The 57,671-nt window shown below is 40.3% G+C and carries 57 protein-coding genes, 2 tRNA genes, 1 pseudogene and 1 other annotated feature (2 of these 61 cut by a window edge); of the genes and pseudogenes, 49 read left to right on the forward strand and 11 right to left on the reverse strand.

The annotated features are described in order from the left end of the window. From K8O68_RS13500 to K8O68_RS13550, 11 genes are all read left to right on the forward strand, one after another. On the forward strand, positions 1-713 hold the 3' portion of the coding sequence (locus K8O68_RS13500) for a GerMN domain-containing protein (protein WP_230897390.1). Its footprint begins 541 nt before the window's first position; 713 of the gene's 1,254 nt are visible here — the last part of the coding sequence; the start codon falls outside the window, past its left edge; the stop codon is at positions 711-713. A gap of 187 nt (positions 714-900) precedes the next feature. Next, positions 901-1,698: a ribonuclease PH gene (rph, locus tag K8O68_RS13505; RefSeq protein ID WP_230897391.1), complete on the forward strand. Its 798-nt coding sequence runs from the start codon at positions 901-903 to the stop codon at positions 1,696-1,698. Continuing rightward, positions 1,691-2,311: an XTP/dITP diphosphatase gene (locus K8O68_RS13510; RefSeq protein WP_230897392.1), complete on the forward strand. Its 621-nt coding sequence runs from the start codon at positions 1,691-1,693 to the stop codon at positions 2,309-2,311. Before rph ends, K8O68_RS13510 begins: the two co-directional genes overlap by 8 nt. A gap of 5 nt (positions 2,312-2,316) precedes the next feature. Continuing rightward, positions 2,317-2,832: a metallophosphoesterase family protein gene (locus K8O68_RS13515; protein ID WP_230897393.1), complete on the forward strand. Its 516-nt coding sequence runs from the start codon at positions 2,317-2,319 to the stop codon at positions 2,830-2,832. A gap of 81 nt (positions 2,833-2,913) precedes the next feature. Next, positions 2,914-2,987 (forward strand) — tRNA-Gly (locus K8O68_RS13520). A gap of 88 nt (positions 2,988-3,075) precedes the next feature. Next, positions 3,076-3,152: transfer RNA gene (locus tag K8O68_RS13525), tRNA-Arg, on the forward strand. A gap of 156 nt (positions 3,153-3,308) precedes the next feature. Next, positions 3,309-4,328: a tyrosine-type recombinase/integrase gene (locus K8O68_RS13530; protein ID WP_230897394.1), complete on the forward strand. Its 1,020-nt coding sequence runs from the start codon at positions 3,309-3,311 to the stop codon at positions 4,326-4,328. Between the two features lie 135 nt (positions 4,329-4,463). After that, on the forward strand, positions 4,464-5,195 hold the full coding sequence (locus tag K8O68_RS13535) for a DUF4145 domain-containing protein (protein WP_230897395.1): 732 nt from the start codon (positions 4,464-4,466) through the stop codon (positions 5,193-5,195). 39 nt (positions 5,196-5,234) lie between these two features. Then, on the forward strand, positions 5,235-5,507 hold the full coding sequence (locus K8O68_RS13540; RefSeq protein ID WP_230897396.1) for a cyclic nucleotide-binding domain-containing protein: 273 nt from the start codon (positions 5,235-5,237) through the stop codon (positions 5,505-5,507). A gap of 105 nt (positions 5,508-5,612) precedes the next feature. Continuing rightward, on the forward strand, positions 5,613-6,179 hold the full coding sequence (locus tag K8O68_RS13545) for a recombinase family protein (protein ID WP_230897397.1): 567 nt from the start codon (positions 5,613-5,615) through the stop codon (positions 6,177-6,179). Between the two features lie 145 nt (positions 6,180-6,324). Then, positions 6,325-7,434, forward strand: coding sequence for a DNA cytosine methyltransferase (locus K8O68_RS13550; RefSeq protein ID WP_230897398.1), 1,110 nt, complete (start codon positions 6,325-6,327; stop codon positions 7,432-7,434). A 38-nt stretch (positions 7,435-7,472) separates the two neighbouring features. On the opposite strand, the gene K8O68_RS13555 is transcribed toward K8O68_RS13550, so the two are convergent. The 5 genes and pseudogenes from K8O68_RS13555 to K8O68_RS21475 form a co-directional block, all read right to left on the reverse strand. After that, positions 7,473-8,444 carry a hypothetical protein gene (locus K8O68_RS13555; RefSeq protein WP_230897399.1) on the reverse strand — a complete coding sequence of 324 codons (972 nt, stop codon included), beginning with the start codon at positions 8,442-8,444 and terminating at the stop codon, positions 7,473-7,475. 148 nt (positions 8,445-8,592) lie between these two features. Then, complete coding sequence (locus tag K8O68_RS13560) at positions 8,593-9,006, reverse strand: very short patch repair endonuclease (RefSeq protein WP_230897400.1); 414 nt, start codon at positions 9,004-9,006, stop codon at positions 8,593-8,595. A 437-nt stretch (positions 9,007-9,443) separates the two neighbouring features. After that, positions 9,444-10,169: an IS21-like element helper ATPase IstB gene (istB, locus tag K8O68_RS13565; RefSeq protein WP_230897401.1), complete on the reverse strand. Its 726-nt coding sequence runs from the start codon at positions 10,167-10,169 to the stop codon at positions 9,444-9,446. Beyond that, a pseudogene (istA, locus tag K8O68_RS13570) lies at positions 10,169-11,676 on the reverse strand (IS21 family transposase). The gene istB and the pseudogene istA overlap by 1 nt, the downstream one beginning before the upstream one ends. A 337-nt stretch (positions 11,677-12,013) precedes the next feature. Beyond that, positions 12,014-12,139 (reverse strand): hypothetical protein, encoded by a 126-nt coding sequence (locus tag K8O68_RS21475; RefSeq protein ID WP_255717213.1) that lies wholly within the window; start codon positions 12,137-12,139, stop codon positions 12,014-12,016. A 1,502-nt stretch (positions 12,140-13,641) separates the two neighbouring features. Here K8O68_RS21475 and K8O68_RS13575 point away from each other — a divergent pair. From K8O68_RS13575 to K8O68_RS13605, 7 genes are all read left to right on the forward strand, one after another. Next, positions 13,642-14,493 (forward strand): MarR family transcriptional regulator, encoded by an 852-nt coding sequence (locus K8O68_RS13575; protein WP_230897402.1) that lies wholly within the window; start codon positions 13,642-13,644, stop codon positions 14,491-14,493. A gap of 202 nt (positions 14,494-14,695) precedes the next feature. Beyond that, positions 14,696-15,748, forward strand: a complete 1,053-nt coding sequence (locus K8O68_RS13580) for a hypothetical protein (RefSeq protein ID WP_230897403.1) — start codon at positions 14,696-14,698, stop codon at positions 15,746-15,748. Next, entirely contained in the window at positions 15,748-16,344 is a 597-nt protein-coding gene (locus K8O68_RS13585) for a hypothetical protein (protein WP_230897404.1), read from the forward strand. Before K8O68_RS13580 ends, K8O68_RS13585 begins: the two co-directional genes overlap by 1 nt. 192 nt (positions 16,345-16,536) lie before the next feature. Further along, positions 16,537-16,854 (forward strand): hypothetical protein, encoded by a 318-nt coding sequence (locus tag K8O68_RS13590; protein WP_230897405.1) that lies wholly within the window; start codon positions 16,537-16,539, stop codon positions 16,852-16,854. Beyond that, positions 16,847-17,257 (forward strand): hypothetical protein, encoded by a 411-nt coding sequence (locus tag K8O68_RS13595; RefSeq protein WP_230897406.1) that lies wholly within the window; start codon positions 16,847-16,849, stop codon positions 17,255-17,257. Before K8O68_RS13590 ends, K8O68_RS13595 begins: the two co-directional genes overlap by 8 nt. Before the next feature lie 38 nt (positions 17,258-17,295). Continuing rightward, positions 17,296-18,069 carry a hypothetical protein gene (locus K8O68_RS13600; RefSeq protein WP_230897407.1) on the forward strand — a complete coding sequence of 258 codons (774 nt, stop codon included), beginning with the start codon at positions 17,296-17,298 and terminating at the stop codon, positions 18,067-18,069. A gap of 99 nt (positions 18,070-18,168) precedes the next feature. Further along, positions 18,169-18,594 carry a hypothetical protein gene (locus K8O68_RS13605; protein WP_230897408.1) on the forward strand — a complete coding sequence of 142 codons (426 nt, stop codon included), beginning with the start codon at positions 18,169-18,171 and terminating at the stop codon, positions 18,592-18,594. Positions 18,595-18,613: 19 nt separating this feature from the next. Here K8O68_RS13605 and K8O68_RS13610 read toward each other — a convergent pair whose 3' ends face one another. Both K8O68_RS13610 and K8O68_RS13615 read right to left on the reverse strand, forming a co-directional pair. Beyond that, positions 18,614-19,129 (reverse strand): hypothetical protein, encoded by a 516-nt coding sequence (locus tag K8O68_RS13610; RefSeq protein ID WP_230897409.1) that lies wholly within the window; start codon positions 19,127-19,129, stop codon positions 18,614-18,616. Positions 19,130-19,478: 349 nt separating this feature from the next. Next, positions 19,479-19,895 (reverse strand): hypothetical protein, encoded by a 417-nt coding sequence (locus K8O68_RS13615; protein WP_230897410.1) that lies wholly within the window; start codon positions 19,893-19,895, stop codon positions 19,479-19,481. Between the two features lie 185 nt (positions 19,896-20,080). Here K8O68_RS13615 and K8O68_RS13620 point away from each other — a divergent pair, with 185 nt between their 5' ends. The 9 genes from K8O68_RS13620 to K8O68_RS13660 all read left to right on the forward strand — a co-directional run bounded on the left by K8O68_RS13620 (position 20,081) and on the right by K8O68_RS13660 (position 31,659). Next, positions 20,081-21,139 carry a tetratricopeptide repeat protein gene (locus K8O68_RS13620; RefSeq protein WP_230897411.1) on the forward strand — a complete coding sequence of 353 codons (1,059 nt, stop codon included), beginning with the start codon at positions 20,081-20,083 and terminating at the stop codon, positions 21,137-21,139. A 151-nt stretch (positions 21,140-21,290) separates the two neighbouring features. After that, entirely contained in the window at positions 21,291-22,583 is a 1,293-nt protein-coding gene (tig, locus tag K8O68_RS13625; protein ID WP_230897412.1) for a trigger factor, read from the forward strand. A 364-nt stretch (positions 22,584-22,947) separates the two neighbouring features. Continuing rightward, on the forward strand, positions 22,948-24,219 hold the full coding sequence (gene clpX, locus K8O68_RS13630; protein WP_093049708.1) for an ATP-dependent protease ATP-binding subunit ClpX: 1,272 nt from the start codon (positions 22,948-22,950) through the stop codon (positions 24,217-24,219). 143 nt (positions 24,220-24,362) lie between these two features. Then, the gene (gene lonB, locus K8O68_RS13635) at positions 24,363-26,048 is read left to right on the forward strand and encodes an ATP-dependent protease LonB (protein WP_230897413.1); all 1,686 of its coding nucleotides are present in this window, start codon (positions 24,363-24,365) and stop codon (positions 26,046-26,048) included. 167 nt (positions 26,049-26,215) lie between these two features. Beyond that, positions 26,216-28,537, forward strand: coding sequence for an endopeptidase La (lon, locus tag K8O68_RS13640; protein ID WP_230897414.1), 2,322 nt, complete (start codon positions 26,216-26,218; stop codon positions 28,535-28,537). Further along, positions 28,537-29,160, forward strand: coding sequence for a ribosome biogenesis GTP-binding protein YihA/YsxC (yihA, locus tag K8O68_RS13645; protein ID WP_230897415.1), 624 nt, complete (start codon positions 28,537-28,539; stop codon positions 29,158-29,160). Before lon ends, yihA begins: the two co-directional genes overlap by 1 nt. A 178-nt stretch (positions 29,161-29,338) precedes the next feature. Further along, on the forward strand, positions 29,339-30,154 hold the full coding sequence (locus K8O68_RS13650) for a transporter substrate-binding domain-containing protein (RefSeq protein WP_230897416.1): 816 nt from the start codon (positions 29,339-29,341) through the stop codon (positions 30,152-30,154). 82 nt (positions 30,155-30,236) lie between these two features. Then, complete coding sequence (locus K8O68_RS13655) at positions 30,237-30,917, forward strand: amino acid ABC transporter permease (protein ID WP_230897417.1); 681 nt, start codon at positions 30,237-30,239, stop codon at positions 30,915-30,917. Positions 30,918-30,927: 10 nt separating this feature from the next. Further along, positions 30,928-31,659, forward strand: a complete 732-nt coding sequence (locus tag K8O68_RS13660) for an amino acid ABC transporter ATP-binding protein (protein ID WP_281244238.1) — start codon at positions 30,928-30,930, stop codon at positions 31,657-31,659. A 233-nt stretch (positions 31,660-31,892) separates the two neighbouring features. Here K8O68_RS13660 and K8O68_RS13665 read toward each other — a convergent pair whose 3' ends face one another. Then, positions 31,893-32,378 (reverse strand): LiaI-LiaF-like domain-containing protein, encoded by a 486-nt coding sequence (locus K8O68_RS13665; protein WP_230897418.1) that lies wholly within the window; start codon positions 32,376-32,378, stop codon positions 31,893-31,895. Positions 32,379-32,665: 287 nt separating this feature from the next. On the opposite strand from K8O68_RS13665, the gene hemA reads away from it, so the two are divergent. From hemA to ysxE, 11 genes are all read left to right on the forward strand, one after another. After that, a complete protein-coding gene (hemA, locus tag K8O68_RS13670) occupies positions 32,666-34,054 on the forward strand; it encodes a glutamyl-tRNA reductase (RefSeq protein ID WP_230897419.1) in 1,389 nt (462 codons plus the stop codon). Between the two features lie 15 nt (positions 34,055-34,069). After that, entirely contained in the window at positions 34,070-34,891 is an 822-nt protein-coding gene (locus K8O68_RS13675; RefSeq protein ID WP_230897420.1) for a cytochrome C assembly family protein, read from the forward strand. A 42-nt stretch (positions 34,892-34,933) separates the two neighbouring features. Beyond that, positions 34,934-35,866, forward strand: a complete 933-nt coding sequence (hemC, locus tag K8O68_RS13680) for a hydroxymethylbilane synthase (RefSeq protein WP_230897421.1) — start codon at positions 34,934-34,936, stop codon at positions 35,864-35,866. Positions 35,867-35,881: 15 nt separating this feature from the next. Next, positions 35,882-36,658: a uroporphyrinogen-III synthase gene (locus K8O68_RS13685; protein WP_230897422.1), complete on the forward strand. Its 777-nt coding sequence runs from the start codon at positions 35,882-35,884 to the stop codon at positions 36,656-36,658. A 16-nt stretch (positions 36,659-36,674) separates the two neighbouring features. After that, positions 36,675-37,658: a porphobilinogen synthase gene (hemB, locus tag K8O68_RS13690; protein WP_230897423.1), complete on the forward strand. Its 984-nt coding sequence runs from the start codon at positions 36,675-36,677 to the stop codon at positions 37,656-37,658. A 15-nt stretch (positions 37,659-37,673) separates the two neighbouring features. Beyond that, positions 37,674-38,963 (forward strand): glutamate-1-semialdehyde 2,1-aminomutase, encoded by a 1,290-nt coding sequence (gene hemL, locus K8O68_RS13695; RefSeq protein WP_230897424.1) that lies wholly within the window; start codon positions 37,674-37,676, stop codon positions 38,961-38,963. 241 nt (positions 38,964-39,204) lie between these two features. Beyond that, complete coding sequence (locus K8O68_RS13700) at positions 39,205-39,657, forward strand: OsmC family protein (RefSeq protein WP_093049742.1); 453 nt, start codon at positions 39,205-39,207, stop codon at positions 39,655-39,657. 250 nt (positions 39,658-39,907) lie between these two features. Next, complete coding sequence (locus K8O68_RS13705) at positions 39,908-40,372, forward strand: NUDIX hydrolase (RefSeq protein WP_230897425.1); 465 nt, start codon at positions 39,908-39,910, stop codon at positions 40,370-40,372. A 250-nt stretch (positions 40,373-40,622) separates the two neighbouring features. Then, complete coding sequence (gene spoVID / locus K8O68_RS13710) at positions 40,623-41,789, forward strand: stage VI sporulation protein D (RefSeq protein ID WP_230897426.1); 1,167 nt, start codon at positions 40,623-40,625, stop codon at positions 41,787-41,789. A 17-nt stretch (positions 41,790-41,806) separates the two neighbouring features. Further along, positions 41,807-42,721, forward strand: coding sequence for a hypothetical protein (locus K8O68_RS13715; RefSeq protein ID WP_230897427.1), 915 nt, complete (start codon positions 41,807-41,809; stop codon positions 42,719-42,721). Then, positions 42,714-43,721 carry a spore coat protein YsxE gene (ysxE, locus tag K8O68_RS13720; protein ID WP_230897428.1) on the forward strand — a complete coding sequence of 336 codons (1,008 nt, stop codon included), beginning with the start codon at positions 42,714-42,716 and terminating at the stop codon, positions 43,719-43,721. Before K8O68_RS13715 ends, ysxE begins: the two co-directional genes overlap by 8 nt. 43 nt (positions 43,722-43,764) lie before the next feature. On the opposite strand, the gene K8O68_RS13725 is transcribed toward ysxE, so the two are convergent. Next, complete coding sequence (locus K8O68_RS13725; protein WP_093049756.1) at positions 43,765-43,986, reverse strand: hypothetical protein; 222 nt, start codon at positions 43,984-43,986, stop codon at positions 43,765-43,767. 215 nt (positions 43,987-44,201) lie between these two features. On the opposite strand from K8O68_RS13725, the gene K8O68_RS13730 reads away from it, so the two are divergent. From K8O68_RS13730 to K8O68_RS13770, 9 genes are all read left to right on the forward strand, one after another. Beyond that, on the forward strand, positions 44,202-45,407 hold the full coding sequence (locus K8O68_RS13730; protein WP_230897429.1) for an ABC transporter permease: 1,206 nt from the start codon (positions 44,202-44,204) through the stop codon (positions 45,405-45,407). Further along, complete coding sequence (locus tag K8O68_RS13735; protein ID WP_230897430.1) at positions 45,404-46,171, forward strand: ABC transporter ATP-binding protein; 768 nt, start codon at positions 45,404-45,406, stop codon at positions 46,169-46,171. The genes K8O68_RS13730 and K8O68_RS13735 overlap by 4 nt, the downstream gene beginning before the upstream one ends. 21 nt (positions 46,172-46,192) lie before the next feature. Further along, positions 46,193-46,466, forward strand: a binding site (T-box leader). Positions 46,467-46,534: 68 nt separating this feature from the next. Continuing rightward, positions 46,535-49,183, forward strand: coding sequence for a valine--tRNA ligase (locus K8O68_RS13740; RefSeq protein ID WP_230897431.1), 2,649 nt, complete (start codon positions 46,535-46,537; stop codon positions 49,181-49,183). Between the two features lie 57 nt (positions 49,184-49,240). Beyond that, a complete protein-coding gene (locus tag K8O68_RS13745; RefSeq protein WP_230897432.1) occupies positions 49,241-50,074 on the forward strand; it encodes an aminotransferase class IV in 834 nt (277 codons plus the stop codon). Between the two features lie 476 nt (positions 50,075-50,550). Further along, positions 50,551-50,901: a lmo0954 family membrane protein gene (locus K8O68_RS13750; RefSeq protein ID WP_230897433.1), complete on the forward strand. Its 351-nt coding sequence runs from the start codon at positions 50,551-50,553 to the stop codon at positions 50,899-50,901. 22 nt (positions 50,902-50,923) lie between these two features. Then, entirely contained in the window at positions 50,924-51,580 is a 657-nt protein-coding gene (locus K8O68_RS13755) for a PspA/IM30 family protein (protein ID WP_230897434.1), read from the forward strand. Positions 51,581-51,650: 70 nt separating this feature from the next. Next, on the forward strand, positions 51,651-52,379 hold the full coding sequence (liaF, locus tag K8O68_RS13760; protein ID WP_230897435.1) for a cell wall-active antibiotics response protein LiaF: 729 nt from the start codon (positions 51,651-51,653) through the stop codon (positions 52,377-52,379). Next, a complete protein-coding gene (locus tag K8O68_RS13765; protein ID WP_230897436.1) occupies positions 52,376-53,425 on the forward strand; it encodes a sensor histidine kinase in 1,050 nt (349 codons plus the stop codon). Before liaF ends, K8O68_RS13765 begins: the two co-directional genes overlap by 4 nt. Beyond that, positions 53,418-54,050: a response regulator transcription factor gene (locus K8O68_RS13770; RefSeq protein WP_230897437.1), complete on the forward strand. Its 633-nt coding sequence runs from the start codon at positions 53,418-53,420 to the stop codon at positions 54,048-54,050. Before K8O68_RS13765 ends, K8O68_RS13770 begins: the two co-directional genes overlap by 8 nt. Positions 54,051-54,083: 33 nt before the next feature. Here K8O68_RS13770 and K8O68_RS13775 read toward each other — a convergent pair whose 3' ends face one another. Both K8O68_RS13775 and K8O68_RS13780 read right to left on the reverse strand, forming a co-directional pair. Next, a complete protein-coding gene (locus tag K8O68_RS13775; protein ID WP_230897438.1) occupies positions 54,084-54,947 on the reverse strand; it encodes an ATP-grasp domain-containing protein in 864 nt (287 codons plus the stop codon). Positions 54,948-54,967: 20 nt separating this feature from the next. Further along, positions 54,968-55,870, reverse strand: coding sequence for an ATP-grasp domain-containing protein (locus K8O68_RS13780; protein WP_230897439.1), 903 nt, complete (start codon positions 55,868-55,870; stop codon positions 54,968-54,970). 126 nt (positions 55,871-55,996) lie between these two features. On the opposite strand from K8O68_RS13780, the gene K8O68_RS13785 reads away from it, so the two are divergent. Both K8O68_RS13785 and K8O68_RS21630 read left to right on the forward strand, forming a co-directional pair. Beyond that, complete coding sequence (locus K8O68_RS13785) at positions 55,997-57,313, forward strand: bifunctional folylpolyglutamate synthase/dihydrofolate synthase (protein ID WP_230897440.1); 1,317 nt, start codon at positions 55,997-55,999, stop codon at positions 57,311-57,313. 161 nt (positions 57,314-57,474) lie between these two features. Then, positions 57,475-57,671 carry the beginning of a sensor domain-containing diguanylate cyclase gene (locus K8O68_RS21630; RefSeq protein WP_230897441.1) on the forward strand. Its footprint extends 1,501 nt past the window's final position, so only the first 197 of its 1,698 coding nucleotides appear in the window; it begins with the start codon at positions 57,475-57,477; its stop codon lies beyond the right edge, outside the window.

Raw genomic sequence — 57,671 nt, forward strand, 5'->3', positions numbered from 1 at the left:
TATTGCCAGCAGGTACAGAAGTACTCGATACGAAACGCAGTAAAGATGGAACTGTAACTGTAGATTTCAATGACTCTTTCAGCGATTATCATCCATCGCAGGAGATGCAGGTTCTTCAATCCCTCACCTGGACTCTTACAGAGCTGGAAGGGATAGACAGAGTTCAGTTAAAAATGAATGGGGAAGACCTGGATGCCATGCCTCAAAACAACACGCCTTTAGGACAGGGGTATACTAGGGATCATGGCATTAATTTAGAAATGAATGACCAGGCTGATCTGACAGCTACAGATTCTGTGATTGTCTATTTCCTGTCGCAGACAGAGGATGAGACTTATTATGTCCCTGTCACTCGAAGAATTTCCCAAAATGAGGATAAATACGAGGCCATCGTAAATGAACTGCTTGAAGGACCTGACTATATGTCCCGATTGCTGACAGATTTCCGCCAGGAGGCTGAACTTTTAGAGAAACCTGATTACGCTGACGGGACTGTGACACTCAATTTCAATGAAGCGTTATTAAGCCAGCTTGAAGGCACTGCCGTTTCTGAAAATGTGTTAAATATGATTGTTCTTTCTCTTACTGAGCAGGAGGGGGTCGAAAGAGTATCCCTTAAGGTTGATTCTGAACAGGAAATACTCGTCAGCAACGGGCAGTCTGTATCAGAACCGATTGTTAGGCCTGAGCGTGTAAACACCGGCCGTTTTTAAGAAATACTGCTGCGGGGGTTTGAAATTAAGAAACGAAACACTTATCATAAGAGGGGTAGCTTTTCCGGCTGCTTCTCTTTTTATTTTTACTTAATCAGCTATATTAACAGAGCAATTCTTTAAGAAAGTTTCAACTTCTCCATAAATGCAAATGAATACATAATTATAAGAGTGGGAGTGGTATGTTATGCGTCATGATGGCCGTGTACACAATCAGCTTAGAAATGTAGAGATTATTCCCGGTTACATAAAACATCCGGAAGGCTCGGTACTAATCTCTTTCGGCGATACGAAAGTTATTTGTTCGGCAAGTGTTGAAGACCGTGTGCCGCCTTTCATGAGAGGGCAGGGAAAAGGGTGGATTACAGCCGAATACGCGATGCTTCCGAGAGCAACAGAACAGAGGAATATACGTGAGTCCTCTAAAGGAAAAATCACCGGCAGGACAATGGAAATTCAGCGTTTGATCGGACGTGCACTCCGATCTGTGGTTAATTTGGAAGTAATAGGGGAAAAAACAGTATGGATAGATTGTGACGTTATTCAGGCAGATGGAGGAACGAGAACAGCGTCCATTACAGGAGCCTTTGTAGCGATGGGCTTAGCTTTTGACAAATTAATTAAGGAAGAAAAAATTAAAAAAAATCCTGTTAAAAACTGTCTTGCTGCCATATCTGTTGGGATAAATGAAGAGGAACAAGCAATTTTAGACCTCGATTACATTGAAGATTCCCAGGCAAATGTGGATATGAACGTAGTAATGACCGGCGGAGGCCAATTAGTAGAAGTGCAGGGAACTGGAGAAGAAGCAACTTTTTCGCGGAGCCAGCTGAATGAAATGCTTGATCTGGCAGAAAAAGGAATTAACGAACTTTTTGATCTTCAAATAGAAGCTTTAGGGGACTTTGGTCTTAAGCTAGCGGATGACGACAGCGGATCTGATACTCGGGTTAGCAATAATGAGGAGCGGGAAAAGGATGTATAAAGAAATATTCATTGCTACCAAAAACAAAGGTAAAGTAGCTGAGTTTGAAGCTTTTTTTCAGAAAAAAGGGCTCAAAGTCAAATCACTGCTTGATTTAGAAGATGAAATTGATGTAGTAGAAGACGGTGAAACGTTTAAAGAAAATGCGATTAAGAAAGCAAAAACTATTTCAGAATTAATAAATCAGCCTGTCTTAGCTGACGATTCAGGTCTCTCGGTTGATGCTCTTAATGGGGAGCCGGGAATTTATTCTGCACGTTATGCCGGGCTGGATAAAGATGATGAAGCGAACAACAGAAAACTTCTTAAGGAACTTGAAGATGTTGAAAGCAAGGAAAGGTCTGCCAGGTTTATTTGTGTTCTTGCTGTCTGCTTTCCGGGAGGAGAAGTGAAAACAGTTACAGGAGAATGTAAAGGGAGAATAACGCAACAGCCCCAAGGCAGTCACGGGTTTGGATATGATCCGCTGTTTTATCTTCCTCAATTAAATAAAACAATGGCTGAGCTTACCAGAGAAGAAAAAAACAAGCTGAGCCACCGGGCTGATGCGCTGATACAACTCAATAAACTGTGGGATAAGTGGGTTGAAGATGAAACTGATCTGAAAAGGTGATACGTATGAAAGCATTAATTATGAGTGACAGTCACGGATGGGAAAAAGAAGTAGTAGAAGTTATCGACCGTCATAAAGATGAGGTGGATGCTGTCTTTCATTGTGGAGATTCTGAGCTTGAAAAGAGTTCTGAGGCCTTAAAGGATGTATTCACTGTGAGAGGGAATTGTGACTTTGGATCTGATTTTCCGGAAGAAATTGCAGAAACAGTAAAGGGTACGACATTTTTTGTTGGCCACGGCCATTTATTAAATGTAAAATTGACAGAAATGAACCTTATTTACAAAGGGGAAGAATCACAAGCAGATATCGTGTGCTACGGTCATACGCATGTCCCGGCAGCTGTGCAGGAAAAGAACCTTGTCATATTAAACCCCGGCAGTATGAGGCTGCCAAGGCAGTATCCCGTCGGCACTTATGTGCTCCTGGAAACAGAAGGGAAAGAGATAAGTGTAGATTTTTATTCTCTTGAAGGAAAAAGAATTGATGATTTAAGTAAAACTTTTCACAAAAACGGTTGACTTTTCATCTGGAATTGTATATATTAATTATTGTCGCTGTTAACGAGCGGCCTGACATGATAATTAATATTTACAATTTCTGCGGGTGTAGTTTAGTGGTAAAACCTCAGCCTTCCAAGCTGATGACGAGGGTTCGATTCCCTTCACCCGCTCCATAAATTTATTTGCTTGAGATACCGCTGGATAATTTTTATGAACAAACGTTAGACTAAGCGGGGAATCAGAATCAGCCTATATAATTATGTCCCAGTAGCTCAGCAGGATAGAGCAACGGCCTTCTAAGCCGTCGGTCGGGAGTTCGAATCTCTCCTGGGACGCCATTACATAACAGTTAAAACCCTTGATATGACAGGGTTTTTGACAGATAAGGGATGCTAACGCAGATTAGAACACTGTGGTAGCATCTCTTTTTTTATCCCTACAGTTTCCTTTCAGGGTTTTATTACCTCCAAACACAATTATTTGGAGGGAACAGTATGACAAAGAAAAAAGGTATTTTTGAGGTAGATGCAGATCTCAGCTTTTTTAAAGATGAAGGAAAGGGAACAGAGGTACAGGAAAAGTCCTCTGTAAAAACAAATACAAAAACAGATTCATCCAGTAAGGAAACTGGCAGAGGCTTAGACAGTGTAATGGAAATTATTATTCAGCAGATGAGAGTAAGTGGCTATAGAGAAAGAACAATAACAGACTATATTAGGTATATGGCTCAGTTTAGGGAAATTACTAATGTAAATAACCTTGAGGAAATTACAACAGATACTATATATTTGTGGCTTGATTCTATGCAGGTTTCTAATCAGACTAAACTGACAAGACTAAAATGCCTGAAAGCAATTTTAGGCAAATGCTTCAATAATGGATGGTTTGATTCTAAATTTTGGCATGGCATTAATATTAAAGTGGACAAGAAGGTCAAAAAAGGGGCTAAGAAGGATGATGTGAGGGTTTTGTTGTCTTTGCTAGACCTAAATACCTTTATTGGTCTAAGAGATGCTGTGGCAGTTCTCACACTGTATAGAACAGGTGTTAGAATTAACACACTGGGACAACTCCATGAGAATAATATTGATTTTGAAAATAAGTTACTTTGGATGGATGGAACAATATTAAAAAATCATAAGAGCCAGAAGTTACCTCTTGATGATGAGTTGATGCAACTGTTAAAAGTATTGATTAAGCAAAATAACAAGATAAGATCATACTATGGAGAGAACAATTCTTTTTTGTTTATTAACTATAAAGGTAAATCCCTGAATACAAAATCAACAAACAATGCCATTTCTAAACAGTTAAATAAGTACTCTAAAAGGTATAATTTACAGAACATTAATCCTCATGCTCTTAGGAGAGGCTATGCAAAGACTCTGTTGGACAAGGGTGCAAACTTGGCTCTGATCTCAAAAGCTCTAGGGCACTCCAACTTGGCAGTCACTACTCAATATCTTGATTTAGATGTGGAAGAAGTGGCAGATAATTTAAGGGATTACTTATAAGTAATTTTAGCCTCCTTACAATTTAGTTGGGGGGCTTTTATATTTTAATGTGTCTAGGTAGGCTAGAAAAAAACCTTTTTGTCCAATAAACTTAAGAATATGGTATAATTTGGTCAATAATAAACATAAAAAGAGGTGATTACAATAGGGGATATTAATTACATAAATGATGAGTCAAATGAGGTCTCTTCTATAAGGACAAACTATGATAAATTACCTGAAAGTTGTCCAATCTGTAAAAAGTCTCTCCACCCTGAGTATATACTTGTACATACTATTGATTATTATAAAAGGGAAATCATGTTTAAATGTCCAAGCAGTTCATGTGGTTCTTTGTTTTTTGCTGTATATAAGGAAAATGATAAATATAATACTGATCTTGATGATGACCCATTTGCCTCAAGGTTTTTATTTGAATATATGTATCAAACTAAGAGAAATGACAAGGTATTCCCTGAAGAAATAGAGGAAATTTCTCCAGATTTTATATCTATTTTTAACCAATCATACCATGCTGAGCAGGAAGAACTAAACCTGATTTGTGGTGTAGGGTACAGGAAAGCCCTTGAGCATTTGATTAAGGATTATATTATCAATGAGAATCCTTCAAAGGAAGATACTGTTAAGAAAACCCACTCAATACAACACTGTATTAATGAATACATAGATGAGGCAGATATAAAGGAAATGGCTGAAAGAGCAGCATGGTTGGGAAATGATGAGACACATTATGTAAGGGAATATAAGGATAAAGATATACATGATCTAAAAAACCTGATTGATATAACTGTTTATTTTATTAGCATGAAAATAAAAGCCAAGAAATATAAGAGAGAAATTATAAAAAGAAAAAAAGTGAAATCCTAAGCAGAAGATTTTTCATGGTTTTTCAGGAGGCAACAAAAAATGGAGTATTCAAGAAAACATTTAGGGAAAATAGCTGTAACTTTGGATGCACAGTCATGTAAACTGATTATGTTCATGCTTAGCATAGCTAATGAGGAGACAGGTTACATAGATACTAGCTTAACTCACTTGCATGAGAAAATTGGCACAGCAAAAACTACTATTAGCAGAAGTATAAAACATCTACAAGAGGCAGGTTATTTAGACATCCATCATGAGGTAGGTGTAAAAACTCATTATTATTTAAGAAATCCTGATGAGAAAAACCTATAGTCTTGGCATAAGCTAAGGCTTTATTTTGTTGCTCTAGTGTATTTAAATTGAATAGGGTATTCAAAAATGATATAATTAACATGTCTTACAAGAGGAGGGAATTAAATGAGCAGAAAACTAGGCTATATGAGAGTCAGCACAAACAGAGAAGAGCAGAAATTTGATAGGCAGGAGGCTCAGCTTTCTGAGTGTGATTACATTTATAAAGATAGGATGTCAGGTGCTAAGAAAGACAGACCTGCTCTGATGCAGATGCTTGAGGATTTGCAGGAAAATGATCTAGTGATAATAACCTCTATAGACAGACTTTCAAGAAGTACTGCTGATCTCTTAAATATTGTCCAGACCATAAAAGATAAGGGAGCAACTATAAGAAGTATTTCTGATTCCTGGCTAGACACAACAGAGGATAATCCTCTCAATGATTTCCTCCTTACTATTGTTGGTGCATTGTCAGAGATGGAGAGGAAAATGATAAACAAGAGAGTCAATGAGGGAATAGCTGTAGCAAAACAGAATGGTGTTATGTTTGGTAGACCAAAAAGCAATCCTCACAAGGTAAATTATGCTATTGAATTATACAATAAGGGAGAGCATACCAGTAAACAAATATGTGAGATTACAGGCATTAACAGATCAACATTGTATAGAAAGTTAAAACAGGTTAGGTAGTTGTTTTCCAACAGTAATACAGGCTTTATTTACTTACTGTATTACCACTTATAGTATGATAGTATAAGAGAATAAATAAACTATAATATGACAAAATGTGATAATAAAAAAAATGCTTGTTAGTATAAATAATGGAGGAAGGTTTATGACAAGAATGGAACAATTAACTTTGTTTAAAGAAGAAGTAGTTGTTGAGGAGATATATGATTTTCACAAATTTAATGAGGAGCATAAGCTAGAAGATAGGATAGATACTTTTAACACTCCAGTAACCTCAACTGACAGATTTAGAGTACTTTCTTTATTTGCTGGTTGTGGTGGATTGGACTTAGGTTTTAAAGGTGATTTTAGCTATTTGGGAAATGAATATTCAAGAAATAATTTTGACATTGTGTGGGCAAATGAAATTGATAAAAATGCAGTAAAGACCTACAGAGGTAATTTTGGAGATCATATTATTTGTGAGGACATTAATAATGTTACTGATGAGGAATTTCCAGAGGCTGATATTATTCTAGGTGGATTTCCTTGTCAGGATTTTAGTTTAGCAGGAAAGAGAAGAGGATTGACTGTTGAGAGAGGTAGGCTCTATTTACAAATGAAAAGAGCAATAGATGCAGTAAGACCAAAAGCATTTGTAGCTGAAAATGTTAAAAACCTGCTCTTAATGGAAGATGGAATTATCCTAAAAACAATTATAGATGATTTTAAAGAAAGTGGTTATACAGTATATTTTAAGTTATTTCATGCAGGAAATTATGGAGTGCCTCAAAGCAGAGAAAGGGTTATTATTTATGGAATAAGAGATGACATTGATGTTGTCCCTAAATTACCATTAGAAACAAATTCACCTGAGAACTGGGTAACCTCTCAGGATGCTATTGATGATCTATGGGAGCTGCTAGATAATCCAGAGGTTAATAACCATACTACTAGAGACTATTCAAAGGCAAAATTTTATGAAGGAAGAAAAACTCAAGGAAATATTAGAATTAAACCCAATAAAGTTTCTCCTACAATTAGAGCAGAACACCATGGCAATATAGAAGGACACTATAGAACCCTTGGTGATGAAAATGACATGAAAAATTGGAGGAGGTTATCAGTAAGAGAGTGTGCTAGAATCCAGTCTTTCCCTGATGATTTTGTTTTTTACTCCTCTGCTTCCACAGCTTATAAACAAGTAGGAAATGCAGTCCCGCCTGTTATGGGCTGGCACATTGCAAGAGCTTTATATTTATCACTAACTCAGTAAAAAAAGGGGAGGATTTACCTCTCCCTTTTTTGCTTTATTTATTCCTCTTTATCAGCATATTTATTATACTTCTCTATAGCCTCGTTAATTGTTTCTTTTAATTGGACTTTCTCATTTGGAGATAGAGATTCATAATTATTGAGAAATTCTAAAGTATAGTTTCTGATAGTATTATTAAACCATGCTTCATTTTTCTTAACAGTTCTTTTCTCAATAACTTTAAGCCATCTTTCTACTAATACACCTTGCCAGTCCTCTAAAAGTTCTGATTTTTTTTCAATAATATCTGCTTTTATAGTGATTGCTAACTGATCTTTGGTCTTCCCTTTATGTTCCCTTCTAAATGTTTTGTTCCAATTCACCAACTCATTAAAAGCTACTGAGGGTCTAGGGCTCCTGTCAGGGAATTGCATAGTTGAATTTACTGCATAGATATATTGCCCAGTAGTAATCTCAATTTCACCTTTATCAGAGTGTTTAACAAAAATAACCCATTCAGTAGGTGTTATTTGTTGAATACTTGAACCAGGTATTGCATTTTTTTTAGTTGATTTTAGCTCAACAGGAACATAAATTAATTCTGAATGATTGGTGTCAGTGATTTCTAAAACAATATCAGGATCTGTGTAAACAGAATTTTGTTTTCTTAATTGAACTTTTATTTCTTCTGTCATTTCATTAGGTAGATAAACTTTGTTTATAAATATGTCACTGAAAAGAGAATAGTTAATAACATATCCCCCTGAGATTTCAGAGTTGAAATAAAATTCTTTTTGGTCTTGGTAGGGTAGGGTGGCAAAGTGGTTTTCAATTAACTCTTGTAAATACTCCTTTAGCTCCCTGTCAGTATTTGCCTCATCATGATGAAAAGTAATGTTTTTTAAATCATCCTTCCTTAACACTAACCCCTTTTCTAATTCATTCATAAAAGGGTACATGAATAATTCTACCTTATCTTGTAACTTTAATTTTGGGAATACCTGTTTAGTTTCTTCCTTGCTATTATCCATTATGTATAACCTCCCTAATATAAACTCCCACTACTATTATACTATCTACAATGAAAAAAATGGGGATTAAATAGTAAAAAAAGGGAAAAGGTCTGCTTTTTACCAAATAATAGCTAAGAGGTTATGGCTTTTAAAAGAATTTTTCAAGTTATTTTTTTGCATGTTCAATAAAGGCAACAATTTTATTAATTGTGCCATCAAAATCTTCTCTTAACTCATGTTCCCATACCCTTAAAATATTCCAATTCTTACTAAGGTAATGCTTATTTACCTCTGCATCTCTTTCCTTATTTCTCTCAAACTTACTTTCCCAAAACTCAGTGTTGCTTTTAGGCATCCTACCATGCAGCTCACATGCATGCCAAAAACAAGAATCTATAAATATTACAATTTTGTATTTTTGTATAACAATATCAGGTTTACCCATTAGTGATTTAACATTTTTTCTATATCTAATACCTTTCTTCCACAAAGCTTTTGACACTACATTTTCTAAATCAGACTGTGATCTGACTTTTCTCATAATGTTACTTCTTTCTTGCTTTGAAACATTGTCCACCACAGATATACCTCCTTTAACCATTCATAGTGTACATTCCCAGTTAATACAGCTAGTTAAAACATGTATGCTATTTGTAGAATTAAAGAATTTTGAACTATGTTAAGTTCCTGCCATTCTTAAATATTAGGGTTGAGCATTTTTTAGGAGCATCCTGCCTTCCAAATTGCCCCCTGACCCCCATACTGGGCGGGTGTTACCTCCTCTAGTCCCTCACAGAATCTCTCACAACCTCTCTCAGCTTACCCATACTGTTTCAGGTGCTGTAAGTCTTGAACAATACAGGACTCTATACAGCTTTTCTATGTATTCTCAGAGCTTGCTACATTTCTTATTTACTTTCTGAGATAAACTGAGTTACTTACAGACTGTATTTGGCAAGAGAAAAATGTATAAAACGGCAAGCCTTTTTGCAGCCACCCATTAACACCTATACAACTTTACATTCGATCCATGAGTAATGACTCTTTCATCCGGTTGCTATCACCTCCGAAGAGTACTAAATGAGAGTGATGAATCAGGCGATCCACCACTGCCTCTGTCAAAATAGGATCTCCAAAAACGTGGTTCCACTCACCGAACTGCAAATTTGTTGTAATGATAATACTCCGTTTTTCATAACACAGCGAGATAACCTGGAATAGGAGCTCCGCCCCTTGTTTATGAAGAGGGATGTACCCTAGTTCATCTAATATCAATAAATCAAGCTTTTCGATTTTTTTGAACAGCTTTGTCAGTGTTCCTTTTTCATTCGCGTCTAACAACTCATTGGCGAGTGAAGCGACGGTATAGAATTTAACACGTTTGCCAAACTTATTTATGGCATTCATACCGATCAGAGTTGAAAGGAACGTCTTGCCTGCCCCTACACCCCCATAAAAGATCATATTTTCTTTTGCTTCAATAAAATCTCCAGCTAGAAGCGACTGCTGGGTTAAACCCTGCCCTAATTTTACTTCTTTCCAACTAAAAGGCTTGCCGGGTACATTCGGCAACGTTGCCGCCTTTAATAGTAAACTGATTTTACGTTCTTCACGCTGCTCAATTTCATTTTCAAAGAGTTTCAGTAAATATTCTTCCAGATTCGCAGCTTCCACCTCACGGTAGTGCTCCCGAATCCAACTCAGCTTTAAACGTTTTGCGTATTCCTGAATCTGTTCCTGCATTAAGCCTCCCTCCCTTCCTGATGAAAGAAGGCATTATACTTCGTTATGCCTCGTTCGGCCAGTGGCATTGTGGGTATTGTGCTGTTCAACTGCATAGTCTCTCTGTAACCACGTCCATGAATAAGTTGGTGAAAGACTTGCCTAATGGTATCTGAAGAAGGGTGGTGCCACTCAGAGGCCATTTCTAATGCCTTATTGGCTGTTTCTAGACTATGCTCTTTCAAAAGGGTTGAGAGTAATTGGAGCGCCTTTTTCTTTTCCTCTAACGTACACGCGTCCAAATAGCTTTGCCATGTCTGAGGCAGCTGATCATAAAACGTGGTGTATTTAAGTGCATTCGGTCTCTTGGCCATTAAAGATAAATAAGGCTGCCAATTCATAGACTTTGATTCATCCCCATATAGCCGTCTATGGCTCACTATAATCTCATAGTGATCCGAAAGGATCTTTACGCTGTTATATGTCACACCCACCACGACTTTCTGATTAGAGAAACGCGGGGAAGTAGAATATTTTTTCGAGTCCACTGCCACATATCCGTATTTGTCAGCTTTAAGCGTTTCATAGCGAATACACTCATATTCTTTCGGAGGGAGATACAGGAGGGCCGTTCTATCGTCCTCAAACAGTCTTGTAATCTCCCATTTCTTTTCGTAATGAAGTCTATGCCTGTCTTCTTCAGCTTCTTTCCATAAAAACTGGTTTTCATCATCAAGTTGGTAAATTGTTCGTTCCGGAAGGAAGAAATTATTTCTTACGTATTTAACCAAAGCTTCTACGTGACCTTTTTCATTCCCAGCACCGGGATTACAGAATTCGACTCAAATCCGTAATGTAAGGCGAAGCGCTTAAACCCCTCTGTGAGCTCACGTTCCCCGTACGCCAAGACTTTCTTGACTGCCGGTGATAAGTTATCAAATCTAATTCTTCTCGGTACGCCGTCAAGGTGGTTAAAGAATCGTTTTAACCCTTCCAGGAAACAGTCCTGATTTTCAGATTCAAATACCTGTACTAAGAAGGCATTACTGTAGGGAAAAGACATTACTAAATACGGCAAATCCACAACCTTTCCTTCCACTTTGAAGGGGGCCTCTCCGAAATCGACTTGCGCATCACCGGGCTTTGACACCAACGGAAGGGCGGCTTGATCGCTTTCTTCCAATAATTCCTTTTTTCGTTTGGACACATAGGACCGAACAGCTCGATCAGAACCATTAAAAGCCACTTCCTTCTGTAATAATTGCCAAATACGTTTGGCAGTCCTTTGATACTTCTTTTTCTTTTTCATATCTTCTTTCAGCCATTGATCGACTAAATCTTTGACTGGATCCATCACCGGTGCTGGCTGTCTCTTTTTCTTTCTTTTTTTCGGTTGAAACTCGTCCATATCGGCATATTTTTTTACAGTCCTGTAATCGGTATTAGTCCTTCTAGCCACATCTGAATAGCTGTGACCTTTAGAATTCACTTCATTTCTGATATACTTAATTTCGTCCACTTGTAACATCTCCTAAAACTACCTCCTGCCAGAATTGGGTCCAACAGGAAGTGTATTGAATTTTGGGAGTGTTAACAAGTGGCTTTTTTTATGCAGGCCCCCCGCGGGGGGCCTGCATAAAAGGACTGCCATAACCTACATTTTTAGTCTGCCATAAACATACAGACTGAGTAGAGGGAATAGCAGACAGATCAGCAAGGTAACTCAGACAATACTTTGAATAACAATGGACTATTAGACAACAGTAACAATTTGTCATAGCTATAAGAGTCTTTCACTGGCTGAGAGAGTTAATACTTTTTATACAGACTTTTGATACACTCTAATACTGCATTACTCTGTTAGCTCATTCTGTATCAAGAACAGTGTAAAAACCAGTACTTTTTGACACACTCTGCCTAAGCCTTGATTCTCCTCCTGATACATTCCTTGAAGTTGAAAATAACCCTGCCAGTATGTTAACCCTTGTCATTCTCTCAGCTCCTGACAATATGCCCTCCCTGTACAATATAGCCCTGACATCTTGTCAGTCCTGCCAGTACCACCCTCCCTGTTTGTTACTGAGATTTTAACAGCAGGTAGAGGGAAAGAGCCTTAATATACTGCTCTGCTTGTGAGTCCATAGAAAGCTCACACAGCTACAGTTATTCCTCCATGATTAGGGAAGGACAGACCAGAGGAAAAGCTCTCAGATCAAAACTGGCAAAGGCTGAGGGCTTATTGTGTGCTGAGTCCTGACAAAAATAGCAGAAATGGAGGAGGGAGAGGAGGGAGGCTTTTCTTGAGTGTTTTATACACAGAACAAATAAATTCTTTATACAGCATACACTGCAATTACTCCTCTGTAAGGTTACTGAGATTGAGACAAAGAGAACTTACTGCCTTATTCTTGTACTGTCAGCCCTGATTTCTGTATCAAATTAATGCAGTATCATTTCTGTATTTATTACTTTCTTTATCAGTAATGATTATGTATCAAAATGAGCCTGAACAGTACCTCCCTCCCCATGTAATAACAGCCCCCCATACTGTAAGTAGTATTTTCATACTGCTAAAAAGCACAAAAAAAAAGACAGCCTGCAAACAGTAATTAAATACTGTCCACAGACTGCCTCATCACAGAATGAATACTTATTATTAAGAGAGCCAAACATTTATAGCAAAACAGAAAGCAATAAAGCCTTGACTGTTTATGTCAAAGAGAAAGGAGAAGGCAGTAATTATAACTGCCTCAATTCCTAAGCTGAGGTAAAACAGCTTTACATTGTCAGTAAGCTGTCTCCCTGTCACTTAAATGTCTGACTGGCTGAGCTGTTTTAAAGGCTGATCTTGCAGTAATTAAATCTTAAAAGATTGAGTCTTTCAGGCTAAAGCCTTTCAGCCTCCCAACTTGAGAATAAAAGAGCTTAATTCCTTAAAACAAACTACAATACCTCCTGCCTCTTACTGCTGAAACTGCTCTTACTGCCCCAACTGCTTTACTGGCTAAGCTATTGTAATAAGGGTTTAAAGATGTGCAGGTTTATCTATATTGTTGGGGAGCTTTGCTCCTAGCCTTTAGGCTAATACTCTTTAAGATAAGAAGGATTCTCCTCTGCAAAATAGCCCTCTATCCCTTGTGGCTCTATGGCTCAACCCCATTTTGCTTTTACCCCCATTTTTACTACCTATTTAAGCAGTTATACCCCCATTTTTACTACCTATTTTTATGAGGATGCCAATTTTGCATACCTATTTCAGTTTTTGTCATCCTTCCACTGGCTACACAAAAGGGAAATAATGCTCAAGTACTCCCTCCAGCTTTCCCTCATGATTCCCTGCTGCTAATTTTTCTTCTTTTATACCTTTAAATTGGTACTAATAGCCACACATAAAGGTGAGGAAGTAAAGGAGACTTCCCACAAACAGGAGACAGACTGTTTGAGAGAGAGTAGGTGATTAAATGACAACTATTAAAGAAATGAGGAGTTAGACATGAGCAGAGAGTACATTGATAGAGAAACTGGGGAAATAAAAGAATTTACTCAAACAAGAACTAAAGAACAGCAGGAAGTAATTGAGAATGAAAAAAGAAAGAAGGCTTACAGGGATGCACAGGGAGCAGAAAAGCATCCTTTTTATTTTGCAAAGATGGAGAAAGCTAAGGAGGCTGACAACATGCTGAGCATGAAAGACAAAGGGTATTTTGCAGTCATTCAGTGTTATATCAGTTATGATAATATGCTGAAAAAAGAGAATGACTCAAAACTGCCAATGACTAGAAAAGATCTGCTAGAGGTTCTCAAAATTAAAAAGTATGACACAGTAAGCAGTCTGATTAACAAGTTTAAAAAGCATGGGCTGATTGAGGAAAAGAAGATTGATCTATATGGAAAGCAATATAAAGCCCTGTTTGTAAATGATGAGTACTGCTTTAGAAAAGATGTCAATAAAGGCAAGTCTACTAAAAAGACTGCTAAGGTATTTATGAACAATGTTAAAGAGCTATATGCAGAGGATAAAATTAAGCCTGCTGATCTGGGCTTTGTTTACAGCATTATCCCACTTGTAAACTATCATCATAACTTATTGACTGCTAATCCTTATGAGCCTGATGCAAGCAAAGACCAGTATTTAACTGTAAATGATATTACAGAGGTTACAGGGCTACATAGTAAAGAGGTAGCTAAAAAGGTATCTAGCCTTAGATGGAATGGTATGTCAGTCTTTGTCAGAATTAAGAGAGGTAGAGAGACTATAATTAAGGTGAATCCTCTTATTGTTTACAGGCAAGAGGGTTATCCTCCATTCAATATGTACGCTGAGTTTATCATCAATAAAAAATAATTAGCTAACTACCAATTTTTCTTCCTGGGGAACTTTAAAATGGTATGTCACAGCTAGACTATAGGTAGGAGAGAAAGAGTAGGTGTTGATGCATCTGCTCTTTTTCATTCCTCCATTAGTTTAATTTAAAAAGAGAGCAACTATTGAGAGGTAGGGCAGGAAACAGACAACATTTATAGCAGAGCAGAAAGGAGTTAAGCACATGGCACAGAAAAAAGAGGAACTATTGCAGGAAGTACTTGAGGATTTTCAGCCTAACAGTCCTGAGGAACATGCTCAGGCTTTTGGTTACTTGAAAGGATTAGACAGCAGTATTACTCAGGCTAAATATTCAAAAGCAATAGGGATAAGTGACAGAGGGCTGAGGAAATACCTTTCAGATCACAAAGAAACATATGAGGAAGAAATTGAGAGAGGTAAGGAAGAGGCTGAGCCTGAAATTGATTTAAACAGTATGCAGAGCAGACAGCTCAGTGAGGAGCAGATTGATGAGTTTATTAAGTCTCTTTATGAGTCTGCCATTCAGGGCTCTGCTAGAGATAAGCAGCTCCTTATTGACTTTACTGGCATGACTGCTAATGATGTTATGGTCTTTCAGAATACAAAGGCATCCAGTCTAAGGTGGTTCATTAAAAACAGCCTTTCTTCTATTAATAAGCATATGGATACTAGACAGCTAGGCATCATGCTAGAGGAGTCAGATAAGCTGTACAGAGGAAATAAGAAGTCAGCAGGAAATACTCAAAACTTTATAGATGCTGATATTTCAGATGAGAGCTTTAAGCAGGAGCTGATGTATTTTGGCTTATTGTTTGCCTCACTTTACAACCAGACAGAGCATCCTGATCTTGAGTTATTGGCTCAGGCAGTCAGGACAGAGAGGGCAAAAAATAAAGCCTCGCAACTGCTAGGTAATTCAGCCAGTAACAAGAATGTTAAAAAATATGCCTTAGGTAAAGACTGGGACAAACAAAAACAGTCTAAGACATCTCCTGAGGAATGGGAACAGTTTTTTATTCATGACTTAGGTTACAGCAAGCAGGAGGCAAAAGAAAAAATTGAGGTTATGCAACAGGCAAAGTCAGCAACTAAGGCTCCTGATGTAGATAAAGAGCAGGTGAGGCTGAGAGAAAGCCAGTATGAGGATGAGCTTGAGGTATTTGTTGATACTCAGGAAGAATTGCAGTCCATGATTAGAAAGTCAGAAAGACAGAACAGAAAGAAAAACAATAAGCAAAAGGGAGAGGGTCAATAATGAGTAAACAAACAATGACTAAAGAGATGCAGGAAAAAGTAAATGAGATTGCTACAGCAGTGGCTAAGCTGAGAGATAAAATTGATGAGCTTGAGGAACTAGCTGAGCAGGATGCAGAGACAGTAACAGAGATTGAGCAGGAGCTTGAAATTATGCAAGCTGAGAAAGACAAAGCAACTGATGTAACAGAGGCAAAAAAGCTAGTTAAGAAGGTTCAGGAGCTTGAGGAACAGATTGAGCTACAGCAGGGAGTTAATAAGGCAGTAGCTAATCAGAGGACAGGAGAACTTGAGGAAATTGTACAGGAGCTTTTTAAGGTTCATAACTCAGCAAAGCTGATGTACACAGCTCTGGAATCAGAGTACAAAGAGACAGTATCAGTCAGGAGCTTAAAGGAGGACAATGAGACTCTTAGGGAATTTGCAAAAGGTATTAATCATCCTTTCAAGTTTGCAAGATCAGTACTGCTAGACTTTGGTATTGTAGATAAGAAAAATCAGAATCAGAGGTACAATGGTACTCATTTAGGACAAAGAGAATTAACTACAGACTTGGAAAGGCTTTTCACTTTAGAAACTAGGAGAGGCAACTACTAAAAAGCTGAGGGAGAGAGATATGAGCAATTACTAATAAAGGAGGGCTTTACATTGTCAGTACTTCTTGAGGGAATTGCTGTTATCTTCCTGTTAAAAGTAGCAAGCATGGTATTAACAATGAAAACAAAGATATAAGGCAGGTGCTGAGGCATCTGCTTTTTTCTTTTATTATCAGAGAGGAGAGGGAGCAGGATGATTAACTATAGGTTTAATGAATGGGCAGTATCAGGAGAGCAGTCAGAGGCAATCAGTGAGAAAGGGCAGGACTTACTGAGAATAGATAATGGAAGGGTTACAGGTGAGCAGTTAGGCAAGGTTCTATATATGTATTATGTTGAGGGCAAGAGTTTTAATGTTATTAACAGGACTTTCAGAGAAATGAGTTATTTCCATGTAAGAGGCATACTGTCAGGAACATTTAGTCCAGTAGCTTTTAACTTGTTTATGGAACTGCTTGAGGAAAAACCTGAGGAACTGAACAGGCTCTTTGGAGGTGCTGACAGTGGCTAAATTAAAATCATCAGATTATCAAAGCCTGAAACAGCATTATCATAAAAAGCTGTTTGTACATGGAGTATCTATTGAGAAAGTACTTTACTATATAGGGCAGGATGTAGAAGATGAAAAACAGGCTCAAACAATGACAAGGGAGATTGTAAAAGAGTTTGACAAGGCTTATAACAAAAAGATTCAGGATTGTTTAAAGGATTGTATAGAGGTACTAGAACAGCCTGAGAAGTGGGCTATTGATAGAAACCACAATATAAAAGTTATTTATCCTCATCCAGTGATAAAAGATAGAAAAGTCATTGGTACAGAATACAAAGATAGCAAATACTTTTCCTTTACAGATCATGAACTGTTTAAGACTTATGTAAGTGGTTTTAGTAAATCAGAGAGAATTAAACTTTAAATACTTATGATATTAAAAACAATTTGGAGGGCTACAGAATGAAAAGATTAAATGCAGAGCAGTTAAGGAACAGAGTCAGGATTGTAAAGAAGGTTATGGAGCTTGAAAACAGCTCTTACAATTTGGAGGCAGGAGAGGTGAAAATACAGAATCAGAATTTCCCTGAGGAGCATAGGAAAGTAAGTTATTCCTCTGATGGCTATGCTAACTTTTCCATAAGGGACTCAGCTAATAAAAAATATATGACTGTTTACCTGCATCATATTGTAATGATCTTAGCAGATGCAGAGCAGTATATTGAGCAGATGAGTAAGGGAATGACTATTAACCACATTTCAGGAGATAAGGCAGACAACAGCTTAAATAATTTGGAATACCTCAGTCAGACAGACAATATTATTCATGCTTATGTTATTGGACTTAAAGAAAATAAAGCTGTAGAGACTAGGATTACAGAGTATCAGGCTTATGAGATGCTAGAGGGCTTTTATCAGTCTGAGAGGAGCATTGAGGAACTGGCAGAGGCTTTTGATCTTCCTAAAGGTGCAATTAACAAGATACTTAATGGCAAGGAATACAGAGGGCTGTTTGTAATGTTCAGGAGCTTGAATAAAACAGATGCAGTCAGGAGAAAGGGTAACAAACTGACTGCTTTACAGGTGAGGCAGATGCTGAGGGAGTACCATGATAAGGGAGTCAGTCAAACAGCTCTAGCTAAGGAATACAAAGTGAGCAGGGCTGCAGTGGGAATGATTGTAGCAGGCAGGAGATGGACAGATTTATATGAGGAGTACTTTCAGGAGATGGCTTAGGCTGTCTCCTCTTTTTTTCTCAGGGTGTCACAGTTGATTTTCATTTTCTAATCAGAGAAGTGAGGAAGAAAAAACAGCAGACAAAAAGGAGATGTTAAAATGTTAAGCATAGTAGAAATGATGGAATTTATGCCAACTATGGAGCAGGTGACACAAAAGAATGAAACATTTTTTAAAGAGACAGTAGAGGAGATAGTTGAAAATAACAGGGTTATTGAATTGTTAGAGGAACAGCTAATGGAAATGGAAGGTAATTTAAACTTGTGTAAGTCATATGTAATTACAAGTGTGTCAGATGAGAATAAGGATTTACTGTTAAAACAGGTGCTTAGTATTGAGATGATGACAAAGGTATTAGAGAAAGACAGAGAGCTGAGAATGGAGTATGTAGAGAAAGCTACTGCTACTTTAACTGACTTAGGTACAACTGAGGATAAAATTAATGAATTAATTGACCTGCTAGAACAAAGGGAGGTAGAAAGGGTTATAAATATTTTTGCTTCAAAGGAGAAAGAAAGTGGATAAGGAATTTGCAGGAGATGGCTTAGGCTGTCTCCTGCTTTTTGTATGCCTCAATATACTGCTCTAATTGCTTACTTAAATGGAGTCCAGATTCAATCAGCTTTTCTGTCTTTTTCTTATTGGTTACTTGGTTAGTGATTTCAAAACTTAGGTTAATGTAAAAAGCCTGTAGCTTGGAAAGACAGTCTAAGTCCTCAATAAATAGCACAGTATCACTATGCTGATTCCATTTCTCCATTGAGTAATTGTTATGTAAATTACTTGCCTTATAACTGATTAACTCCATCTTTTCACCTTCCATTATGTTCTTTGTTCCTCTAAACTGTATAAGGTTATGTTGAATTTCTTTGTGGACAGCATTAAGGGCTATGATCTCATTTCTCCTTTCCTGAGCCTGCTGTCTTTTATCCTGCTCCTGAAACTGCTTATGTAGACTGTCTCTAGTTACTAGCCATGTGATTAAGCCTCCTGTAAGTATTCCAGCAAAACCTGATAAAAAAGTGTAGTAATCACTTAACCAACTTAAATCCTCAAGCATGAGCCTACCCTCCCTTTTTTTGTAAAAATTAACAATACATAAAGATTATATAACAGGAGGCAAGAATTGAGAATAAAGCAGAAACTCCATTGTGAAAATACATAATTTGAGTTAATATAATAATGAAGGTAATAGAACTCTGTTAGCAAACTGTTCTAATCCCTACTATTATATAGGGAGAAATTATCTGTCCTGTCCCTGTTGATATGCTGAGGTTTTACTGATAAGGGACAGTATCTTAACTGTAATGTAAGCTAAGCCGTCGGTCGGGAGTTCGAATCTCTCCTGGGACGCCATTACATAAATAACTAAAGGTGCCTTAATTAAGGCACCTTTTTTGTACTCATTATTACTGGACTTTTTTCATTTCTCTTTCGTCGTTAAAATCATGGACTTTGATTTTTTCAAGTATCACCGACATATCCTGATCATTAATCGAGTCTGAATAAAAAATAGTTTCCCAGCCTTTTATGTTTAAGTACAATGAAACCGTCAAGTTTTTCATGAAACCGTGCTTCCGTTCGATTAGGGCAATGCGAAAGGGTACAAGTGCAAGCGGGAGAGAGACATTTTTTTCTTTAATTCCGCAAGTGACGTAATATCCCCTGTCCATCAAAGTGTCGTATATATATCGCTGGCTTCCGTCGAGCTCGTTTGGTTCAATTTTTTTAACAGTCGTAAAAGCAGGACGTTTTGGGAGAGCGGGTTTTAAGCTGATGAGAGTCACCATGACAGCGGCTAAGGTCAATAGAGCAAGTTCAAGCATAGCAAACCCTCCTTTCGGGATAAAATAAAGTAGCCTTTGTTTCCTTATAAACGTTTTTTATTAATTAGAAACATTTATTTTAAAATTATGACTTTTACTTGAATTCTATTTGTTTTTCCATTTCTTAATTGATAAACTAATGGAAAGTGGGAAAGTGCATTCATTCTAAAAGGTGGTGAGCGAATATGGGGAAGCAGACAAACGGGCAAGATGATAATGTCATCCTTTTTCCGGGTCTTGTACCCAGGCTGGTGGAGAAAGGAATGACCTCTTTAAAAGAAAAAAAATATTATGATGCTTTAACATACTTTAAGCAATCCACTGAACTGGAGTACGGACACCCCCAGGCCCGTTACGGCCTTGTTATTACCAACATAGAGTTAAACCGGCTGGAGGAAGCAAAAAAACATTGCGAGTCGATGCTCCACGAAGGAATTGGCGAGTATTATGATGTTCTTCAGGTTTATGTGTCACTCCTGGTCCAGTTGGGCGCCTATCAGGAAGTTGTCGATCTGCTGGAAGTTGTTATTGAAGAAGATAAACTGCCTCCGAAAATGGCAGAATCTTTTTATCATCTACTCGAATTCTCACGGCAAATGACAGATGGATTCGAAGAAATTGAGTTTGATACGGATGTCTCTGATGAAGAGTCACTTGAAATAGGACCGTCAACAGAGGAATTGATCCAGGCGCTTGAAAAAGGAAATCCTGACCAGCAATGGGGAGCCATTCAGCAGCTGAGCCAGCATGAGTCACAAAAAGTAGAAGAAGCGTACAGAACTTTTTTAAAAGGGGAAGAAAACAATCCTGTATTGAAAAGTTATTTATTACAGACGCTGAAAGAGATGAAGAGCCAGGAAGAGTATGAAGTACATAAGTTTGGTGAAAATTTTAAAATCAGGATTCAGGATTTGGAAGATGTGTTCCATGAAAAATTTGGCACAAGAGTGGTAAGGAGACTTGAAGAAATTCTTGCCCAGAAAAATCCTTCCTTGTTTGAGATGATCCAGCAAGTCTGGTGGCATTACTTATTTGCACTGTACCCTAAATCACCGCAGCCGCTGGATGCAAATGTATGGGCTTGCGCTCTCCACTATATGGGTAAAGACCTGCTCGAAGGAGAAGCAGATTTTAAAGAGATAAAAAACTTATACAAGGTCTCTGATCTTGAAGCAAAGGAAGCGGTCAATCACCTGAAAAAAATTGAATCCCTTCTTTTTTCAATGGATAGTAAGAATACATAATTTTTAAGGATCTACATAAAGGATTTCAGCAGCTCTTCTTAGAATCCGCCCGAAATCATTGAAATGCATAGGCCGTATGTTATAATATAAGGGTTGCAAAAACAGATGCTGAATAAAAACGATTTTTTTTTATGTTGGAGGGAAAGTATATATGTCTGCAAAATGGGAAAAAAAAGAAGGTAATTCCGGTGTTTTAACAGTTGAAGTCAATAGTGAACGAGTTGACAGCGCACTTGATGAGGCCTTTAAAAAAGTAGTAAAGAAAGTTAATGTTCCTGGCTTCCGTAAAGGCCGTGTGCCACGCCCGATTTTTGAACAGCGTTTCGGAGTTGAAGCTCTTTACCAGGATGCATTGGACATTCTGCTTCCGCAAGCTTATTCGGAAGCGGTTGAAGAGTCTGGAATCGAGCCGGTTGACCGTCCGGACATTGACATTGATGAAATGGAAAAAGGGAAACCGCTGGTGTTTACTGCAACAGTAACAGTTAAACCTGAAGTTAACTTAGGCGAGTATAAAGGCCTTGAAGTTGAGGACCAAAGCAGCGAAGTAACAGACGAAGAGGTTGACGAAGAACTGACCAAGCTGCAGGAAAAGCATGCCGATCTTGTTGCTGTTGAAGACGGACAAGTAGAAAAAGGCGATACAGTTGTTTTTGACTTTGAAGGTTTTGTAGACGGAGAACCATTTGAAGGCGGAAAAGCTGAAAATTACTCATTAGAAATTGGTTCTGGCCAGTTTATCCCTGGCTTTGAAGATCAGTTAGTCGGAGTTAAATCAGGAGAGGAAGCGGAAGTTAACGTGGAATTCCCTGAGGACTATCATTCAGCGGAACTTGCCGGTAAACCAGCAAAATTCGAAGTGAAAGTCCACGATATTAAACGTAAAGACCTTCCTGAGCTTGATGATGAGCTTGCTAAAGATGTAAACGAAGAGCTTGAGTCTTTTGAAGACCTCAAGAAGGATGTACGCACCAAGCTCGAAGAAGCTAAAAAGCAGGAAGCAGATACGGCGATGAAAGATACGCTTGTAGAAAAAGCATCTGAAAATGCTGAAATTGAAATTCCTGAAGCTATGGTTGATACAGAAGTTAACCGCATGCTTGAAGAGTTTGGCCAGCGATTGCAGGCACAAGGCATGTCACTGGATATGTATTACCAGTTCGCGCAAACTGATGAAGAAGGTATGAAAGCCCAGTTCCAGGACGATGCTAAAAAGCGTGTTCGTATGAACTTAACTCTCGAAGCTATTGCGGAAACTGAAAACCTTGAGGCATCTGATGAAGACGTTGAAAAGGAAATTAACCAAATGGCTGAAATGTACCAGCGTTCTGCCGATGAAATTAAACAGATCCTTGATATGCAAGGTGGAACTGATAACTTAAAAGGCGACTTAAAAGTGCGTAAAGCTATTGACTTCTTAGTTGATAACAGCAAGAAAATTTAATTAGTGCCGTAAACGGCGATAGCAAGGCGCGAGTCAATCGTGCCTTGTTTTATACATAAATTTAAAGGCGTTTAAGTTGACAACAGAATTCAACTTCCTTTATTCTAAACCGAACCATATCTTATATTAATAAGCAGGAATCCGCTGCTGCTTTGCTTATCATATTTCAGCCAATTATGGTACAATTCAGTAAGAAGGAATGAGCTGGAAATTCCAGCTTTCAGCCATGACTTTAAGTTTTTAAAATATCTTTATGATTAAAAAAAGATATGAAGACGTACAATGTAAACATAGAATCCTCAGGAGACCGAACTATCCTGGACCTTTTCTGTATGGTTTAATCTTAACGTAAGGGGTGAAGACAATGTTCAAATTTAACGAAGAAAAAGGACAATTAAAGTGTTCTTTCTGCGGTAAAACACAGGACCAAGTAAGAAAATTAGTTGCCGGTCCGGGCGTCTATATATGCGATGAGTGTATTGAACTTTGCACTGAGATCGTGGAAGAAGAATTAGGAACGGAAGAAGAAGTGGAAATGGAAGATATTCCTAAACCGCAGGAGATCCGTGAAATCCTGAACGATTATGTCATCGGCCAGGATCAGGCAAAGAAGACGCTCTCGGTTGCCGTATATAACCATTACAAACGTGTGAATTCAAGTTCTAAAAATGATGAAGTTGAACTTGCAAAGAGTAATATATGTCTGATCGGCCCGACAGGAAGCGGTAAAACCTTACTGGCTCAGACATTAGCCCGAATTTTGAATGTGCCGTTTGCGATTGCCGATGCGACTTCCCTCACAGAAGCCGGCTATGTAGGCGAAGACGTGGAAAATATTTTATTAAAACTTATTCAGGCTGCCGATTATGATGTTGAAAAGGCAGAACGAGGTATTATTTACATTGATGAAATTGATAAAGTTGCCAGGAAATCTGAAAACCCGTCTATTACCCGTGATGTATCCGGGGAAGGGGTTCAGCAGGCTCTTTTGAAAATTCTTGAGGGTACGACGGCCAGTGTCCCGCCTCAGGGAGGACGTAAACACCCGCATCAGGAATTCATCCAGATTGATACAACTAATGTTCTGTTCATTTGCGGCGGAGCATTTGATGGAATTGATCAGATCATTAAACGCCGTCTGGGTAAAAAGGTAATAGGGTTCGGTTCAGAGACTGAACAGGATGATTTACAGGAACACCAGTATTTATCAAAGATCTTACCTGAAGATTTATTGAGATACGGGCTTATTCCGGAATTTATCGGAAGACTTCCTGTAATTGCCAGCCTTGAACATTTGGATGAGGCGGCTTTAGTTGAAATCTTGACAAAGCCTAAGAACGCTCTAATCAAACAATACCAGAAGCTATTGGATCTTGATGAAGTAGAGCTTGAATTTACCGATGGCGCCCTCCGTGAAGTAGCAAACCAGGCTATTGAACGTAAAACAGGAGCTCGTGGTTTAAGGTCAATTATAGAGTCCATGATGCTTGATGTGATGTATGAATTGCCATCCCGTGAAGATATCGCTAAGTGTATTATTACTGATGAAACAGTCAGGGATAAAAAGCGTCCAACACTTCTTTCTGACGACGGTGAAGAAATTAAAGATCAGAAAGAGCCTAAAGAAAGTGCTTAATTATCAGTCAAACGCCTCCTTTTCAGTTTAAGGGGGCGTTTTTTTGTGCCGATGCTAATTTCTGCCTCCTGCCGAAATTAAGTTTATCTGAATGGTCTTCGGAAACACTAAAGGGAACAAACGACCATCAGGAGGATATAAACATGACTTTTTCAGGAGCAGCAGTGCTAATTCAACTTTTATTTGGTGTAATAATCGGTCTCTATTTTTGGAACTTATTAAAAAACCAGCGCACTCAGAAGGTTTCTTTAGATAAAGAGTCAAGAAAAGAAATGCAGCAGTTAAAACGGCTTCGTCAGATAAAATTAAGCGAACCATTATCAGAAAGAGTCCGTCCGCAATCCTTCAAGGGAATTGTCGGCCAAAGCTACGGAATTAAGTCTTTAAAGGCTGCTATATGCGGTTCTAACCCTCAGCATGTTATTATTTACGGTCCCCCCGGAGTAGGGAAAACAGCAGCAGCCAGGCTTGTACTGGAAGAAGCAAAAAATAATGACCGTTCACCGTTTCAGTCTGATGCTGTTTTTGTAGAGCTGGATGGAGCTACTGCGAGGTTTGACGAAAGAGGTATAGCTGATCCGCTTATAGGATCTGTTCATGACCCTATTTACCAGGGAGCCGGGGCCATGGGGCAGGCGGGAATTCCGCAGCCGAAACCAGGAGCAGTAACAAAAGCTCACGGCGGTATTTTATTTATCGATGAAATTGGGGAATTACATTCTATCCAGATTAATAAGCTGTTAAAAGTACTTGAAGAAAGAAAAGTTTATTTGGAAAGCGCCTACTATCACGAGGAGAACGAGCAAATTCCAGAGCACATCCATGACATTTTCAGCCGGGGTCTTCCGGCAGATTTCCGTTTAATAGCAGCTACCACAAGAAGGCCTGAAGAAATACCGCCTGCCATCCGTTCGCGGTGTGTGGAGGTTTATTTCAGAGGGCTTACCCGGGAAGAAGTAAAAACTGTAGCGAGAAAAGCAGTTAAGAAATTAAAAATGGACGTGGAAGAAGATGTGTTTGACTGGGTAGCTAATTATGCAACAAACGGAAGGGAAGCAGTTAATATGGTGCAGTTATCAGCCGGTATTGCAATGAATGAAGGAAGGCTGACACTGACCTCTTCAGATCTGGAATATGTCATTCATGCCAGCCAGCAGTCGCCGAGAATGGAGAAAAAGATTATCCCTGTGGACAAAATAGGGTTTGTTAATGGTCTTGCTGTTATGGGACCTGGAGCAGGTATAGTGCTGGATATTGAAGTGACTGCTATAGAGAAGATAAATAATGGAAGTCTTATTGTTACAGGAATTGCCGATGAAGAAAGCACCGGCGATCAAATGCGAACAGTTAAACGAAAGAGTATGGCAAGAAGTTCGGTTGAGAACGTTTTGACGGTTTTAAGAAAAATGGGTGTCAGAACACATGATTATGATTTACATGTGAATTTTCCAGGTGGTACGCCTATTGACGGACCTTCAGCAGGCACAGCGATTGCTACAGCTATTTATTCTGCAATTTTCCAACTGCCTGTTTCCCATACAGTGACTATAACAGGAGAGCTGGGGATCCATGGCGATGTTCTCCCGGTAGGCGGAGTGATGGCTAAAGTAGAGGCGGCAAAACAAGCAGGTGCTTCCACTGCTCTTATTCCTAAAGATAATTTTCAGTCGCTATTAAAAAATATCGAAGGGATAGACGTTTACCCGGTGGAAAATTTAAAACAGGTTTTTGACAAAGTATTAAAGGTAAAAGACATTAATAAGGATGAAAAGCATGAAGCAGTGCTAAGTTCTTTGTCATTGTTAGACAAAGAAGGCACAATAGGATAAAATTGAACAAGAATCATTATGGTAAGCCCCAAGACGTGATCCTATGGGATGACGTCGTTTTTGGCTCACTGGTTTACCGTTGAGTTTGTTCACAGAACGTAACCGGTAAGGTCTGATAAATAAAGTATTTATCTGTCTAAAAAATCTACCAAACGGAGGTGTTACATATGAGTGAAAATGTACGAAGAAACATTCCTTTACTTCCACTGCGAGGGTTGCTTGTCTACCCGACTATGGTCCTCCACCTGGATGTAGGAAGGAAAAAATCAGTTCAAGCTCTGGAAAAGGCCATGGTTGAGGATCATGAAATATTCCTCACTACTCAGCGGGAGATTTCGACCGATGAGCCCGATCAAAGCGATATTTATACCGTTGGGACGCTGGCTAAAGTCAATCAGATGCTGAAGCTTCCTAATGGAACGATTCGTGTACTCGTAGAAGGTCTGCAACGGGGGCAAATAGAGGATTATACGGATAATGAGGAGTATGCTGAAGTAGAAGTTGAACTTGTTGAAGAACGCCAGGAAGCGACTGTAGAAGAACAGGCTCTGATGAGAAATGTGCTGGAACAGTTCGAACAGTATATTCAGTTATCAAAAAAAATATCCCAGGAAACCCTTGCTTCTGTATCCGATATTATTGAGCCAGGCAGGCTGGCGGATATCGTAGCTTCCCACCTGCCGCTTAAAATTGTACAAAAGCAGCAAATTTTAGAAACAATCTCGGTTAAAGACCGGTTAGGCCAGATCCTAAAAGTGTTAAGCAATGAAAAAGAAGTGCTCGGTCTCGAGAAAAAAATCGGCCAGCGTGTTAAAAAATCCATGGAGAAAACACAGAAAGAGTACTATTTACGTGAGCAGATGAAAGCCATCCAAAAGGAACTTGGCGACCGTGAAGGCAAAGAGGGCGAAATAGAAGAGCTTAAAGAAAAAATAGCCCAGGCCAATATGCCTGAATCCGTTGAGGAGAAGGCTTATAAGGAAATGAGCCGTTATGAAAAAATGCCTGCCAGTTCAGCAGAAAGCTCTGTAATCAGGAATTATATTGAATGGCTTGTGCAGATTCCGTGGAACGAAGAAACAGAAGACCTGCTTGATATTCACCGTTCTGAAAAGATTCTTGATGAAGACCATTATGGATTGGAAAAGGTAAAAGAGCGTGTCCTTGAGTACTTAGCTGTTCAGCAGCTGACTCAAGAGCTTAAGGGTCCTATTCTTTGTCTGGCGGGCCCTCCCGGAGTCGGGAAAACATCTTTGGCCAGATCAATTTCACGATCACTTGACCGGAAATTTGTTCGTATGTCTCTCGGCGGCGTAAGGGATGAAGCTGAAATCAGGGGGCATCGCCGGACATATGTCGGTTCAATGCCGGGCCGAATCATACAAGGCATGAAAAAAGCGGGAAGTATCAATCCGGTGTTTTTACTTGATGAAGTCGATAAAATGGCTAATGACTTCAGGGGAGATCCGTCATCAGCGCTTCTCGAAGTACTGGATCCTGAACAGAACAATACTTTCAGTGACCATTTCATTGAAGAACCTTATGATTTATCTAAAGTCATGTTTGTAACCACGGCCAATAACATTGGAGCGATTCCGGCCCCATTAAAAGACAGGATGGAAGTTATTCATATTCCAGGTTATACCGAAGTGGAAAAACTGGAAATTGCAAAAGGATATCTGCTGCCAAAACAAGTTAAAGAGCATGGTTTGTCCAAAGGGAAAATTCAGGTTAGAGATGACGCTTTACTTAAAGTTATCCGTTATTATACCCGTGAAGCAGGTGTAAGGAACCTTGAACGCCAAATGGCAACCATATGCCGTAAAGCGGCCAAAATGATTGTTTCTAATGAAAAGAAAAAAGTTGTCGTAACTGAAAATACAATTGAAAGCATGCTTGGAAAACCAAAATTCAGATATGGAAAAGCCGAATCAGAGGACCAGATAGGAGCTGCTACCGGTCTCGCCTACACTACAGCAGGAGGAGATACGTTAACTATTGAGGTGTCTGTTTCTCCTGGTAAGGGTAAATTAACCTTAACCGGAAAGCTGGGGGATGTGATGAAGGAATCTGCACAGGCAGCCTTTAGTTATATCCGTTCTAAATCAAAAGAATTATCTATTGATCCGGGGTTTAATGAAAAGAATGATATTCATATTCATGTACCGGAAGGCGCAGTTCCTAAAGATGGCCCTTCTGCAGGTATTACAATGGCCACAGCACTTATCTCTGCTTTGACAAACCGTCCTGTAAAGAGGGAAGTTGGTATGACAGGGGAAATCACTTTAAGAGGCCGCGTGCTTCCGATCGGCGGTTTAAAAGAAAAGTCAATGAGTGCCCACCGTGCCGGTTTAACGCATATTATCATGCCGAAGGATAATGAAAAAGATTTGGAAGATATACCGAAAAGCGTGAGAGAAGACCTCACATTTATCCCGGTATCTCATTTGGATGACGTCCTCAAGCATGCATTGGCAGGGGAGAAGTAATGAAAATAGCAAATGCAGAACTTATTATAAGCGCGGCTAAAGAGCACCAGTTTCCCGGGGGCGTTTTCCCTGAACTGGCGCTTTCAGGCCGTTCGAATGTGGGAAAATCTTCGTTTATTAATACAGTACTTTCGAGGAAAGGACTTGCAAGAACAAGTCAGAGACCGGGAAAAACACAAACACTTAACTTTTACTTTATTAATGACCGGTTTCACTTTGTAGATGTACCAGGATACGGCTATGCGAAAGTTTCCAAAAAAGAAAGGGAAGCATGGGGCCGGGTTATGGAAGCCTACTTTCAGAAAAGGGAACAATTAAAGGGAGTTGTGCAGCTGATTGATGCCCGCCATAAGCCGACTGAAGATGATGTTATGATGTATGACTGGCTTAAGTTTCACCAATTGCCTGTACTGATTATAGCGACTAAAGCGGACAAGGTTCCTAAAGGAAAATGGTCCAAACATATCCAGCAAATAAAGGACGTCCTTCAGGCAGAAGATGAAGATACGGTTATTCTATTTTCATCAGAAACAGCTTACGGAAAGGACCGGGCCTGGAAGGAAATGACGAAATTGTTGTATTCCAAAGAAACCCGTGAAATAAAACAAGACTCCGGGGAGTAAGAGCGCCTCAGGTGAAAACTCAGAAAGAATGGGAACAGTTCCCTTCTTTTCTGAGTTTTTTTATTTTATTTATATATTGATTTAATCGTAATCTTTGAATATGATAATAATATAAGTTTATTTGTCAGAAAATTAACAAAATTATTAAAAGAATAAGTATTAAAAAGGGGGAACAATTATGGCCAGCTTTAAGAAAAAATTTTTGCCTGTTATGATTGCTGCTGGTACTGTATTAGTTATTTCAGCATGCGGTGAAGAAAATGATCAGGCGCAAGGAGAGAATTCAAATGATGGACAGGCTGACTTGACTTTAGACGGTGAAACATTCGTCTATGCCTTGTCAGGGGAATACAGGCCATTCAGTTATGTCGATGAGAATGGGGAACTGACCGGGTTTGATGTTGATATCGGCATGGCTATTGCAGAAGAACTCGGATATGAAGGTGAGCCTTATCGTATTTCATTCTCTGGGATTATTCCGGGCCTTCAGGATGACCGGTACGACGCGATTATCGGAAGCATGGGTATTACAGAGGAAAGACAAGAGACGGTTGACTTCTCAGACCCTTACTATATCTCAGGCGCGCAAGTTTATGTGAGACCGGACAGCGACATAGCTTCTATAGACGATATTACAGAGGATACGAACGTGGCTGTAGCGCTCGCTACCACTTACGAAGACATGATTGCAGATTATACGACAGATGTATCCACTTATGACTCCGATGTGGTAGCTCTCCAGTCTCTTGACCAGGGCAGGCATGATGCAGTTGTTACAGACCGGCTGATCGGCCTTATAAATATTGATGAGCAGGGACTCAACCTCGAAATGGCCGGAGACCTGATTGATGTAGAACAAATGGGAATAGCTGTTAAAAAAGGCAACGAAGACTTACTGGAGGCTATTAACGAGGCGCTCTCTGCTATTAAGGAAGACGGGACATATTTAGAAATCAGTGAAAAATATTTTGATGAGGATATCAGCCAGGAATAAAAGTTACAGACTTAAATGACAAAACACGAATCACATGTGCATAGCGGATTGTACATGTGATTCTCCATTTGAGGTGAATGATGTGATTGCAGGAAGTGTATTCGACTTTGGCACCTTTATTAGTGAACTCCGACGGACTTATCCTTTTTTCCTTGAAGCCGGGCTTGTAACAATCCAGCTGACAATAGCTTCTGTTTTGATAGGGACAGTAATTGGCGTTATTTTTGCCTTATTAAAACTTTCCCCGCTGAAAATATTCCGAATCATTGCGGGAACTTATATTACTATCATCCGGGGAACCCCCCTGATCGTTCAGATATTTGCTCTATTTTACGGTTTTTCCCAGATCATTATGCTTTCAGCATTCTGGTCAGCTGCTTTGGCCTTGGCTGTACACAATTCTGCTTATATTGCTGAAATTTTCCGTGGAGCCATTCAGTCTATTGATAAAGGACAGACTGAAGCAGGGCGCTCATTAGGCATGTCAGGAGTTATGACAATGCGGCGAATCGTTATGCCTCAAGCTATGCGAAGAGCGGTACCCCCGCTTGGAAACCAGTTTATTATTGGTTTAAAAGATTCATCACTGGCTGCTTTCGTTGCAGTAGATGAGTTGTTCAGGACAGCCCAGGGAATTGCCGCTGGAACATTAAATACTATGGAAACCTTTATTATAGTTGGTATATACTATTTACTGCTGGTTATGATATTCACCGTGATAGTTAACGCGGTGGAACAGAGGATGGCCAAGAGTGAGAAATAGGAGGAGCAATATGAAAGAAATGATTCGTGTTGAAAAGTTAAATAAGTCTTTTGGTGATTTGCATGTATTGAAAGATATAGATTTGACAGTTAATGAGAGTGACGTGCTCTGTTTAGTAGGGGCGAGCGGATCAGGTAAAAGTACCTTGCTCCGCTGTCTCAACTTCCTGGAAATCAGGGACAACGGAAAGATTATTTTTGACGGAGAGGAAATAGATCCTAAAACGCATAATTTAAACCAAGTCCGACAGAAAGTAGGTATGGTTTTCCAGCATTTTAATTTATTTCCTCATAAAACAGTTCTTGAAAATGTAATTGAAGCTCCCCTCATGGTAAAGAAGACAAATAAGGTAACCGCGGTTAAAGAAGGAAAAGAACTGCTTGAAAAAGTAGGACTGGCTGATAAGTTCGATGTCTATCCTTCTAAACTTTCCGGTGGACAAAAACAGCGTGTGGCTATCGCACGCGCTCTGGCTATGAAACCGGATATTATGCTATTCGACGAACCTACGTCAGCGCTTGATCCTGAACTTGTAGGTGAAGTGCTTGAAACTATGAAAGATTTAGCTAAAGAGGGAATGACGATGATTATCGTCACCCATGAAATGGGATTTGCTAAAGAAGTGGCAGACTATACTGTGTATATGCATGATGGAAAAATAGTGGAAAGGGGCCTCTCGAAAGATTTATTTAACAATCCTAAAGAAGAGCGGACTAAGGAGTTTTTAAGTAAAGTCCTGTAATGAAAGATGAAACAATTAATTTTGAGACAAAAGTTATAAAGAACTCCGGACAAATATTTGAGCATATTTGTTTGGAGTTCCATTTTTAAAAAAGTGATTTCAGTCCATCAGGAGGCCGCTTGCCCAGGGGCTTGTACTTGTTAAACTAAAGATAACTTCAAACTTTATTCAAAAAGAAAGTGATAAATCTCACTTTCTTTTATGAAGTAAACTTGTAAACTTAAATTAATCAGTTAACGTTTTCTGAAAAAGAGCAGATAAACGCCTATAAGGATCAGCAGACCGGGCCAAATTGTTTCAACACTCGAGTGCAGAGAATAAGCCCACTCTGTAATAGTGGAATAAAACAGAGCTGCTGCTGAGATGATCAGTAATATAAATCCTGGACCGGCGCCATCACGTTTGTTCACAGCGTATTTCAATAAAAAGGCCAACGCAATAATAAGGGTGAAATACGGCCATTCATAAGTCCAGTAATTGAATGTATAAATGCCGTGAAACAAAATGCCTAAGCCTAAGAGGACGATTCCTGAGAACATTTTATGGTCATCACGGTTGGAAAAACCCTGCCAGGATAAAACAAATCCGATAATAATCAGTATTGAGGGCCATTGAAATAACAAATCACCGTAAGGGAAAGTGAAATTAAATTGCCGGGTCAAAAAAAAGATGCCTGCGGCTATCAGAATAATTCCGGGTAAGGCTTGGTTTGATTTCATACTGGATATCGCTCCTTCTGTTAATTGGCAGATAGATGAGTAAAAAAAAGGGAATTGGATAGTATAACGTTATACATAAATTATTTTCTTCAAAAGGAAGTGATTCCCAATGATGTCACAAATTTTTCACATTCTATAAGCTCAAAATTATTCTATGTTAATTAAAAATGTTATAATATAAGACGAGTTATTCAAAGGGAATTATCATAATATACGTAAAAGATTTGTCAAAATTAGTTTTTCCGTGTAAAATGGATGTCGGTTTAAAGTCAGGGGGGATGACGGTAATGCACATCCTGGTTGTCAGTTTGAATTATAAAACAACTCCAGTAGAAATTCGAGAGAAATTTTCTTTTCAGGATGATTTGGATCAAGCGCTGACTAAATTGCGCCAGTCTAAAAGTATTTTAGAAAACGTAATTGTTTCCACTTGTAATCGGACTGAAATTTATGTTGTAGCAGACCAGCTTCACACAGGCAGATATTATACAAAGGTTTTCCTTTCTGACTGGTTCGGTATCCCTAAAGAGGATTTCAGTCATTATTTGCAAATCCGTGAAGATGAGCATGCGATTGAACATCTTTTCCGCGTGACCTGCGGGCTGGATTCTATGGTATTAGGGGAGACCCAGATACTTGGCCAGGTTAGAGGAGGTTTTCTGGCCGCTCAGAACCAGAAAACAACAGGTACAATTTTTAACCATTTATTTAAACAGGCGATTACCCTGGCTAAACGGGCTCATTCCGAAACGGCTATAGGGGAAAATGCCGTGTCTGTCAGTTACGCTGCGGTCGAATTAGGTAAGAAGATATTCGGCGATTTCTCAGATAAAAAGGTACTCATTATGGGTGCTGGCAAAATGAGTGAATTGACTGCTAAACATTTAACTTCCAGCGGAGTTAATGATATAACTGTTATTAACAGAACGAAGCAAAAAGCAGAAGAACTGGCTGCTAAATTTTTCGGCCGCTCAGAAGATATGAGTCAATTGAGCCGGTCTCTTGAAAATACGGATATATTAATCAGTTCAACAGGCTCAAAAGATTATGTTATTAAAAAAGATGAGGTAATGAAACTCGTAAAAAAGAGAAACGGCCGCCCATTGTTTCTAGTGGATATTGCCGTACCAAGGGATTTGGACCCTGAGTTGTCCGACCTTGATAACGTTTATCTTTATGATATAGATGATTTGCAGGGAATAGTGGCTGCAAATCTTGAAGAACGGAAACAGGAAGCAGAGAAAATTGAACTGATGGTAGAAGAAGAACTGGTGGATTTCAGTGCATGGCTTGACACTTTAGGAGTCGTCCCTGTTATCACTGCTCTTAGGGAGAAGGCTACTTCTATACAGTCAGAGACAATGGAAAGCCTCGAAAGAAAGCTCTCCAGCTTGTCAGACCGCGAGAAAAAAGTGATCAGAAAACATATGAAGAGTATTATTAACCAGATTCTCAGAGATCCTATTACAGCCTTAAAGGAAGTACCTGAAGAGGAAAACTCTGATGAACTTCTTGCTTATATGACAAAGGTTTTTGGTTTGGAAGAGCAATTAAAGAACCAGTCCAACACGTTGGCGTGTAATATTCAAATCAACAAGATTGAGCGAGAGTGGAATATTGAAAAAAGAAAGTCAAAACTGGCTGCCCAAAGCGGGACAGTTGCCCGCTCTCTCTAGAGAGGGGAAATGAGTATGGTAGGACTGCACATATTATATATACTCATTATCGTATTTTACTGTCTGAGTGTTCTCGGATATTTTATTGACTTTATACAAAACAACCAGAAGGTGAATCGGATTGCCTTCTGGTTGCTTTCTATTGTATGGGTGTTACAACTCACCTTTTTATTACTAAGAGCCCTGGAGTTCAGCCGCCTCCCTATCATGACTATTTTTGAAGGGATGTTTTTTTATTCCTGGATTCTGGTAACTTTTTCTTTAGTTATTAACCGGCTGCACAGGATGGATTTTCTCGTCTTTGTCGTGAATCTGGTTGGATTTACTATTTTAACTGTAAGCCTGTTTGCACCGGCAGGAGATGTATCATCAGAGTTAGCTGATTTATTTATATTGGAAATGCTGATTATTCACGTAGTTATACTGCTATTATCTTATGGTACTTTTACTTTAAGCTTCGCCTTTTCTATGCTTTATTTTTATCAGCATCATATGCTGAAGAAAAAAAGGTGGGGTGATAAAATGGTGAGGGCAGGAAATTTATCTTTACTTGAAAAACGTTCTTACCTTTGTACTCTGGTGGGCTTTCCCCTTATGCTTATCGGGCTGATTCTGGGGCTGAGCTGGGCCTGGGTAAAGTTCGAGGTGGTACCATGGCATGATGTTAAAGTATTCAGCTCGTTTATCGTTCTAATAGTGTATGGAATTTATCTCTTTCAATATAAAGTAAAGAAAAAGCGGGGGTATAATCTTGCTTTGCTTAACATAGCCGCATTTCTCGTCCTGCTTATCAACTACTTTCTGTCAAGTTCGTTTTCACAATTTCATATTTGGTAAAAATAAGCGGCCAAGTTAATACAGTATAAACGGAGGTTTAGAATGAGAAAAATTGTTATCGGTTCAAGAAGAAGTAATTTAGCAATGACCCAGACAAGATGGGTCATTGAACAGCTGGAAAAGTTTAATCTTCCGTATGAATTTGAAATTAAAGAAATTGTCACTAAAGGTGATAAAATTCTTGATGTGACGTTATCGAAAGTAGGCGGAAAAGGTTTGTTCGTTAAAGAAATAGAGCAAGCGATGTATGATGGAGAAATTGATATGGCTGTTCACAGTATGAAGGATCTGCCTTCTGAAATGGCTGAAGGGATGGTTATTGGAGCTGTGCCTGAACGGGTTGACCCGCGGGATGCCTTTATTTCCAACTCCGGCCAAACACTTATGGAACTGCCGGCCGGTTCTATTGTCGGCACAAGCAGCCTCCGCCGGAGCGCACAAGTTCTTGCTAAACGTCCTGATTTAAAAATTCAGTGGATCAGGGGTAATATTGACACACGTCTCAGGAAGTGCCGGGAAGAAGAATTTGATGCCATTATTCTCGCTGCAGCAGGTCTTCAGCGGGTTGGATGGACAGATGAAATCGTAACCGAGTTTTTAGACCCTGAAATTTCACTCCCGGCCGTCGGCCAGGGGGCATTAGGCATTGAATGCCGTGAGGAAGATAAAGATCTTCTTCAACTTTTGGATCGCATCAATCACCCTGACACCGCTAAAACTGTATCAGCGGAGCGTGCTTTTCTTCATACGGTGGAGGGCGGCTGTCAAGTTCCTATTGCCGGTTACGCTACCCTTAACGATGACAGACAAGTGACATTGACAGCTTTAGTTGCTTCTCCTGATGGTAAAAAAGTGTTTAAAGAAACCATTACCGGAAACGATCCGGTTGCTATCGGAAAGCAGGCTGCTGAAAAAATGCTGAATGAAGGTGCCAAAGAGGTTCTTGACCAAGTGAAAGAAGATTACGACCTGTAAAGAGGGGATCACAGGATGAGGACACTTCAGGGACTCCGTATTATAAATACTCGAGCTGAACACCAGGCGGCTTCTTTAACCGAAGCTATTCGGCAACGCGGGGGAATTTCTATAGAAATTCCCCTTATTGCCATCCGCCCGCCGAACGACAGATCTCAGATAAAGAAAGAAATTGCCAGTATACATAAAAGCGACTGGGTTATTTTTACAAGTGTTAACAGTTACCATTTTACTTGTGAATTTCTTGAAGAGGCAGGATATAACCCTGGAAAGCTGTTATCAACTAAGAAAATTGCAGCGGTAGGAAGAAAAACGAAAGATGTCCTTCAATTCGAAGGGTTGAAGGTGGACGTTTGTCCGGAAGTCTTTGACGCGGACCATTTAGCAGAAGCACTTATTAAACGGGCTTCCCCTGAAGAAATATTTTTCTATCCGCGAAGCAGTTTATCCCGTGCCGTATTAATGGATAAAATAAAGGCAGCCAACAGAACCATTTTTGATATGACTGTCTATGAAACGGTTCCAGACAGGAAGAATAGGAAGAAACTGAATTCCCTGATTAAAAATGGGGAAGTGGACGTCGTCATATTGACCAGTCCCTCAGCTGTTGAATCGTTCTTCGGCCAGGTGGATGAGAAGGATGCTGATGCAGGGTCTTTCACATTCGCTGTAATTGGACGTGTGACACACGAAGCACTTTCACGTTATGATGTAACTAACGTGTTGGTTCCTGAAGAATTCACACTGGATTCTGTTTTAGATCAAATAGAAAATGATAGAAAAGCCTTTTAAAGGAGGATTACTTTTTATGTCTAACCTTGATTTCAGACGCCACCGCCGGTTGCGGCAAACTCCCGGTCTCCGATCAATCGTCCGGGAAACACATCTTCATAAAGAAGACCTTATTTACCCACTATTTGTAGTAGAGGGAGATAATATAAAAAATGAAGTCCCTTCAATGCCGGGAGTTTTTCAATGGTCGCTCGACCGTCTTGGTAAAGAAGTGGAAGAGGCCGTCAACGCCGGGTTGGAGACTATTATTCTGTTTGGCGTGCCTTCGGAAAAAGATGAGACAGGCTCATGCGCTTATGACCATCAGGGAATTGTACAGAAAGCCACCCGTCAGATTAAAGAACACTATCCTCACTTAACGGTCATTGCAGATACGTGTTTATGCCAGTTTACTGACCATGGCCACTGCGGCGTAGTTGAAGACGGAGAAATATTGAATGATGAGTCTTTGGAGCTGCTTGCGAAAACAGCTGTATCCCAGGCAGAGGCAGGAGCAGATATTATCGCTCCGTCAAATATGATGGACGGCTTTGTAGCTGCTATACGGCAAGGTTTAGATGAGGCAGGGTATAAAAATGTCCCGATTATGAGTTACGCTGTTAAATATGCTTCCGCGTTTTATGGGCCATTTCGTGATGCAGCCCACAGTTCCCCGAAATCAGGTGACCGTAAAACCTACCAGATGGATCCGGCGAACCGGCGTGAGGCTTTTCGTGAAGCACAGTCAGATGCAGAGGAAGGAGCTGACTTTCTTATTGTTAAACCGGCGCTTTCCTATCTGGATATTATCCGGGATGTGAGAAACAGCCACAACCTCCCTATTGTTGCTTATAATGTCAGTGGAGAATACTCAATGATTAAAGCGGCTGCCCAAAATGGCTGGATTAACGAAAAAGAAGTAGTATTGGAAAAGATAACGAGTATGAAGCGTGCCGGCGCGGATTTGGTTTTAACTTATTTTGCAAAAGATATTGCCGGGTGGCTTAATGACAGCAAATAGAAAGGTGGATAATTTATGAATTGGAATAAGTCTGTTGAAGCATTTAATGAGGCTAAACCTTTAATGCCAGGCGGGGTCAACAGCCCTGTCCGTGCCTTTAACTCTGTTGAGATGGATCCTGTTTATATGGATCACGGAAAAGGATCGCGTATCTGGGATTTAGACGGAAATGAGTATATCGATTACGTTTTATCCTGGGGTCCTCTTATCCACGGTCATGCGGATGAAGAGGTGGTAGAAGCTTTAAAGGCCACGGCTGAAAAAGGAACAAGCTTTGGCGCTCCGCACACAATGGAAACCAAGCTTGCCCAGCTCGTCATTGAACGGGTTCCATCTATTGAAGTTGTTCGTATGGTTAATTCGGGAACTGAAGCGACCATGAGTGCGCTGCGTCTTGCCCGCGGTTATACAGGCAGACATAAAATCATTAAATTTGAAGGGTGTTACCATGGTCACGGGGATTCTCTTCTTATAAAAGCGGGTTCAGGGGTTGCGACACTCGGCCTGCCTGACAGCCCAGGTGTTCCTGAAGCCGTGGCAGCGAATACGTTAACAGTGCCGTACAATGACTTGGAAAGCTTAAAGCTTGCGTTTGAAAATTTTGGAGATGATATTGCAGCTGTTATTCTGGAGCCTGTAGCAGGAAATATGGGAGTTGTCCGCCCTGAGCCAGGTTTCCTTGAAGGTGTCCGTTCAATAACAGAAGAGCATGGCAGCCTGATGATTTTAGATGAAGTGATGACCGGGTTCCGTGTCGGTTATGAGTGTGCCCAGGGAGAACTGGGAGTAACACCGGATCTGACGTGTCTAGGCAAAGTTATTGGCGGAGGTCTGCCAGTAGGCGCGTTCGGCGGAAAACGCGAAATCATGGAACGTATTGCTCCGGCAGGAGACATCTATCAGGCGGGCACACTATCGGGGAACCCGCTGGCTATGACAGCAGGCTACGAAACGATCCGGCAGCTCACTCCTGAAAGCTATGAGCATTTTGACCAGCTGGGAGAAAGACTGGCAGAAGGTTTAGCTTCGGCCGCAAAAAAATATGATATTCCTCACTATGTCACAAGAGCAGGCTCTATGGTCGGGTTTTTCCTGACTAATGAAAAAGTAGTAAATTTTGAAACTGCTTCATCATCCGACCTGGATATGTTCAAGAAGTATTTCCGCTATATGCTTGAAAATGGCGTTTCTATTCCACCTTCGCAATTTGAAGGAATGTTCCTGTCGACAAAACATACTGAAAAAGATATTGATGAGACTGTAAAAGCTGCAGAAAAAGCTTTTGCCGCTATTAGAAATGAATAACCAGTCTTCGTTATAATTCTCCTGCACCTTCAAATTAGGAACCGCCTAAATTTGGAGGTGCTTTTAATTTGGTTATTATGACTAATTATTACAGGCTGCCCAGATGCCGTATTTTAAGCTGGTTAAAGTACTTTACTTATAAGAGAAAGTACTGTTAATTATTCACAAATTTGATACACACTCAAATGAAGTTACTGGGTAAAATAAAGATGTGTTTAATATTAATTAAGGAGGGCTTTCTATGCCTAAAACCACGTTTAAATCTACTGCTCATCTGCAAGATGGAATGAAAGTTATTGCGAAAGCGCGTAACTTTGAAATGACAATTGATGAACCGGAGAGTTTAGGCGGTACAGATACAGGAATGAACCCTGTTGAGGTGCTTCTTGCGGCACTCGGCGCCTGCCAGTCTATTGTAGCCCGAGCGTATGCACAAAAATTTGATATCCAATTTGATGATTTTTGGGTGGAGGTTGAAGGTGACCTGGATACCGACGGATTTATGAACCTTTCAGATGTTCGTCCTGGTTATTCAGAAATCAGGTACAATATTCACATTTCCACAAATGCTCCCCGGGAAAAAGTAGATGAATTTATAGCATTTGTAGAAAAGACATGCCCTGTCGGTGATACAATTGAAAATCATGTGAATATGAAACTTAACCAGATTGTTCTTGAACCGTCTAAAGTGTAATAATGATAAAAGACCATGCCTATTAAATGGACATGGTCTTTTAATTTGTATAACATTTTTTAAACAAGGCGCTGTTAATAACTTTAAAAGTTGCAAAACCTTTGCCTCCTGAGATTTTCTTCAGCGGGTACACGTGCGGTTTTTGCGGACTCCAATGAACCCGCCGCCCTATGGGATCCCGCTAATATCCAGGCTATTAATACGCGTGATTCAATTTGTATAGTTTTATTACAGAATGGAGTGTCTAAAAATGAGCTATTTCAAAAAGTTAAGAAAATATGCAGGTAAAGAAACCTTAATTCTTCCAGGTGCAGCTGTAATTATTTTTCAAAAGGAAAACGTGCTCCTGCAAAAGCGTGAGGATGGAGACTGGGGCTTGCCAGGCGGATTAATGGAAGTGGGAGAAAGCTTTGAAGAGACAGCTTTAAGGGAAGTAAAAGAAGAAACAGGCCTCATCCTGAAAATTAGCCATTTACATAAATTTGATGTTTTTTCAGGGGAAAGATATTACGTTGAAGCGCCGAATGGAGATCCATATTATGCGGTTACTGTACTTTTTTACACGGATGAGTTTACCGGAGAGCTAAATGCTGATGATGAAGAAACATTAGCATTGGAATATTTTCCGTTTACCCGTCTTCCCGAAAATATAAGAAGATCGCACAAATATTTTCTGGAGTTGTTTACAGGAAGTACAGACTTTCAAAAGCTTTGAAAAAATCAATAAGTGTTGATGAATTTTTGCAGAGCCAGCTAGTTATTACATCAGCGCAACGACAAGGTTTTTCGGTTCAAAATTACATTTCAAACAGCTTTCTCCTCAATGAAAATCAGCCTTACAGGCATAATTAGTCTGTTTTTTTCATACAAGTGTATCGTATGAGTCTCTGTACGTTTAACAGTGGACAACGGAAGAATACGATGGACGTTAATGAATGAGATTGGCGAGAAGAGGAGGAATCACATTGACTAATGAAGGATCTTCACTGTCTTTTTCCATGAAAGAAGGCATTTGGCTTGAACGGGGAAACGAGGTGGATGAATTAATATCCTTATCTCTTGAACCTGATATTTCTGTAAATGAGAGCGAAAATGAAGTGGTTGTTAAAGGGGCTCTCCATTTAACCGGAGAATACAGAATGGAACGGGAAGAAGGGACAGAAGAAGAGAATGAAGATGAGAACCAGTTAAACCAAATGGTTTTCCGGTCAGTTGAAGAAGTCTCTTTATCAGAAAACGGAATTGGAGAAATCAGACACCAATTTCCGTTAGACATAACGATACCGAAAGAACGGGTAGAAAATCTGGAGGATATTTATCTCACTGTTGAAGGCTTTGACTACGAAGTCCCTGAAAGCGGATATTTGGAAATAAGTGCCGATCTCTCAATTTTAGGTATCCGGTCAGGGGAAGAGCAGGCTGAAGTGGAAGATAATTATAAAGAAGATTTAACAGACAGAACGTTTTCTTTTGAGCAGGTAAGGGCTGAAGATATTGAGGAAAATGAAGAAACTGAAAAAGAGGCTGAAACAGTCACCGATTTATATGAAGAAGAAAGAGAAGAGGAATATGAAACGGAAGCTGTTGAACTTGATGAATCTGATCCTGTTCCCGGCTGGGAAGAACGTCCACCCGCTTATACTTTAAAAGCAGGACCGTCTGATGATAACAATAATCTGAACTCATATGAAAGCAGCAGCAAGGTGAATAATGAGGAAGACTATTCGGAAGAAAACAGACCAGAAACTGAAAGCGCCGGAGATTATAATAAGGAAGCTTACGAGGATGAGGCCTATGATGAGAGGCCGGCGGAAGCTGTACCTGAAGAACCGGAAGACACAGAAGCTGAACAAGCAGAAGCAGCAGAGGCACAGGAGAAAGAAAGAGATCAATCGGACTCTTCTGAATCGGAAAATGCTTTGTATTTAACAAAAATGCTTTCTGGAGATAAGGAAGAGGCCTATTCAAAATTACGGATGTGTATCGTGCAGAATGGGGAGTCTTTAAATACGATCGCAGACCGTTATGAAATGCAAGTCAGTCAATTAATGAGAATGAACCGGCTTAAGGATGAACAAGTGGACGAAGGACAAATCCTGTATATCCCTGTAAGGAAGCCATCCTCCGATTAAAGAAAGGGGGAAGAGGAATGATCCAATTAGCGTTTATCGAAAACCATTATCCATTCCGTGAATTTAAGTGGATTGAAGAAGGAAAAATCATTGAAACTGAAAAGGGTAAAAAGCGGGTGGAAATATGGACGGATAAGGAGACACTGGAGGCACACATTGAATGGCGGGAGAAGCTGGCAAAAGAAACGGACAGTTTAACTGATAGAATGATCCAGACTGCTAATGGAGATAAAGCGGTAGAAACAGATACAGGATGGTTAACCCTGCATGATTATGTTGACCATCCTTATCCTGTTACCAGTAATATTAAACAAACCGGCCGCTTTTTAGGCATGTATGCTTCTGTAAAAATGGACAACAATGTGGGACACACAGACATCGCGAATTGGCAGGAGGATGCACTATTTTTACGTAAATTTATTAAAGTAAAGCTGAAACAAAAAGGCTTAATCGAAAGGTTGAGAGTAGAGGCAGAGGACCGGGTGAAAAAAGCTGAAGTTTTATTTAAAGAAGAATCCACAGAGGAACCGGCATCCGTTCTGAGTATTGAGTCGCCAAGCCAGGCCAAAATGATACATGGCCGGATGTATTGGGAAAATCGAGGAAAAAGTTTTCAAAATAAGTACCTGGTGCTTAGGTCTTTCCTTAAAGAATGGGTAGAGGCAAACGGGACCGGGGAATTAACGCACCTTTTAGATGGATTGGATGAGACATTTTCTTTAAGAGAACAAAAAGGGAGGCATTTATTAGCTGCCATTGTTTATCCCCATGAGTATATTTCCTTTATGAATTGGTTAAATGAAGCTGGGGAATCCGCCGAAATTGAGGAGCGCGTGAACAGCCTAAGGAAAGAGTGGGATATTATGAAGACACTCACAGAACGAATAGCCGAATGGATAAGGGAGCCGGAGAGAAGGTTGTCCAATGTCTAAAACACTTGTTGATCAAATCATAAGCCAAGTCCTTTTCCAGTATGATTTAAGACCAAAGAATGTCCATCTTTATGGGAAAGTACTGAAAGTTGAAACAGATTATGGAGTTTTCGCCCTTAAAAAAACGACTATGAACAAAGAACAGACCGACTGGTTTATTCATGTGATAAGGAGACTTGATAGGATAGGCTTTCCATTTTTTGTCCCTGTACTGCCTACTAAATATGGGGATTACAGTGTGTTTGACGGGAATTATACGTATTATTTAATGCCGTGGCACGAGGATCACCGCACCTTCAGGCATCAGGTTCAGCCCGAGGAAACGATGGTTGAAGAGGTAGCAAAATTACACAGTTTAACAGAAAGAACACAGGATTACGGAGAAGATTCTCTGGATGAATCGTTCCGCCTGCTTAAAGAGAGGTGGGATTTAAGAAAGCTTGAAGTTGAAAAATATGTCGATGAGATTGAAAAAAACATCTATTACTCTCCTTTTGAACTTACTTTGCTCACTCACTTTGAAAGGACGCAACAGCTGGCTGGTCAGGCTGAGTGGCATCTGGAGCAGTGGCTGGATTTGGCCAAGGAAAAGAAAAAATACAGAAGTGTGCTTTGCCATGGCAGGCTTAACAGGAGCCATGCATGCTTTGATGAGTACGGCACGGCTTATTTTATTAACTTTGAAAAGGCAGTGCTGGATACACCGGCAAGAGATCTGGCCATCCTTTTCAGGCATTATTTTCAATCCAGACCTTGGGATGAGCAGGAAGGCCAGCACTGGCTGAATATTTACGAGAAACATTTCACTTTCTTTGATGAAGAGCGCCATTTATTAATGAGTTATCTTCTGTTCCCGGAGAATATTTTTCAAATGATTGACCACTACCGCTCTCCTGAAAGGTCCAAGCCGGAAATACAAATGGTTATGAAACTGGAACGACGGCTGTTAACGATGAACAGAGTTCACCGGTTTGTTAATCAAGTCCAGAAAAACACATAAATAGAGGAGGAAAACGGTTCACAAAGGTGATCCGTTTTTTTATTTACGGCAGCCAGTAAAGGAGATAAAGGAAAACAAAAATTGACAGCAGAATAACGTCAAAGGTTGTCGGGAGAAGAAGTGTACGGATAAGCTGGAAAATAATTAAAGGCAGCAGGAGCTGAAAAAATAAATCCATCAGTCTACGGAGGCGCCAATGGATTTTTGGCTTGCCTGCCCTGCGTTTCATTGCTCTTGCAAGTTTATGGTGGGTAAACCGGCGCATACGTCTGCTCCTTTCACAGAAGTTATATTAATCTATGCGCCTCATGAAAATAAGTGTATAACAACCATATTTACCGGTACATCCTACACTTAAGGGAGATGATGGAAATGCTGAGTATGCCGTTTATTATTTATGAAGTGCTGTGGGGTCTTTGCCTCATTTGGCTTCTCCAAAAAGTAATAAGAGTACTCTTAATGAAAGAGCAGGATTAAAAGATGATAAAGAAACCTATTGATATTGTTAAGAAGAATATTGTCCGGTTTCCCCGAAGGACATTATTACTGCTTAGCAGTTTCATGCTTACCGGGTTTGTCCTCTTTTCCAGTATATATATGTTCCAGTCTGTGAGTAACGGAGCGGAACTGATTGAAGGAAGAGCGGGAGCGGATTTGATTATTTCTTCCGGGAAATTTAACCCATACAGCTTAACAGGCGAAAAAGATACATATTTTAATGGCAAGGAGCTGCTGGAGTTCCTCGGTAAAAATGAACGCATAACAGCTGTTGCGCCGCAGCTTTATCTTGAAACAATTTCTACTGTATGCTGCGGGACTGAAGGTAATTTCCCCGTAGTAGCTATCGATCCGAAAAATGATTTTACTTTAAAGCCATTTCAGGTTCTGAGTGAACCTTTAGGGGATAAAGAAGTTGTAATCGGTGCAAAAGCCGGTGGAGACAGGTTTATTTTTCATGCCGGCGATGAACAGATAGAGGAAAAAGTACTTTTGTTTTATGAAACATATACAGTTAAGGACAGTCTGTTCCAGACGGGTTCAGGCATTGATGACACTATTTATATGAGTTTGCCTGAGGCAGAAAATATTATAAGCAGTCCTTTTTACATAAAAGAATTGCCAAAAAACCCGTTGTCTGCTGTTTTTGTGCAAGTAGATAAAGGTGAAACAGACAAGGCAGCAAATGAGATAGAAGAAAAATTTCCTCACTTGCATTTACAATTTGGAAACGAGCTTAAAGGAAACCTGCAGCAGTTTCTGCAGCCTATGAAAATCTTATCGTTTGGAGTTGTCATCCTTGTATTATGTATGAATATTCTGCAGGTTTTAACCCAGTTTATCGGCATCGTAAATGAGAGAAAACAGGAGCTGGGAATGCTCCGTGTTATGGGGGCTTCAAAATGGCAGGTGGCGAAACTCATGTTACTTGAAGCCTGGCTCGCCGGGGCCGGCGGGGGAGCTTTAGGTATTGTTTTATCTTTTGCTGTATTCTATGACCAGAAAGATCTTATTTTAATAGTAATTGAACTCCCCCTCATTTTTCCTGTTTGGCAGGAGGCCATTCTATATGGAGCAGGTACAGCAGTTTTTCTCGGTTTGTGGGCTGCTGGCGGAGCAGGGCTAGCCATCCGGTCACTATTAAAGTCACCGCCGTTCTATTTAGTACAGGAAGGAGAATCTGTATGATTGAATGTATCGGGCTCTCAAAAATTTATCGTGTAACGAGAACAAAAAGATTGTTTGCTGTTAAAAGTGTCGATCTTGTAATTAAAGAGAACACTTTTTTATCGCTTACAGGACGATCGGGAAGCGGTAAATCAACCTTAATCGCTCTTATCACGGGAATGATGCCTCCGACAGAAGGTGAGGTAATAGTTGACGGCCAAAAACTTTCGGATTTGGAAGAACGCGGTCTGACAAAATTAAGAAGAGGGTACTTTGGCTGTATCCGGCAGTATCCAGCGCTCCATCCATCATTAACAGTACTGGAAAATGTCATTTTACCTTTAGTCGTGACCTCACTTTTTAAAAAAGAGAAAAAGTGTGCAGCCGAACGCTATTTATCGCAAGTCGGATTAGGAAACCGGATGGATCATTATCCTAAACAGCTGAGCGGGGGAGAGGTCAGAAGGGCTGCCATCGCCAGAGCGTTAATTATGGAGCCTGAGGTGCTGATTGCTGATGAGCCCACGGCTTCCCTGGACAGGGAGTCCGCTGTGCAAGTATTAAGACTTTTAAAAGCTCTGCATATGTCAGGTAAAACAGTCGTTGTAGCAAGCCACGACTCCCTTGTAGAAAACTATGCGACGGAACAAGCCAGGATGGAAAGCGGGAAATTAGCATACTGTGGTTTGACGAAGTATACTTCTGGACAGAATAGGATAAAGGAAGCCGCTGAATCTCCAGTTTTAGAACAACTCTCTATTGATTCTGAACAGAAGTCACGGTAAAATACGGTTAGATGATATATATAATGAATGTAGAAAGGGAGGAGTACATCTCGAACCCACCAGAGAGGAAAGCCAGTGTGTTTTCACACTGCTGAGAGGTTTTCCTGGATGTAAAGATGGAAGGTCGCCCTGGAGTTGCAGCTGTGAACGGCGGAAACGTTTAGTAGTGGCTGCCGGATCAGCCCCGTTAAAAGCTTAGAGTGTTCAGGGTTTGATTAAGATGGGTTTTTGAACCTGTAAAGATCCTGTAAACAAAGGTGGTACCGCGAGGAATTCAGCTCCCTTCGTCCTTTGACGAACGGGGGCTTTTTGTGTGGATTTTTCCAGTAATTATAAGTGAATAGATATGAGGAGGTAATGTAAATGGAGGACAAACAGCAGCAAGTATCAATGCCGCCGAAATACGATCCGCAGGCGACAGAAGCTAAGTGGTATCCTTACTGGGTAAATGGAAAATATTTTGAAGCAACAGGTGATAAGGATAAAGAGCCTTATACAATTGTAATCCCGCCGCCAAACGTGACTGGAAAGCTGCACCTGGGTCATGCATGGGACACGACACTGCAGGATATTTTAATCCGTGTGAAACGAATGCAAGGCTATGATGCTCTCTGGCTGCCTGGAATGGACCATGCCGGCATAGCGACTCAGGCTAAAGTTGAAGGGAAGTTGAGGGAACAAGGTATTTCCCGTTATGATTTGGGACGTGAAAAGTTTCTTGGAAAATCCTGGGAGTGGAAAGAGGAATATGCAGAATTTATCCGCGAACAGTGGGCTAAGCTGGGCCTTTCCCTCGATTATTCCCGTGAACGGTTTACACTTGATGAAGGGCTCTCGAAGGCTGTACGTGAAGTGTTTGTGCGTCTTTATGAAGAAGGACTTATTTACCGCGGGGAATATATTATTAACTGGGACCCTGAAACTAAGACAGCCTTATCTGATATTGAAGTCATCTATAAAGACGTCCAAGGCGGATTTTATCATATGAAATATCCTCTTGCAGACGGTTCCGGCCATATCGAGGTAGCAACCACACGTCCTGAGACAATGCTTGGAGATACAGCTGTAGCAGTTCATCCGGAAGATGAGCGCTATAAAGATCTGATCGGTAAGAAAGTCACGTTACCGGTAATCGGAAGAGAAATAGAAATTGTTGCAGATGATTATGTGGATATGGAATTCGGTTCCGGTGCCGTTAAAATTACACCTGCTCACGACCCGAATGATTTTGAAATTGGCAACCGTCATGATCTGGAACGTGTCCTTGTTATGGACGAAGGCGGAAAAATGAATAAAAATGCCGGCAAGTACCAGGGAATGGACCGGTTTGAGTGCCGGAAACAAATAGTTAAAGATCTTCAGGATCAGGGTGTCCTGTTTAAAATTGAGGATCACCTTCACAGTGTCGGCCACTCCGAGCGAAGCGGAGCCGTCGTTGAACCTTATTTATCTACCCAATGGTTTGTTAAAATGGGCCCTCTGGCTGAAGAAGCAATCAAATTGCAGCAAAGCGGGGATAAAGTTAATTTCGTCCCTGACCGTTTTGAAAAAACATATATGCACTGGATAGAAAATATTCGTGACTGGTGTATTTCCAGACAGCTTTGGTGGGGACACAGAATTCCAGCATGGTTCCATAAAGAAACTGGCGAAATTTTTGTCGGCCGGACAGAGCCGGAAGATATTGAAAACTGGGAACAGGATGAGGATGTTCTGGATACATGGTTCAGTTCTGCTTTATGGCCTTTTTCCACGATGGGCTGGCCTGATGAAAACGCGGAAGATTTCCGCCGCTACTATTCTACAGACGCTTTAGTCACAGGGTACGATATTATTTATTTCTGGGTTGCCCGAATGATTTTCCAAGGGAAGCATTTTACAGGAGAGCGCCCGTTTAAAGACGTTCTGATTCACGGGCTGGTCCGTGATGCGGAAGGCAGAAAAATGAGTAAATCTCTAGGCAATGGCGTAGACCCTATGGAAGTTATTGATAAATATGGTGCGGATGCGCTTCGTTTCTTCTTAAGCACAGGCAGTTCCCCTGGTAACGACTTACGCTTTTATTGGGAAAAAGTAGAAGCTAACTGGAACTTCGGCAATAAAATCTGGAACGCGTCCCGTTTTGCTCTTATGAATATGGGCGACCTTAAACACGAAGAAATTGATTTAAGCGGAAAAAAATCCATAGCTGACCAATGGATTCTGACCCGCCTGCAGGAAACCATTGAGCATGTAACCAAATTTATTGATTCCTACGAGTTCGGAGAAGTTGGCAGAGCGTTATATAACTTCATCTGGGATGATTTCTGTGACTGGTATATCGAAATGGCTAAACTGCCTTTAAACAGTGAAGATGAGGAAGCGAAGCATACGACCAGATCTGTACTTGCCTATGTGCTTGACCATACGATGCGTCTTTTGCATCCGTTTATGCCGTTTATTACGGAAGAAGTATGGCAGCACCTCCCTCATGAAGGCGAATCAATCACGGTGGCCTCATGGCCTGAGAAAAAAGAAGAATTGATGAATGAACAGGCAGTTAAAGATATGCAGCTGTTACAGGAAATTATCCGGTCAGTAAGGAACACCCGTTCAGAGCTTAACGTACCAATGAGCAGGGAAATTACTCTTCATGTTAAAGCGGACTCGCAGGAAGTATTAGAACAGCTGGAGAGGGGAGAAGCCTATCTGCAGAAGTTCTGTAATCCGTCCGAGCTGAAAATCGGGAAAGAACTGACAGCTCCTGAAAAATCAATGAGTTCCGTATTGTCGGGAGTAGAGCTGTATATGCCATTGGCCGGCCTCCTTGACCTCGACGCAGAGATTCAGCGTCTTGAAGGCGAGCTGAAGCGTCTGGATGGAGAAGTTACCCGTGTACAGAAAAAGCTCGGAAATGAAGGCTTCATTAAAAAAGCGCCTGAAAAAATAGTAGAAGAAGAACGGGCAAAAGAAAAAGATTATCTCGACCAAAAAGATAAAGTCCAGCAGCGACTTGAAGAATTAAAAAATTAAGAGGCGAAAAAGGGGTCAGACCCCCCTTTTTTTCCCAGAAAGCCGGAGGTGGGCGTGATGCCGGAGATTGCATTTTATAATGATTCCTTTGTGGATATTAACGCGAAAGTCGTTCCAATTCAGGAGCGGGCGCACCAGTTTGGGGATGGAATTTATGAAGTGATCAGGGTGTACAATGGCCGTCCTTTCTATATGGACGAGCATTTACAGAGGCTTCAGAAAAGTGCAGATGCTATAGAGCTTCAGCTGCCGTATACGTTAAATGAAATAGAAAATTTATGCCTTGAAGGCCTTGAACGTTCAACGTTAAAAGAGGCTGAAATTTATATTCAGATTAGCCGGGGAATATATACCCGGCAACACCATTTTCCCGAACCGTCTTGCGCAGTTTTTACAATGACTATAAAAAATGCACGGGTTATTCCGGAAAATAAACGTCAAAACGGAATGAAAGTTCTTACCACGGAAGATGACCGGTGGAAAAACTGTTATATTAAATCACTTAATCTCCTTCCGAACGTGATAGCTAAACAAAAGGCAAAGGTGAACGGTTTTGATGAAGCTGTGTTTCATGACGAAGGAATTGTGAAAGAAGGCTGCAGCACTAACGTGTTTGTTGTTAAAAACGGTATTTTGCATACTTACCCGGCATTAAAAGGCATTCTTCACGGGATTACCCGAAGTATAGTCCTTAAGCTGGCTTCTGAAACCGGGATAGAAGTTGTGGAAGAGCCATTCGATATGAATTTCCTGTATGAGGCTGACGAAGTATTTATTACGAGTACCAGTATGGAAGTTATGCCGGTCTGCCAGGTCGACGATATTGAGTTTTCAACAGTCCGGCCGGTCACACACAAATTAATTGAAAAGTTTCAAACTCTAAAAGATTAATGTGATAGCTGGGATAAAAAAATAAGAACCATAAAGAAACCTGGAGAAATATCGTATGATATTTTTCCAGGTTTTCTATTTTTGGAGTTAAAGAAGATGACCTTTGTCTAAGAATGATTTCAGTCCGCCAGGTGGGCGCTTGCCCGGGGGCAAATCAATAAAATAGCGTCTCTACCGGCGAAAATGAGGTTCCTATCAGCGAAAAATGATTTCTATCAGCGAAAATGCGGTCCCTATCAGCGAAAAACAAAATCAATCAGCGAAATTCTCAAAACCTAAGAAGGTAACGCCAATTTTCGCAATTCTTCGGTCAAAAAGTCTTCTGTATTTTGTCCCCATCCCCCCGCTATCTGCGCGCTCATCGGAAGCCACGAAAATACGCCTCTGGTCTTAGTTAATATATATCCGGAGGACGTTATGGAACGACAATTTTCCCGGTAAGATTAAGATAAGAAATGAGAGAGGAGGAAACAACAATGAATTCTTTCGTGTTGTTTTTACTGGCGGTCATCGCATTAATTATCTTTTTGGTTAATTTAGGGCCTCTGATTTTATTTGCTGCAGGCGTACTGTTATTGTATGTCATATTTAAACAGTTCATGAAAACAGAATCAACCGGCGCTAAAGTGTTTTGGGTGATTTCAGGGCTGATTATCCTCAGCATGACTGTCTCAAATATTTACGCTCTGGCCGGAGTCCTGGCATTATATATTCTTTATCTGATTTTTAAAAAAGATAAAGAGAAGCCTGAAAAAGCAAGAAGCTCCAACAGCCACGAAGACCCTTTTACAAATTTTGAGCGGGAGTGGGCGGATCTGAAAAAATAAACCTGATTAGGAGATGAGTTTAATGGCAAACGTGTTCACAAGATTGGTGGATAGTATTGAAAGTGATATTCAGGCTTTTTTGGACAAGAAAGATGAGAAAAATCCAATGCAGGCATTAAATCATTATTTAAGGCAGAGTGAAAAAGAAACAGAAAAAGTAAGGCAGCTGATTGAGCGGCAGCGCCGGTTAAAAGATGAATTCAGAGATGAAAGAAAAGAAGCGGATTTAATGGCTGACAAGCGCAGGGACCAGGCGGAAATTGCCGAAAAAGCAGATGAGCATGAATTAGCAGATTTTGCACGGAAAGACTATGAAGAGTACAGAGCGAGAGCTGAACGTCTTACTTACAGCGAAATTGAAGCGGTGCGGCAGCTGGAAGCGCTCGAAAAAAAATATGAAGAAATGAATCACAAACTAAAAGATATGCGTCTAAGAAGAATGGAAATGATGGGCCGGGAGAACATCGCAAGAGCGAGACATCAGATAAATAAATTAGATGCCGGGGCAGGTGAAAAGCCATATTCGCGCTTTGCGGACATGGAGCGGTATATAGAAGAGCTGGAGCACAAAGTAAATAACGATTATTACCGCCACACCTTTGACAGTAAAATAGCGAGGATTGAAAAACAAATGAACAGCGGGGATGCCTCATCCGAAAGTAACGAAAAAATGGTATGATATAAAGGGTGCGGCCGCCGCACCCTTTTCCTGCAACAAAAAACTGATACTACGAAGGAGGCCGCCTGCTATGTTGAATAGAATTCCGACTCATACATTTAACTGGATTCTCATCATTACGCTGGCTATCCTTCTTTTTGAATTAATGTTTTTCGGGGGAGGGTTTATTTTTACAGCACTCTTTCTCGGTTTTTTAATATTTTTGGGCTGGAAAAATTATCACACCTTGATTGGCAAGGTGCTGTTTTGGATTGGAGCAGTGAGCCTTGCTTTAAATGTACTGAATATGTATGCTCTTCGTTTTTTATTTCTCGCAGTGATTTTCCTTTTCTTTCGTCATTACTACAAATCTAAAAAAGAACCCGACTATATAAAGCCGCAATTCAACGGGGAAACTTCCGGGGAACCGGAAACCTTAACAGAGTTTTCACCGCTTCTTCAGCACAAATTTTTAGGAGATCAAAAAACAGAAGATGTTCCTTATCAATGGCGGGATATAAATATCCACGGAGGAATCGGCGACCGTGTGATAGATTTAAGCAATACGGTCATACAGGAAGATGCTGTCATATCGATCCGGCATTTTATCGGAAATATTAAAATATATGTACCTTACGAAGTTGAAGTAGCTGTGCTTCACAGTACTGTATTTGGGCATCTTTCTATATTTCAAAAATACGAAGAAAAGCTGGTCAATCGGTCGGTTGCTTTTCAGACGGAAAATTACCTGAAAGGGAAACCAAAAGTGAAAATTGTCACCTCCTTATTTTCCGGGGATATAGAGGTGAGGAGGATATGAGCACATTGATAAGGCATATCCTTATTGCTGTCCTGTTTCTTTTTTTATTTTCCCTTTTTCTCTTAGGGCTTACGTTTATGGCGTTTCCACTTGAAAGCTGGTCGCGTCTCTATCAGCAAAGTATATATGATGTCTCCTATTTATATTTTGTCTTAATTACGATTGGCGCTGCAGGAGTGGTTTTTGGTTTGATTTACGGAAGTTTCTGGAGGAAAAAGTTAAAAAACATCAGTGAGGGACTGGAAGATTTAATTAAAGGACAAAAAATATCTTTAAAGCGTGATGGGTCTTTAACAGAGCTTACGGAAATACAGAAACAGGTAAAAAGAATAGAAGAGAAAATGACCAGGCAGGCAGAGATCTCGCAGAAACTTGCCTCAGAGCGGGCAATAGAAAGAGAAAAAAGTTTGCATGAGGTCGTGGTGCAAGAGAGGAACCGTCTCGCCCGTGAGCTCCACGATTCTGTGAGCCAGCAGTTATTTGCGGCCTCTATGATGATGTCTACAATTAACGAAACCAACCCGCCTGAAGATCAAATAATAAAAAAACAGCTTAATATGGTAGAAAAAATGATTGACCAGTCTCAGCTGGAAATGAGAGCTTTACTTCTCCACTTGAGGCCGGCCGCGCTGAAAGGAAAGACGCTCACAGAAGGAATAGAAGAACTGCTTGCAGAATTAAAAGAGAAAGTCCCTCTGTCGATTGAAGCTAAACTGGAAGATCTTACTCTTGACAAAGGGGTGGAAGACCATCTGTTCCGTATTTTGCAGGAATCTATATCGAACACTTTACGCCACGCCCGTGCCGGTCTGCTTCAAGTAATGCTTATAGCCAGGGATGATAATGTCATTTTAAGAATAACAGATGACGGGCAGGGGTTTAATGTTCAGGAAGCGCGTAATCATGGTTCATACGGAATTCAGAATATGTATGAGAGGGCTGAAGAATTGGGCGGGACCATGAAAGTGGTCAGCATAGAAAATGAGGGAACGCGACTGGAAGTAAAAGTACCAGCCTTAAATAAAAGGGGAGAGAGCGATGATTAACGTTTTATTTGCAGATGATCATGAGATGGTCAGAATAGGCGTTTCTTCTTATTTGTCGGCCCAGCCGGATATTGATGTGATTGCGGAGGCTGATGATGGGACAAATGCCGTGGAACTGGCTTTGAAATTGAAGCCGGATATTATTTTAATGGACCTTGTAATGAAAAAAATGGACGGGATTGAAGCGACTAGAAGAATTATTAATCAATGGCCTGAAGCAAAGATCATCATAGTCACAAGCTTTCTGGATGATGAAAAAGTGTACCCGGCTCTTGAAGCGGGGGCCACCAGCTATATGCTTAAGACATCCAAAGCGAGTGAAATAGCTAAAGCAATCAGGGCTACATATGAGGGACAGTCGATACTTGAGCCTGAAGTTACAGGAAAACTTATGAATAAAATGAGAGGGGGTAAAAGGCAGGCCCTTCACGACCAGCTGACAGACAGAGAAAAAGAAGTGCTCCGCCTGATGACTGAGGGGAAAAGTAATCAGGAAATTGCAGATGACCTTTACATTGCCTTAAAAACTGTAAAAGTTCATGTGAGCAATATATTGAGTAAACTGGAGGTTCATGACCGTACCCAGGCGGTTATTTACGCATTTAACCAAAATCTTTATAAATAGGCGAGGTCAATCTCTTTTGGGATTAACCAGGCTTCAGCATGTTATTTCATTATAAATGTAGTCTGCAAATAAGTCGGCAATATTAATAGAACTGTTCATGTAGAGGCTGCGGCACCCAACCGCGTCTTCCATTTCATTGAAGAGTAATTCTCCTTGCTCATCTATTAAAAAGTCCAAGCCGACAAAATCTAAATGGATTGAATTTGTTACTAACTTTATCAATCCTCTTTCTTTATTGTTCAGTTCATATAAACTCGAATTTCCGCCATATGAAATGTTGGCCCTGAAATCAGTAGCCGATTCGCGTAAAACAGCGCCTACGATTTTATTGTTAATAATATATATGCGCAAATCCTTTCCCTTTACTCCTCCTACGGGCTGGTGAAGGAGGTCTGCAGGCAAGGACCCGCCAACATGCTCTATTCCTTTCTCAGGGTCAATAAGCTCTACTCCTGTTCCTCCTCTTCCGATGGGGTCTTTTAGTATAAAAGACTCTAAATTTGAATCCGTGGAAACTTCTTTCGTCAGGGATTCTCTGTGAACCGCCTTGCTTGGGAGCATTGGCATACCGATATTTGCAAATACGGCATGAGCAAGCCGTTTGTCATTGGCAACTCTGGCTACGTAGGCTGAATTAAAACAACGGATACCTGTAAGTTCTGTAACTTCATTCAGCCACGGTGACACAGAGCGGTTAATCACAAAATCCGGAGCTTGGTACTCATAATTTGCAAAAACCTGTTGGTCTTTTGAAAGGTGGAATTGAATCTCTTCGTAAGGGATTACTTTTAAAGCAATCTCTCTATTACTGCAAGCTACCTGCAGCATATCGATAAACTTCTGGTTTCTCGGGATATCATTTCTACGGTATACCACCCAGCCGGTTTTATGGCTCATGTATTTCCCACCTTTTAAAGTCATGTTAGTTTATTTGAAATGAAAGAAATCATATAATCAGCTACGTCTTCTCCCGTACATTCATAAATGCTTCGTAAGTGGGGATTTGAATTAACTTCGCAGACCATTGGCCCATTTTCTCCATACAGTAAATCTACCCCGGCAAAATCAGCTTGTACAGCTTTGGCAGCCGCGAGAGCAAGCTGAACTTCATCATTATCGGGACGGTAAGGCTGAGTACTTCCTCCAGCAGTCACGTTAGCGCGAAAATCATTCTCAGAAGTCCGTTTCATAGCCGCGACTACCTCATTGCCGACTACGTTTAAGCGGATATCCGTCCCCACACTCAGTAAGGCCGGCTGTTGATAAAGGTGGTCCCTTCCTGCCAGGCGATCAGCAATTTCAAGCAGCTCTTGGCGGTTTTCCACCCAGTAAACCTGTTCGCCGAAAGAGCCGTATGCTTCCTTAACAATTAAAGGAAGGCCGATTTCTCTCTCAACAGTTTCCAGATAAGTCTTTTTTATTAATTTCATTCCAGGAAAAATCAACGGAGCGATCATCGTTTTCGGGACAGGAATTTGTTTGGCGGCAAGTTTTTCATGCATAAGAGATTTATTATCGCAAATACCGATGGCTGTTGAAGAATTAAAAAGGCGAACTCCCAAACGTTCCAGCTGTCTGGCTAAGTGCAGGTCTTTATCAGCAAAGTGGATAAAGTCAGGTAACTCTGTTTGTTTCCCGGAACGAGAATAAACAGCAGGATAACCGGCAGATGTGGTACCGGCGATAAACTGGTCATTCGTTTTAGCAGCCAGCTCTATGCCTTGTTTTTCTGCTGCCTTTAACATCCACTCGACGTAATCGAGAAATTTATTTGTTTGTAAATGGCCATTATAAATGAGCCAGCCGTTTAACTTTGCCAAGTTTAAGCTTCCTTTCGCTAAAAAACTTCTGTGTGTTAAGATATTAGGAAAAAATAATCAGTCTTTTATAGTTGATGATGTCATGTTTCTACTGCAAAATCAACATAAAAATAAAAGGAGAAATAAATGATCACTAACTATGAGGAAGCAATTATGTTTATACATTCAAAAAAAGATGCGGGTATAGCTTATTCTCTTGACCGTATGACACTGCTTATGAAGCACCTTGGCCATCCTGAACGGAAAATCAAAGCGGTCCACGTTGCGGGTACAAATGGAAAAGGGTCTGTGTGTGCTTTTTTAGGATCTATACTAAAGGAAGCAGGATATGACACAGGCTCTTTTAATACTCCTGCTTTTGGGGAGGAGAGGAATCAACTATCAGTTAATTCATTGCCCCTCTCTGAAGAAGCATTCACAAAAGGGTGCCAGGCTGTTTATACAGCTGTAAAAGCTGCTGAGGATGAGAAGGGTGAAAAAATCAGTGAATTTGAATGTCTGACTGCAATAGCTATTAATTATTTCGCTTATGTTCGCCCTGTAGATTTTGTACTGGTGGAAGCAGGAATGGGCGGAAGGCTTGATGCTACAAATATTATAAACTCTCCTTTAGCAGCTATTATTACCAACGTCGGTATGGACCACCAAAAGTACCTGGGAAGCCAATTAACTGATATAGCTCGTGAGAAAGCTGGCATTATTAAGACAGGTGCCCCTGTCTTTACCGCTTCAAGGGGAGAGGCTTTACAAGTCATAAAACAAGCTGCTGAAGAGAAGGGCAGCTCCCTGTTTTCATTATCGGAAGAAGTGGAATTATTGCTTGATGAGCGGTCTGACAAAGAACAGTCATTTACTTACAAGCCTCAATATGGAAATGCAGATACTTATTCAATTCAGCTTAAGGGCAGGCATCAAATGGAAAACTCGGGTCTGGCAGTAGCTGCAGTACGTTATTTTATGGATAAGAACATTGCGGATATAACTCCGGCCCACCTCAGAAAAGGTTTGATAAAAACGTTTATACCAGGAAGGTGGGAAGCCTTTTTGTCATCTCCTTCTGTTTTTCTCGATACAGCACACAATTTAGAAGCGATAGCTACAGTAAGAAATAATATCAGAACGGTGGAAGGTAATAGGGATATCACGATCTTATTTGCTGCTATGAAAGACAAACCTGCGGCAGATATGATGAACATGCTCTCAACTGTAAAAGGGTCCTTGAATGTAACAGAATTTTCCTCTGAACGTTCGTTGAGCGGGGCGGATTACAGGAAAATAATTAATAGCAGGGAAAAGTTCCAGGAAGTAAATGATGTCGGAAACTGGGCGGAGTGGCTCGATCAATGGCTGAATCTTTCAGATGAAAGGGATGTTCTTGTTATTACTGGCTCCCATCAGTTCGTAGGTGAGTGCCGGCAATTTTTAAAGAAACGTCTCGGTTAATCTGGTAAGCCTGCTATTTAAAAAACCTCTCTAAAATGTAATCCATTAGTCTTAACAGAATATACAAACTATGGTAGTATAAAAACTGCCAACGGTTGGAAAATTCCGAAAATTACAGGGGTGCCGAAAGCTTAAAAAGACATTCAAAGGATGTGACCAAAGTGTCAGAAAAGCAACAGCGGATTGTCTGGTTTCTCTGGTTGTTAACCCTGCCACCTTTTATTTACTTTGTTGCAGAGCATACATATAATGTCCTGGCCGCATCCTGGCTGCCTGTGCTGTCTTTTACTGTTCTGATTATTATTGCTTCTCTCTTTCCCATTCAAATCAGAAGCACATCTATTGTGCCGTTACATGG

This window comes from Salipaludibacillus sp. CUR1, from assembly GCF_021028955.1.
Classification (GTDB): domain Bacteria; phylum Bacillota; class Bacilli; order Bacillales; family Salisediminibacteriaceae; genus Salipaludibacillus.

What these genes read in the sequence shown, in the direction of transcription:
- liaF (WP_230897435.1), top strand. Translation starts at nt 51,651, where the DNA reads ATGTTGAATAGAATTCCGACTCATACATTTAACTGGATTCTCATCATT.
- K8O68_RS13785 (WP_230897440.1), top strand. Translation starts at nt 55,997, where the DNA reads ATGATCACTAACTATGAGGAAGCAATTATGTTTATACATTCAAAAAAA.
- hemL (WP_230897424.1), top strand. Translation starts at nt 37,674, where the DNA reads ATGAATTGGAATAAGTCTGTTGAAGCATTTAATGAGGCTAAACCTTTA.
- tig (WP_230897412.1), top strand. Translation starts at nt 21,291, where the DNA reads ATGTCTGCAAAATGGGAAAAAAAAGAAGGTAATTCCGGTGTTTTAACA.
- ysxE (WP_230897428.1), top strand. Translation starts at nt 42,714, where the DNA reads ATGTCTAAAACACTTGTTGATCAAATCATAAGCCAAGTCCTTTTCCAG.
- K8O68_RS13775 (WP_230897438.1), bottom strand. Translation starts at nt 54,947, where the DNA reads ATGAGCCATAAAACCGGCTGGGTGGTATACCGTAGAAATGATATCCCG.
- lonB (WP_230897413.1), top strand. Translation starts at nt 24,363, where the DNA reads ATGACTTTTTCAGGAGCAGCAGTGCTAATTCAACTTTTATTTGGTGTA.
- K8O68_RS13620 (WP_230897411.1), top strand. Translation starts at nt 20,081, where the DNA reads ATGGGGAAGCAGACAAACGGGCAAGATGATAATGTCATCCTTTTTCCG.
- hemB (WP_230897423.1), top strand. Translation starts at nt 36,675, where the DNA reads ATGTCTAACCTTGATTTCAGACGCCACCGCCGGTTGCGGCAAACTCCC.
- K8O68_RS13540 (WP_230897396.1), top strand. Translation starts at nt 5,235, where the DNA reads ATGGAGTATTCAAGAAAACATTTAGGGAAAATAGCTGTAACTTTGGAT.
- K8O68_RS13730 (WP_230897429.1), top strand. Translation starts at nt 44,202, where the DNA reads ATGATAAAGAAACCTATTGATATTGTTAAGAAGAATATTGTCCGGTTT.
- hemC (WP_230897421.1), top strand. Translation starts at nt 34,934, where the DNA reads ATGAGAAAAATTGTTATCGGTTCAAGAAGAAGTAATTTAGCAATGACC.
- K8O68_RS13715 (WP_230897427.1), top strand. Translation starts at nt 41,807, where the DNA reads ATGATCCAATTAGCGTTTATCGAAAACCATTATCCATTCCGTGAATTT.
- K8O68_RS13585 (WP_230897404.1), top strand. Translation starts at nt 15,748, where the DNA reads ATGAGTAAACAAACAATGACTAAAGAGATGCAGGAAAAAGTAAATGAG.
- K8O68_RS13705 (WP_230897425.1), top strand. Translation starts at nt 39,908, where the DNA reads ATGAGCTATTTCAAAAAGTTAAGAAAATATGCAGGTAAAGAAACCTTA.
- K8O68_RS13755 (WP_230897434.1), top strand. Translation starts at nt 50,924, where the DNA reads ATGGCAAACGTGTTCACAAGATTGGTGGATAGTATTGAAAGTGATATT.
- K8O68_RS13685 (WP_230897422.1), top strand. Translation starts at nt 35,882, where the DNA reads ATGAGGACACTTCAGGGACTCCGTATTATAAATACTCGAGCTGAACAC.
- K8O68_RS13550 (WP_230897398.1), top strand. Translation starts at nt 6,325, where the DNA reads ATGACAAGAATGGAACAATTAACTTTGTTTAAAGAAGAAGTAGTTGTT.
- K8O68_RS13515 (WP_230897393.1), top strand. Translation starts at nt 2,317, where the DNA reads ATGAAAGCATTAATTATGAGTGACAGTCACGGATGGGAAAAAGAAGTA.
- K8O68_RS13745 (WP_230897432.1), top strand. Translation starts at nt 49,241, where the DNA reads ATGCCGGAGATTGCATTTTATAATGATTCCTTTGTGGATATTAACGCG.
- K8O68_RS13765 (WP_230897436.1), top strand. Translation starts at nt 52,376, where the DNA reads ATGAGCACATTGATAAGGCATATCCTTATTGCTGTCCTGTTTCTTTTT.
- K8O68_RS13665 (WP_230897418.1), bottom strand. Translation starts at nt 32,378, where the DNA reads ATGAAATCAAACCAAGCCTTACCCGGAATTATTCTGATAGCCGCAGGC.
- K8O68_RS13610 (WP_230897409.1), bottom strand. Translation starts at nt 19,129, where the DNA reads ATGCTTGAGGATTTAAGTTGGTTAAGTGATTACTACACTTTTTTATCA.
- lon (WP_230897414.1), top strand. Translation starts at nt 26,216, where the DNA reads ATGAGTGAAAATGTACGAAGAAACATTCCTTTACTTCCACTGCGAGGG.
- yihA (WP_230897415.1), top strand. Translation starts at nt 28,537, where the DNA reads ATGAAAATAGCAAATGCAGAACTTATTATAAGCGCGGCTAAAGAGCAC.
- rph (WP_230897391.1), top strand. Translation starts at nt 901, where the DNA reads ATGCGTCATGATGGCCGTGTACACAATCAGCTTAGAAATGTAGAGATT.
- K8O68_RS21475 (WP_255717213.1), bottom strand. Translation starts at nt 12,139, where the DNA reads ATGACAAGGGTTAACATACTGGCAGGGTTATTTTCAACTTCAAGGAAT.
- K8O68_RS13675 (WP_230897420.1), top strand. Translation starts at nt 34,070, where the DNA reads ATGGTAGGACTGCACATATTATATATACTCATTATCGTATTTTACTGT.
- K8O68_RS13615 (WP_230897410.1), bottom strand. Translation starts at nt 19,895, where the DNA reads ATGCTTGAACTTGCTCTATTGACCTTAGCCGCTGTCATGGTGACTCTC.
- K8O68_RS13510 (WP_230897392.1), top strand. Translation starts at nt 1,691, where the DNA reads ATGTATAAAGAAATATTCATTGCTACCAAAAACAAAGGTAAAGTAGCT.
- clpX (WP_093049708.1), top strand. Translation starts at nt 22,948, where the DNA reads ATGTTCAAATTTAACGAAGAAAAAGGACAATTAAAGTGTTCTTTCTGC.
- K8O68_RS13605 (WP_230897408.1), top strand. Translation starts at nt 18,169, where the DNA reads ATGTTAAGCATAGTAGAAATGATGGAATTTATGCCAACTATGGAGCAG.
- K8O68_RS13660 (WP_281244238.1), top strand. Translation starts at nt 30,928, where the DNA reads ATGAAAGAAATGATTCGTGTTGAAAAGTTAAATAAGTCTTTTGGTGAT.
- K8O68_RS13725 (WP_093049756.1), bottom strand. Translation starts at nt 43,986, where the DNA reads ATGCGCCGGTTTACCCACCATAAACTTGCAAGAGCAATGAAACGCAGG.
- K8O68_RS13700 (WP_093049742.1), top strand. Translation starts at nt 39,205, where the DNA reads ATGCCTAAAACCACGTTTAAATCTACTGCTCATCTGCAAGATGGAATG.
- K8O68_RS13545 (WP_230897397.1), top strand. Translation starts at nt 5,613, where the DNA reads ATGAGCAGAAAACTAGGCTATATGAGAGTCAGCACAAACAGAGAAGAG.
- istB (WP_230897401.1), bottom strand. Translation starts at nt 10,169, where the DNA reads ATGCAGGAACAGATTCAGGAATACGCAAAACGTTTAAAGCTGAGTTGG.
- K8O68_RS13750 (WP_230897433.1), top strand. Translation starts at nt 50,551, where the DNA reads ATGAATTCTTTCGTGTTGTTTTTACTGGCGGTCATCGCATTAATTATC.
- K8O68_RS13600 (WP_230897407.1), top strand. Translation starts at nt 17,296, where the DNA reads ATGAAAAGATTAAATGCAGAGCAGTTAAGGAACAGAGTCAGGATTGTA.
- K8O68_RS13575 (WP_230897402.1), top strand. Translation starts at nt 13,642, where the DNA reads ATGAGCAGAGAGTACATTGATAGAGAAACTGGGGAAATAAAAGAATTT.
- K8O68_RS13530 (WP_230897394.1), top strand. Translation starts at nt 3,309, where the DNA reads ATGACAAAGAAAAAAGGTATTTTTGAGGTAGATGCAGATCTCAGCTTT.
- K8O68_RS13590 (WP_230897405.1), top strand. Translation starts at nt 16,537, where the DNA reads ATGATTAACTATAGGTTTAATGAATGGGCAGTATCAGGAGAGCAGTCA.
- K8O68_RS13580 (WP_230897403.1), top strand. Translation starts at nt 14,696, where the DNA reads ATGGCACAGAAAAAAGAGGAACTATTGCAGGAAGTACTTGAGGATTTT.
- K8O68_RS13555 (WP_230897399.1), bottom strand. Translation starts at nt 8,444, where the DNA reads ATGGATAATAGCAAGGAAGAAACTAAACAGGTATTCCCAAAATTAAAG.
- hemA (WP_230897419.1), top strand. Translation starts at nt 32,666, where the DNA reads ATGCACATCCTGGTTGTCAGTTTGAATTATAAAACAACTCCAGTAGAA.
- K8O68_RS13650 (WP_230897416.1), top strand. Translation starts at nt 29,339, where the DNA reads ATGGCCAGCTTTAAGAAAAAATTTTTGCCTGTTATGATTGCTGCTGGT.
- K8O68_RS13770 (WP_230897437.1), top strand. Translation starts at nt 53,418, where the DNA reads ATGATTAACGTTTTATTTGCAGATGATCATGAGATGGTCAGAATAGGC.
- K8O68_RS13735 (WP_230897430.1), top strand. Translation starts at nt 45,404, where the DNA reads ATGATTGAATGTATCGGGCTCTCAAAAATTTATCGTGTAACGAGAACA.
- K8O68_RS13740 (WP_230897431.1), top strand. Translation starts at nt 46,535, where the DNA reads ATGGAGGACAAACAGCAGCAAGTATCAATGCCGCCGAAATACGATCCG.